Genomic DNA, 53,010 nt, shown 5'->3' with positions numbered 1-53,010 from the left:
CATAAAAGCCGAACTGCTCTTTGTCCTTGAGCGTCTGGGCCAGGTCCATTCCCAGGTTCACCGCCTGGCCGTTGGCCATGGCGCCACGGTCCAGGTTGACGATGGCGGCCGGCAGGTTGCGGGTGTGGCTGGTGGGGTCCCACACCGATTCGAGGTAGATGAAGGCGTAGAACGCCGGGATGACCACCACGCCCAGCAGCGACCAGCGCAGCTTGGGAAAGGCGCGTAACAGCCGCGCCTCGAGCATCGAGACGCGCAGGGCATTGCGAAACAGTCGCATGGCAGGCAGCTTGGGTCTTCTGTTGTCTTTGTGGAGGCAGCGCAAAAAAACCATGGCCTCGCATCAAGCGCTAGTGCCCTGCCTCTTATCCCCCCGGAGTTTGCCCTGAACTGCCCCACCCCGCCTGTACGCCAGGCGCCGTAGGCCTGCGCAATTGTGTAAAGATTTATGTTGTAACAGGCCCTGCCGCCAGCCGCGCCCGGGCGGCGGGCGTGGCCAGGCAACTGGTCAGGGCCTCATAACCCGCTGCACCACCATAGGGCGCCACCACCTGCGGCAGCGTGTGGTTGGCCGGGCACAGCACGATGGTCTCGTGCGGGCCCACCAGCGCCAGATCCAGGATAGCGGAGGACCGCGTCATGATGAACACCGGCCCTCCCTCCCCTGGTGCGCCCTGGTGCCGCGCACGGCGGCGCAGCCAGTGCGCCAGCGCCTCCTGCGTGGCAGAGTCCAGCCCGTTCTCGATCATTTCCACCACCAGCGGCGGCCGGCCACCATCGGCGACAACTGCCTGCACCAGAATGCGCAGGGACGGCGAGTCGGTGGCGCCCTCCTCGCACAGCCAGGCCAGCTCAGCGTCGATGGGGCCATCGCATGGCCCAGTCCACCGCCGATCCTCGTCCAGGTAGATGCAGCCGGGCAGTGCCGCGGCAATGCAGTGCATCAGCCGCGTCTTGCCACTGCCCAGCGGGCCCACGATGTAGTTCAGGCGCCGCACCTCGGCCAGCTCGAAGCGCTCGCCATTCCACGGCCAGGGCAGCGTGAACGACAGCACCGGCGCAGCGCGCGGCTGCAGCGTTGCCGCCAGGTCCACCGTGCGCAGCGGCTGGCCCGCGGCCATGCCCGCACGCAAGGCCTTCACCTGGTCGATGGCGTGGCGGGTCTGGTGGAACTGCCCCTCCAGCTCGGCCTGCCGCGCGGCCAGCGCCAGTTGCAGGGCCGCGGCATCGCCCTGCAGCGCCGCGGCCACCTGGGCCAGCGTGAGGCCCAGGGCGCGCAGCTGCACCACGGCCCGCGCGCGCTCCAGATCGGCCTCGGCATACAGGCGGTAGCCCGCATCCGACCGCTGCGGCCGCAGCAGGCCATGCTCCTCATAGATGCGCAGCGCCTTGGCAGAAACGCCGAGGGCCCGGCTGGCTTGTGCGGCGCTCCAGCGCCTGGTGGAAATCGACATGCCCGTCATCCTTTCAAGCATTGTGAAGGAGGTGCATGCTCAGGCCGGCCCCAGGGGCCGGGTCAAGCGGATCCAATGGCCGGGCCCAGATGCGCCAGTGCCGCTGCCAGGTCATCGCACAGGTCGGCAGGCGCCTCCAGCCCGATGTGCAGGCGCACCAGGCGCCCGGCGTCGGGCTGCACCGGCAGCGCGCGCAGGTGGTGTGCAATGGCCGGCATCACCAGGCTCTCGAAACCGCCCCAGCTCGTGCCCAGCCCGAACAGCTGCAGCGTGTTGATGAACTGCTCGAACGCCGCCTCGCTGCAGGGCGCCAGCTCCACCGTGAAGGGCCCGGGTGCGCCGCTGAACTGCCGCCGCCACAGCGCATGGCCCGGGTCCGACGGCAGGGCCGGAAACAGCACCCGCTCGATCTGCGGCTGCCCCTGCAGCCAGGTAGCCACGGCCAGCGCGCTGGCATGGTGGCGCGGCATGCGCAGGCCCAGGGTGCGCATGCCACGCAGCGCCAGCGCACAGGCATCGGCCGAGACATGCGTGCCCTGGCGGTCGCACCAGGCCCGGGTGGAAGCCAGCGCCTCATACGAGCCCGTGACCAGCCCCAGCACCACGTCCGAATGGCCGTTGATGTACTTGGTGGCCGCATGGATCGACAGCGCAATGCCCAGCGCGTGCGCATCGAAGAAGAGCGGCGTGCCCCAGGTGGAATCGCAGGCCACCGGCACGCCCCGCGATGCCGCGAATTCGCAGACCGCCGCCGCGTCCAGCATGCGCATCGTGAGCGACGAGGGCACCTCGATGAAGACCAGGCAGGCCTGGTCGGTCAGCCGCTCGCGCAGGCAGTCCACGCTGTCGAAATAGTCGATGCGGCACTGCAGCGGCGCCAGCACCTGGTCGCACAGCACCTTGGCCGGCCCGTACACCCCCTCCTGCACCAGGATCTGCCCGCCCGGCCGGGCATGGGCACCCAGCACGGCGGCAATGGCCGCCAGGCCCGATGGCATGGCAATGCAGCTCTGCGCACCGCACAGCTGCGCCATGGCGGCCTGCAGCTCGAACTGGGTGGACGTGCCCGAGCGCCCGTAGCGCGCAGCCTCGAACACGGTGCCGCGGTACGAGTCCTTGAACTCCGCCAGGGTCGGGAACACGGTGGTCGAGGCCCGCACCAGCGGCGGGTTCACCGACCGGGCCGCCGTGGCGGAAGCGCGGCCCAGGTGCGCCAAGGCCGTATCGGGGTGCCAGGGAGTGCCGCGGGCGGTGCGCGATGGGAATGCAAGTGCAGGGGGGTGATTCATGCCGCCAGCGTAGTGGCGCAGGGGCAGTCCGTCTCCCGCCAACCGGCCAGTTTCTGTAGAGTACCGGACATGGCCGCCCCTGCCCTTCACCGCCCCGTGGACTGGGGACGCATCACGCGCCCCCTGGTGGCCATGGAAAACCGCTGGCCCTCGGGCCGCTCCACGGGCTGGCATGCCCACCCCCGCGGCCAGCTGCTCTATGCCACCGAAGGCGTGATGGTCGTGCACTCGGACGCCGGCTCCTGGGTGGTGCCGCCCCACCGCGCGCTGTGGATGGTGGCCGGGCTGCGCCACAGCGTCACCATGTCGGGCGACGTGCTGATGCGCACCGCCTATATCGATGCCGCCGCCATCGCGCGCCTGCCGGCGGCCAGCTGCGTCGTCAACGTCTCGCCGCTGCTGCGCGAGCTGCTGGTCGAGGCCGTGCGCCTGCCCATGGAGGGCGCCCTGTCCGCGCGCGACCGGCGCCTGCTCGCCCTGCTGGTCGATGAGCTACGCACCTGCGACACGCTGCCGCTGCACCTGCCCCTGCCCGCCGACGAACGCCTGCGCAGCGTATGCAGCGCGCTGATGGAACGGCCCGACGATGCGCGCAGCGCCAGGGCCTGGGCCTCCACCATCGGCGTGGGCGAGCGCACGCTGCAGCGCCTGTTCGTGCAGGGCACGGGCATGGGCTTTGCGCAGTGGCGCGAGCAGGCCCGGCTGCTGGCCGCCCTGACCGCCATCGCCCGGGGCGAGAAGCTCATCGCCGTGGCCCTGGGCTGCGGTTATGCCAGCCACAGCGCCTTCACCGCCATGTTCCGCCGCCACTTCGGCGTACCGCCCTCGGTGTTCTACCGGTAGCAGGGCGGCCACCAGGTGCTTGGGCGCCTAGTTGGAGGATGCCGTCCCCGGGCCGCCAGCACTGCCGCCCGCCCGGATCTTTTGCAGCTCTTTCACGAACCACTGGGCGCTGGGCTGAACGCTGCCGTTGCAGCGCACCTGGTAGGCCTGGCCCGAGGCGCTGCTCGACGAGGCGGCCAGCTCGATGAATTTCTCGGTGCTGGGCAGCGTGCTGCGCTTTTCGATGTAATCGAGCTTGCGCAGCAGGTGCGTCTTAGCCTCCGCGGCGCCGTGCCAGGAGCCATTGCGCTGGAACTCGCAGCCCGAGGACTGGAGCGCGGCGAGCAGGGCATCGATCTCGCCGCGCACCGGCGCGGCCGCGGGCGCGGCGAGCGCCAGGCTCGCAACCAGGCTAAGCCCCCAGGCAACCACGGCGCGCTGCAGATGTCGTCTTGTCATGGACGAAAAGGATACCCCGTGGCCCAAGGCCTCAGCACTCGTAGGGATCAATGCGGAGGACCCGCGGCACGCCCGGCTGGCTGCACCCCTTGGTGCACTGGTACACGGGCCAGCGCGGGTCATCACAGACCTTCTTGCGGCCGGGCACCCGGCGGTACGTGGCACCGGCCAGCACCGTGGCGCCATCGGCGCCGCAGGCAAACCCGGTCCGGCCGTCCGGGGTCCACTGGCATTGGCTGTCGAAGGCGAACATGCCCGGCGCCGAGGACCGCGCCACAGCGGCCGGCTGCGGCTTCGCGGGCCGCAGCATGTCCACCCCGATCATGAGCTTGCCGTACTCGCAGCCCCCGTCGGTGATGGTGACCTCATGCGTGCTGGAGCGCCCGGACAGGACCTCGGAGCAACCCGCATGCCCTGCCCCGCTTGCCAGCAAGGCAGCGGCCAGGACCAGGCATGCGCGCAGAGTCCTGAGCATGGCAGTCGATCAGATCGGTTGAGCGATGAGGTCGTGGCCGCGCACGCCCACGATGCGGGCGCGCGTGAACTCGCCCACCTTCATGGTCTTGCTGATCTTCTCGGGCGGCAGCAGCTGCACCGTGCCGTCGATCTCGGGCGCATCGGCGTAGGTGCGGCCCACGCCGCCCTTGCGGCCCAGCGCGGGGGCGGAATCAACCAGCACCTGCATGGTGGCGCCCACACGGCGCTGCAGGCGCGCGATGGAGACCTCTTCGGCCACGGCCATGAAGCGGGCTCGGCGCTCTTCGCGCACTTCCATGGGCAGCATGCCGGGCAGCTCGTTGGCGGCGGCGCCGTTCACATCGCTGTAGGCAAAGCAGCCCGCGCGGTCGATCTGCGCCTCGCGCACGAAGTCCAGCAGGTGCGCAAACTCTTCTTCCGTCTCGCCGGGGAAGCCGGCGATGAAGGTGCTGCGGATCACCAGCTCGGGGCACACCTCACGCCAGCGCTGGATGCGCTCCAGGTTGCGCTCGCCGCTGGCCGGGCGCTTCATGCGCTTCAGTACATCGGGATGGCTGTGCTGCAGCGGCACGTCCAGGTAGGGCAGCACGCGGCCCGTGGCCATGAGCGGCAGCACATCGTCCACGCTCGGGTAGGGGTACACGTAGTGCAGGCGCACCCAGGCGCCATAGGGCTCGGCGATCTCGCCCAGGGTCTGCACGAGTTCGAGCATGCGCGTCTTCACGGGCTTGCCGTCCCAGAAGCCGGTGCGGTACTTCACGTCCACGCCATAGGCCGAGGTGTCCTGGCTGATGACCAGGAGCTCCTTCACGCCGCCTTCGAACAGGGCCTTGGCCTCGCTCAGCACATCGCCGATGGGGCGCGACACCAGGTCGCCGCGCATCGAGGGGATGATGCAGAAGGTGCAGCGGTGGTTGCAACCCTCGCTGATCTTGAGGTACGCGTAGTGCTTGGGCGTGAGCTTGATGCCCGCCACACCAAAGCCGCCAGGCACCAGGTCGATGAAGGGGTCGTGCGGCTTGGGCAGGTTCAGGTGGACAGCGTCCATGACTTCCTGCGTGGCATGCGGGCCGGTCACGGCCAGCACGCTGGGGTGCATCTGGCGCACCATGTTGCCGCCGCCCTCGGCCTCGCGCGCACCCAGGCAGCCGGTCACGATGACCTTGCCGTTCTCGGCCAGCGCCTCGCCGATGGTGTCCAGGCTTTCCTTCACGGCATCGTCGATGAAGCCGCAGGTGTTGACGATGACGAGATCCGCCCCCTGGAAGGTCTTGGAGGTTTCGTAACCCTCGGCGCTCAATTGCGTGAGGATCAGTTCGGAATCCGTGAGGGCCTTCGGGCAGCCAAGGCTCACAAAGCCGACTTTGGGTGTTTTCGTGGGGGACAGTACTTCGCTCATAGCCCTCTATTGTCCCAGTTCTGGGGGAAAAGGGATATGGAGGGGGCTCTTTGGTGGGCTGACACCAGGCTCAAACCGGCTGCACAGCCCAGGCCAATCCCCGCATGTTGCTCATGGAGACAACTTTGACGTGGCTATCCACCGCAGCCAGTCTCTGCTTAAGTTTTTGCTTGATGTCAGCGGGGTCTACCAAGGGTTTGTGTGCCTGGGGCATTTCCAGGTGGGCGACAACCCTGAGCTCTCTGCAAGTCAGAATACTGGCAGCAAAGGCCTTCTCAGCCTCGTCGTTGGCACCAAGCTTGGCTGGAAGCAACGCCGCCAGGCTCATTAGCACTTTTTGTGCAATGGCATCAGGCAGGCCTGTGGGTTTGATGGTGTCTGGGTGGCGATAGTCCTTCACCTCGATGAAGTACACGACCCTGTCAGGCGCCTTGGCCAGAAGGTCAACCGCCTTGATGCCATCCATCTGCCTGGAAAAGCGGGATCGATAAAAAACCCAATCATCGAATTTTTCGACCTCCCAGCCATCAGGAAAAGTGAATTTCAGCCTTTCCACTCTTTTCTCTACGGGCATACGAACCTCACAGATCCATATACCGATCAGATTGGGCCAAACTTTCCTCCAGAGAAGAGATGGAGCCTATGCTATTGACGTCATCTGCTTGGTGAAGGGTAGCCGTCTCGCCATCGAAAGTCAGTCCAAAATAACGAACGGGGACCGAATTTTCATTGCCTTGGCTGCCAAGCAGAATCTCGAATTCACGCAGCAAGAACAAGCTGTGGGTCGCAATGAACACCTGAATTCCTTGCGCGGCAAGGTCCACGATGCTTTTCGCCAGCGTCTTGATCAATTTCGGATTGAGATTTGTCTCCGGTTCATCCCAGAACAAATATCCTTTGTCAAGCAGCACACCGGTGCTGATCAGACGGGCCAGCATAGCGAATTTGCGCAACCCCTCTGCGACCAACGGCATCTCCATGCGGCCCTCCCCGGCCAATCTCAGGTAGAAACGTCCGCTCGCCGCGTCCATTTCCACCCGTCCGCCCAAAGCCTCTTCCAGCGGTTTCAGCAGCTTTGCGGCGCGTGTCTCGCGAGGGCCCTTCACGGAAGGTGCGCCCAGCAGCGATACCGTATCTCGCCATGTCTCCTCGAATTCAAGATGGTAGTTGTCGTAGAGATTGAGGAACCAAGGACACAGGGTAAGCAATTCCCTCGTCGGGAAGTACACCGGCGACTGCGTGAGCACGGCATCTGGAACCTGCGTCACATCGACTTGGGATTTTGCATTGGTCGCAAAGCCAATTGCGCTGCTTATATTGGCTTGGCTCATGCCAACCCGAATTTCGCACCGGTCACGCCCCTGCTTGCGCTTGACCAATCGGCCCAGAGATTCAGGCCGCATCACTTTTACAAGCTTTTCTGCATAGGCTTTCTCAAGATGGGTCTTGGTCAGATCTTCAGCCTGAGCAGATTGCACCTTGAGCATCGAGTACAAAGTCTTGAGCACATGCGATTTTCCCAAACCATTCTCGCCAATGATGACGTTCAATCCATCAGCGAACTCCCAAACGCCATTGGGTACAGTGGTCAGACTTTGAAAAGCGGCTGTTTTGATCATTGGTATTCCTCACCCTTGCACCTGGAGCACGACCGCCATCAGCAATTGTGCAAAGTGTAAGGTGTCGGCGCCCCGGCAGATGGCTCGCAAAATAGGAAGCAACTGCAGCGACACCCACCATGCCCACCTCCCTCACCCTGCACTACCACCCCCTGTCCTCGTACTGCCACAAGGTGCTGATCGCCCTGGATGAACTCGGCATCGCGCCCGAGCTGCGCCTGCTCAACCTGGGCGACCCGGCCGAGCGCGCGGCCTTTCTGGCGCTGTGGCCCACAGGCAAGATGCCGCTGTTGGTGGACGCAGGCCGCCTGGTGCCGGAGACCAGCATCATCATCGAGCACCTGCAGCGCCACCATGCCGCCGCCGGCCGTGCGCCGCTGATCCCCCACGACCCGGACGCGGCCCTGCAGGTGCGCCTGTGGGACCGGCTGTTCGACCTGTATGTGATGACGCCAATGCAGGCCTGCACGGCCGACCTGCTGCGGCCCGAGGGCCAGCGCGATGCCCTGGGCCTGGCCCGGGCGCGCGAGGCGCTCTCTGCCGCCTACGCCATGGTCGATGCGCACATGGCCGGGCGCAGTTGGGCCGCGGGCGATGCCTTCAGCCTGGCCGACTGCGCCGCGGCCCCTGCGCTGTTCTATGCCGTGACCCATGTGCCGCTGGACGCCCGGCACACGCACCTGGCAGCGTACTTCGAGCGCCTGGTGGCACGCCCCTCGGTGGCGCGCGCCATCGAGGCGGCGCGGCCCTTCTTCCGCTTCTACCCGGGGCGCCAGGGGCTGGCGCTGCGCTTCTTCGACCCCGAAGCGCAGGGTTGACATGCCATCGCCCTCTTCCACCCCACCGGGCGATCTGGACCGCATGTTCTTCGCGCTGGCCGACGCGCACCGCCGCGGCATGCTCGAATTGCTCAGCCGCGGCGGGCCGGCATCGGTGTCGGAGCTGGCCGCGCCGCTGCAGATCGCCCTGCCCTCGGCCGTGAAGCACCTGGCCGTGCTGGAGCAAGGCGGCTTTGTCGCCTCGCGCAAGGCGGGTCGGGTGCGCACCTTCCAGATCGAGGCCCGCGGCTTCGACGCCATGAACACCTGGCTCGCACAGCACAAGGCCATGCTGCACGCGCAGTTTGACCGGCTGGGCGACTACCTCACGCAGCAGCAGGCAGAGCCAGCACAACAAGGAGATCCACCGTGACCACGAGCCACCAGCCCAGCATGCAGACCGATTTCGTGATCGAGCGCCGGTACCCGGCCGCGCCCGACGCGGTGTTTGCCGCCTGGGCCGACCCCGTGGCCAAGCGCCTGTGGTCTGATTGCCACCCCGAGCACACGACCCACTATGCGCTCGACTTTCGGCTGCACGGGCACGAGACGCACCGGGTGCGGCATGCCGATGGGCGCTTGCAGGAGATCGAGAAGCTGTTCTTCGACATCGAGCCCGGCCGGCGCATCGTGTTTGCCTACGACATCCGGCTCGATGGGCGCACCCTGTCGGTGTCGCTGGCCACCGTGGAGTTCTTCGCAGCACCAGCGGGCACCCGCATGGTGTACACCGAACAGATCAGCTATCTTGACGGGCACGAAGACCGCGCGCAGCGGCTGCAAGGCACCGAGGAGGGGTTGGACCGGCTGGGGCTGTACCTGGCGCAGCTTGGCGCTGCCTCATAGGCAAGGCGGCCGCCTAGCCGCTCACTTCCACGCGCGCCACATGCCCGCGCTCGATGTAGCAGGTGAAGTGGCGCCGCGCCGTGCCGTCCTGCAGGCATTCGAAAGACAGGTCCCAGGGCTTGAGTTCGTCGCCATCGGCCGGAATCGACAGACCCACCCATGCGAACGCGTCCCGCCACTGGGCGGGAAACTGGCGGCGCACCCAGTCTTCGTACTCGCCGACCAGCAGGTCCTCTCCCTTGTGGAAAGCTGCATCGGGGTAGTGGATGTAGCGCTCGAAAAAGGCCACCTGTGCAGGCACGGGTTCAGCCCCGCCCGGGGCCTCGATGGCCAGGGTCAGCGGGTGGCCCATAACTTGGGTCTCCCCCTCCCAGTACGAGCCATGCTTGGCGCGGATGAGCACCAGATCGCCGAAGACAGGGTGCGCGAGCCTGCGCTCCCCTCCTCCAAACAGGCGTTGCAGAAAGCCCATGGCGACCTCCGGTCGGATCAGCGCTTGAGTCCAAAGGCTCCCAGCATCTGCTCCGTCTGCTTTTGCATCTGCTCCTGCATCTGCGTGAGCATGGACTGCGACTGCTCGACGTAGTTGCCCATCATGCCCTTGAGCATGGGCGACTGCAGGTTCATGAACTGGGCCCACATCTCGGGCGTCACGCTCTGGCTCTGCTCGGCCAGCTTGGCCTGCACGTCGGTGAAGGCCTGCACATTCTTTTCGAGGTAGGCGCCCATGAAGCCCTGCATGGCATGGCCGTAGAAGCGGATGATGTTGGCCAGCACGGCCTCGGTGAACATGGGGGCGCCACCGGCTTCTTCTTCCAGAATGATCTGCAGCAGGATGCTGCGGGTGAGGTCTTCGCCCGTCTTGGCATCGCGCACCACCACGTTGTGGTGGGCCATCACCAGCTCGCGCACCTCGGCCAGCGTGATGTAGGTGGAAGTGTCGGTATCGTACAGACGGCGGTTGGGGTACTTCTTGATCACGCGCTGTGCAGACTTGCCGCCGGCGGGTGCAGATGCAGGCGCGGATGCGGCGGGGGCGCTCTTCTTGTCGGACACTACGGACTCCTCGGGCGCTCGGGCCCATGTGTGACTGTTCTGTGGCTATTGCAGTGCAACAGATTCTAGGCAGTGCAGCCCCCCGGCGCGGCAAAGGAATACCCTGATGGGGAGAAGTCGCGCATTTGACAGCAAAGCCCGATAGAAAACGGCGCCCAGAGCTGCCCTAAAAAGAAAAAGGCGGCACCATGTGCCGCCCTTGGATGACGCGCTTTTGGTCGCGTGTCAGCGGTAAACGTAAGTCGCGCTGTAGCGCAGGCCCGCGCCCGCGATGCTCAGCGTCATGCCGATGGTGCCCGTGCCAGCGATGACATCGAAGGTGCAGACATTGAGCGTCCAGTTGTTGGCCAGCGCGTTTTGCTGGCTCTGGGTGATGGGCAGGCGCAGAGACGCATCGCTGCAGAACTCCTGCTGGCTCATGGGGCGCGTGACGTTGACCAGGGTGATGGGGTTCTTCGCCGTGTTCACCTCGGTCACGCGCACTTCCAGCAGATGGCCGGTGGTTCCGGTGCCGCTGAAAGGGGGGGTGGTCACCACGCCGCCATAGCTCATCAGCGCAAACGAAGGGTTGCCCAGACTGACCTGGGTGAAGATGTCCTTGCCCAGGGCCAGCCGGGGCAGGTACAGCAGCTTGCCATTGCTGATGAACTGGTTGTCCTCGCCCACCACGGCAGGGTCGCCGGCCTTGAGCTCGCCCACGTCGAGCAGCTTGATCACCACATTGAAGTACTTGGCGTTGTCGATCTGCAGCACGGGCATGCTCAGCGTGCCGGCGGTGCCATCGAACACTGCCGGATCCGCTGCCTGGGCCCCTGCCATGGCACTCACGAGAAACGCCGCAACCGCGAGGTTTTTGGGGTTCGGTTTCACGTCTGATCTCTCCTGGAGAGCCCTGCGGGCCCTGTAACCGTTAACGTACATCGTAACCAACTGAGTCGGGCAACAATCTGCGCTGCCCGACCGGGTGCGTCGCGCATGCGCCACACCTTAATGGGTGTATTGTCCGCCACCCTGTCCCCACCTGCTGGTGACCGGGGGCACAAGCTCGTGCAGAAAAACGCCTCATTTTTCAGCAGAAACTGCCGGAATTCGCAGCATCAGAAATCGCAATGAAAATGATTTCGATACATAAATCACGTTTTTGGTACCAGTGGCGTGCTCAGCAGGGGGCGCAGCACGGCTTGTGCCAGAGCCTGTGCTCACCGGCTCTGGGTCGGGGCATTGGCTGGCATACGCAGCATGGACAGGGCGGTACGGTGGGCTTGTCGGGGCACACCGCCTCTTTCATTCCAGGAGTTCACCATGCCCGCACCCGCCCCCCAGCCCCTGCCGCCCATGGACATCCCGCCGCTTGAGCAGCCGCCACGGCCCGCCTGGGCCCCCGAGCCGCCCCAGGGCGACCCGCCGCCCGGCCCGGCAGAGTCACCGGTGCAAGACCCACCGCCCCATTTCTGAAAAAGGCCCGGGCCCCACGGCAAGAGGCCGCTGCGCACCCTTGCGGCCGGTGCCGCCTTGGATCCTTGGGGCGACACAGGCCCTAGCACGGCACGGCCTGTGGCCACACCCCCCGCATGGGGGAGTGCTTTGGCCTTGACAATCGGCGCCGCCCCAAGGGTTTCACACAACGGAGATGGGGCGACGGCAGGCCCCATCGGTCGTATATTCACCCCCACGGGTGATGACTTCAGGCCGGCATTTGCCGACAATGCCGAGCAGCCCCACGAAGCTGCCATGGCGGCTGCGGCCCGCCCCATGACCCCGCGCCAGCGATGCTGCCCAGACAGCCGGTGCGCGGGCCCCTTGTGTGACAGGGATGGATGAAAGGCAAGGCCCGGCAGGTGTTTTCTTTGCGAACCGACTCTCCCGCAGGGTCTGCCAAGGACCGCTCTTCGCTGCGGCTCGAACCGTGGCGGGTGTTTCTGTTTGTGTTCGCGCTGGCCGGGGTGGCCCTGGCCGTCCAGCTGTTCACCGTGCGCCACGCCATCCGCGAGGTCGAGGTGGCCCGCCTGCAGGACGTGAGCCGCTATGCCTCGGAAAACCTCACTCGCCAGCTCAAGGGCCTGAACGAGGCGCTCACGCGCATCAGCCGCGACTACCGCGCCTCGGCGCTCGCGGCGTCGAGCAGCGACTCCTCGCGCCAGTTGCACCTGCTCACCGACGTGATCCAGGCGGTGCGCGGGCTGGCGGTGTACGACGCCAACGGCACGGCCGTGGCCTCCGACCGGGCCATCGACGTGGGCCGCGACTTCTTTGCCAAGGAGTTCTTTCGCACCGTACGCGGCCGGCCCGACCCGCATGTGCTCTACCTCTCGCGCCCCTCGGCCTCGGACGACGACGGCGTGGCGCTGCACCTGTCGCGCGCCGTGTTCGACGCCGCCGGCCAGTTCACGGGCGTGGTCACAGCCACGCTGGACGACGAGTTCTTTGCCTTCACCCTGCGCGCGGCCCTGTTTGCATCGGACATGCGGGCCACCATGGCCCATGCCGACGGTGAGGTCTTCGTGACCGTGCCCGGCATGGGCTCCGAGCGCATGGCCAACCTCTCGCGGCCGGGCTCTGCGTTCGAGGCCCATGTCCAGAGCAAGCGGCAGAACACGGTGTACGAGGGCCTGGTGCCGGCCACCGGGCGCGAGCGGCTGGTGGTGCTGGCCAGCGTCAAGCCGCAGGGCCTGGGGCTGGACAACACCGTGGTGCTGGCCGTGAGCCGCGAGCGCTCGGAGGTCTACGCCCCCTGGTATGCCCAGGTGCGCCTGTACACCACGCTGTACGCCGCCGTGCTGGTGCTGGCCACGGGCCTGCGCCTGTTCGAGCGCCGGCGCCTGCGCCGGCTGCTGGCGCAGGAAGAAGCCTCGCAGGCCGCGCTGCAGCTCACCGCGGCGCGCCTGGAGCGCGCACTCGACGGCGCCCAGTTGGGCCTGTGGGAGCTGCAGGTGGACGCGCGCCAGCTGCGCATCGATGCACGGGGCGCGCGCATGCTGGGCTATGGCAGTGCCGAGGTGGTGCGCTCGGTCGAGGAATGGACGGCCACCCTGCACCCGGCCGACCGGGCCGGCAACACCGCGGCCTTCGCCAGCCACCTGCGCGGTGCCAGCCCCGCCTACGAAAACGAGTTCCGCGTGGGCGTGGGCAACGGCGGGCAGTTCGTGTGGCTGTTCAGCCGTGGCAAGGTGACCGAGCGCGCCGAGGGCGGCACGCCCCTGCGCATGATCGGCACCTTCATGGACATCACCGAGCGCAAGGCCAATGAGGCAGCGCTGGCCGATGCGGTGCTGCTGCAAAAGAAGTCCGGCGAGATCGCCCGGGTCGGCGGCTGGACGCGCGATCTGACCACCGGCCAGTCGCAATGGACCGACGAGGTCTACCGCATCCACGACCTCGACCCCGGCAGCGCGCCCGACCTGCCGCGCACGCTCGACTACTACACCCCGGCCTCGCGGCCCCTGATCGACGCCGCCGTGCAGCGCTGCATACAGGACGGCACGCCCTGGGACCTTGAGCTGCAGATCGTCTCCGCCAAGGGGCGGCTGCTGTGGGTGCGCACGCAGGGCGAGGCCATCCGGCGCGATGGCGCCATCGTGCGGCTGGCGGGGGCCTTCCAGGACATCACGGCGCGCAAGCAGGCCGCGCTGGAGCTGGAGCGGCTCAACGCCACACTGTCCGAGCTGTCCTACCAGGACGCACTCACCGGCCTGGGCAACCGCCGCCTGTTCGACGACACGCTGCAGGCCGAGTGGGCGCGCAATGCGCGCCAGGGCTCGGCGCTGTCGCTGCTGATGGTGGACGTGGACTACTTCAAGCGCTTCAACGACCTGCACGGCCACCAGGCGGGCGACGAATGCCTCAAGCGCGTGGCCCACGTGCTGCGCGATGCTCTGTGGCGCTCGCACGAACGCGCCATGCGCTATGGCGGCGAGGAGTTCGCCATCCTGCTGCCCGAGACCACGCTGGAGGGCGCGCGCCAGGTGGCACAGCGGCTGCTGGACGCCATCGCGGCCGCCCGCATCGCGCACGGCGCCTCGGTGCTGGGGCCCTGGGTCACGCTGAGCATCGGCGTGGCGTGCGTCATGCCGGCGGCAGACGGCCGGCCCACCCACCTCACCCAGCGTGCGGACATGGCGCTCTACCAGGCCAAGTCGCAGGGCCGCGCCTGCTTTGTCGCCGACGAAACGCCCACCAGTGTGCTTTGACTACCGGCTGGCGCTGCCGTCGAGCAGCGCGCGCACGCGGCGCGCCATGTCATCCACCTCGAAGGGCTTGGTGAGGATCTCCATGCCGGGCGAGGCGAAGGGCTGCGAGGCCGAGACCTTCTCGGCATAGCCCGTCATGAACAGGATCTTCATGTCCGGCCGCTCGGCGCTGGCAGCCTCGGCCACCTGGCGGCCGTTGAGCCCCGGCAGGCCGACATCGGTGATGAGCAGGTCGATGCGCCGCTCCCGCACGCGCAGCTGGTCCAGCCCCGACAGGCCGTCGTGCGCCTCCAGCACCTCATAGCCCAGGTCGCGCAGCACTTCGGCCACCATCTCGCGCACCAGCGCCTCGTCCTCCACCACCAGGATCACCTCGCCCCGGGTCGCGGCCGCCGTGGCGGCGGGCGTGGGCAGCGGGTGCGCGGGGCTGTCCTCGGCGTTGAAATGGGCCGGCAGGTACATGCGCACCGTGGTGCCCTGGCCGTACTCGCTGAAGATGCGCGCATGGCCCTCGGACTGGCGTGTGAAGCCGTAGATCATCGACAGCCCCAGGCCCGAGCCCTCGCCCACCGCCTTGGTGGTGAAGAAGGGCTCGAAGGCATGGGCCAGGGTCTCGGCTGTCATGCCCGTGCCCGTGTCGGTCACGCTGATGCACACATAGGGGCCGGGCCGCACGCCGTGCAGGGCGGCGGCATAGGCCGCATCGAGCTCGGCGTTGTGGGTCTCGATGGTCAGCCTGCCTCCGCCCGGCATGGCGTCGCGCGCATTGATGGCCAGGTTGAGAATGGCGCTCTCGAGCTGGTTCTCGTCGCACAGCGTGGTCCACAGGCCGGGCGCGAGCTGCAGCCCCAGCTCCACCTTCTCGCCGATGGTCTGGCGCAGCAGGTCCTGCATGGACAGCACCAGCGGATTGGCGCGCACGGCCTTGGGGCTGAGCGGCTGGCGCCGCGAGAACGCCAGCAGCCGGTGCGTGAGCCCGGCCGCGCGCGAGGTGGACGCCAGGGCCCGCGTGACGTAGGTGTCCAGGTCGGCGGCGGCGCCCTGCGCGATGCGCTTGCGCAAGAGCTGCAGATTGCCCATGATGCCCTGCAGCAGGTTGTTGAAGTCGTGCGCAATGCCGCCCGTGAGCTGGCCCACGGCCTCCATCTTCTGCGCCTGGCGCAGAGCCTCCTCGTGCTGGCGCAGCTGGGCGGTGCGCTCGGCCACCTGCGACTCGAGCGTGGCGTTGAGCGTCTGCAGCGCGGTCTCGGCCTTGCGCCGCTCCTCGATCTCGCGCTGTGCGGCCTCGAACAGGCGCGCGTTGTCGATGGCAATGGCCGCCTCGGCCGCCAGCAGTGCCACCGAGCGCTCGGAGCGCTCGGTGAACACCCCCGCCTGCGAGTGGCCGAAGAACAGCCCGCCGATCACCTCGCTGGCGCGGTTGACCACCGGCACCGCCAGGTAGCTGGTCACGGCCAGGTGGCCCTGGGGCATGCCATGGTAGGGCGCACTGCGGCCATAGCGCGGGTCGCGCCGGATGTCGTCCGAGCGCACGATGCCCTCGCCCGCGAAGGTGGGGCCGAACACCGCCGTGTTGCGCGGCATGGGAAAGTTTTCGAACGCCGCGCGCGGCGCGCCCGACAGGGTGTACAGGGTGTAGCTCTCGCCCGCCTCGTTCACCCGGTTGTAGAAGAAGGCGCCGAACTGCGCGCCCGTGACCTCCACGCCGGCATCGGTCACCGCCTGGACCACCTTGGCCAGGTCGTTCTCGCGCGCCAGCGTGGCGCCGGCGCGGTTGAGCACCTCCAGCGTGCGCTTTTCCTCGCGCAGCGCGTCCTCGGACACCTTCCACTGCGTGCGGTCGCGCAGCACCTTCACGAAGGCCACGGGGGCGGCCGCGGGGTCGGTCACGGGCGTGAGCTCGCCCACGGCCCAGAAGCGCGAGCCATCGGCGCGCATGCGCCAGCCCTCGTGGCCGCCGCGGCCCTTGGCCAGGGCGTCGGCCATCTCCTCGGTCACGCGCGCCTGGGGGTTGGTCTCCTCGGGGAAGATGCGCAGCAGGGTGTGGCCACGCATCTGATCCTCGGTCCAGCCCAGCAGGCGCACGGCACCGGGGTTCCAGCTGAGCACGGTGCCGGCGCTGTCCAGCGCGATGATGGCCGTGTCGGTGGCGCTGTTGATGACGGTGGATAACGCGGCTGCGCTCAGTTGCATGGGCTGTGTCTCGTTGAACACGTTCTTCGGGGCCGAGGGCTCCCTGCTCGGGAAGGGCCCACTGTAACGTCTCCCACCCATTTGAACCACCGGGTGTTCATGGGGTGGGCGGGCCCCGCCGGCCTTCAGCCGGGCCCGGGGTCGGGCAGCCCCATGCAATGCTCGAAGAAGGCATCGAGTTCGGTGGACTTGTCGAACACGCCGTCGGCACCCAGCGCCTGGCAGCGGCGGCGCATGTCGGGCGTGGCGTAGTTGGACAGCACATAGACATGCTGGCTGGCATCGCGCTGGCGCACCGCCTGCAGCACCTCCAGGCCCGAACCGGCGGCCAGGAACAGGTCCACCACCATCAGCTGCCACTGCCCGCGCCAACGCTCCAGCGCCTGCCGGGCGCCCGTGGCCGTGGCAGCAATGGCAACAACGCGGGCATTGGCCAACTCCTCCAATGCCGGGACCAGTGTCTCGCTGATCATTTTGTTGTCTTCGACAAGGATGGTGATGAATGGCATCGTGGACCGTGCCGGTTACACCGGTAATGGGCAAGCTGCCTACAATCTAAGCTTGCAGCCGGATCCGGCGTGTAGGCGGGCGCCCCGCGTGTAGGGCCTGCTACACCGGAATGTGTGATTTTTTCCACCATCAGGCGGACATCTATGCCCAGCGACCCGAAGACGCCCCCGGCCTCCCCCGAGATTGCCGAGGTCTTGAGCCAGAACGAGGAAGCGGCCGAGCAGATCAAGGCCACGGCCAGCGAACTCGACGTGGTGCACGCCGTGCTGTCCACGCAGATCCCGCCCGAGCACCTGGAGGGCGACCTGCAGGCCGCAGTGGAGCGCACGGACGAGCTGGAGCAGCAGCTCAGCGAGACGGCCGAGGCGCTCGAAAAGTCCAACGACCTGCTGCGCGAGATCGACGCCAGGCACAACGGCGGCGCCGCCAAGGCCGGCAAGTAAGGCCTGCCCGCTCGGCGGCATCGTCCTACAACCGCGCGGCCACCGCGTGCGCACACTGGGCTTTTGCGCCACAAAGGCCCCACCATGGCCACACAGCCGCCACCACCAGACAGCAAGCCCCGCCAGGACCCTGACCGCCCCACGCCGGCCTTCACGGAAACCGAGGCTTCCGGCAGCCGGCGCAAGCCCGCCGACGCAGCACCAGAACGCGGGGAGCAGGCACCCACGGCCCCCGCACCCCATCCGCCCGAGTCGGATGTGAACCCCGAAACCCCGGCCAGCATCAACTCCCCATGATGGGGCGGCGCGAGCCAGCGAAAGGCATGGCGGCCGCGGGCCTCACAGCGGGGTCAGCGCCTCGGGCAGGCACGATTCCTCATGGCCCACGAGGCGTATCCACATACCGGTCTTGCGGATGATGATGTAGTCGACGGTGACGACGCGGCCTTTGTAAAGGAATTGGGAGCCGGGTTTGTACAGAACCATGGAGCAGGCGAAGAAGGCGGGTTGCAGATGGCGCATGGACCACCTGCAAGAAACAGGCCTTCGATGGTGCCTGCACCGCCCCTTGCGGGTTGTGACAGCCGCAAAAAACCCGGGGGTACGGCGGGCTGTTGCTTGACTTGCTCCGGCATGCCAGCTCCACCCTGCGCGGGGGCAAAAAAAGTGGCTGCGTGCCGGGCGCTCAAGGCGCTCAGTGCTCGCCGATGGCCAGGCCGTGCGCTGGCATATCAGCCCGCGGCGAAGAGGCTGAGGCCGACGATTGCGCCGACATGGACTGGGACGCGACGGGCAGGTGGCTCAGCACGGCAGCCTTGATCTCGGGCCCGGCCATCTTGAAGCCCACCACGGCCCAGACCACGAGCACCGCAATGGTCGCTGCCACGCCGAACACCCGCGAATCACCGGCAGCGTCGGCGCCCTGCAGCATGCCGTAGTGGCCCGATGTATTGCTCATGCTTTTCATGGTGTTGCTCCTGGCTGTGTGGTGCAGTGAAGTTAACGGCCAGACAGCGCCCGGACTGTCGGACAAACACCCTTCCTCGCTGCGAAAAACCCGCAGCCCCCGCCCTGCCCCGCCCGCCATGAAAAAAGCCGCCCGGCAGGGCGGCTTCAGGACCTTTTCACGGTCTCTTGGGGTGCCGTCACATGCGGTTCCAGGGCCATTCACCGCACTTGGACTGCGATACCGTCACATGGGCCAGGCGACGCATGGAGGTGTCATCGTAGATGTAGCTCAGGCGCACGCCGGCCTGCAGGTCGGGCGCCACATGCGGGTCGCGGCACAGCGTGCCCATCAGTTCACGCTCCACCATGGCCTCGAAGTCCGGCCGCACGCCGGCGGGGCTGACCAGGAACTTCACCGTCACATGCCGGCCCGCATGCGTGGCCGAGGTGTTCAAGATGCGCTCGTCGCGCCGCTCGCGCGCTTCGCCGTTGTACTCATCGGCCAGGCGGGCCGCGCGGGCCTCGGCGCTCATGCGCGGCGTGCGCTCGCCGGGCGCCACCCGCGCCATGAGGTAGTTCTCGTCGCACACCCGGAGCGCCACCTGGATGCCCGTGGGCGTGGGCTTGTTGGTGGCGGCATCCACACAGCGGTCGTATTGCGCACGCGCCCGGGGGCCGAGTTCATCGCGCGAACGCAGCGGATAGTCCTGCGCCATCGCGGCGCAGGAAAACAGCAACGCCGCGCCGAGCGCGGCAGCGCGTGCCAGTGGTGGTGGTTGCATGGTCCGCATGGTGTTTCCCCCGGTATCTTGTTGGTTCATTTCAGCGAAAACGCAGTGTGCGCGCGGGCCAGCCCTGCGGCAAGTGGCGTTGCCTGCGGTAACCGGCGGCACGGCGCCGGGGCATCCTTCAGCCTGCGGCAAAAGTCACCACGGCCACCAGCAGCATCACGGCGGCGGCGGCCAGCCACATCACGCGCGGGCCGTACTGGCCGAACTCCAGCTCACCGCCATCCGCCAGGCCGGCATCGGCAAAGGACATCTGGCGCTGCAATGGTTTGCTGGTGTTCATGGTGCTCTCCCGGTGTGGATGTGTGCAAAGGTAAGTACAAGGTAGCTGGCAGGCCCGGCCGTCCGTGTCAGACAAGGCCCCATCCTCGCAGCAGATGAGGCCGCCAGCGCAGGCGAGGTGGAAGGGGATGTGACATACCGCACGAAGAGCGCGCGAAAGTACCTCCGCAGGGGCGCCCGCAGGACAGAACGGGCGAGACGGCTGCCCGCTACTCGAAAACCTTGCCGCTGTGGTCGCACACCCAGCTGCGCGCGTGTTCCAGGGCCTCGTCCTCGGTATTGAAGGCCTCCTCGGGGCCGACGTTGAGCACCTCGCCCCCCGACAGCTCCACCGACACGACCGACCACTTCTCCCGGCGCTCCAGGGTCACCCAGCAGCTGTCCGAATCACTGCACCGCAAACGGTGCTCCGTTGTCACCATGGCCATCGGCATGTCCTTTTCTTCCCGCTGGCAGCCTCCAGGTTCACGCCCACCAGCACATCTATGGACCACTGTACGGCCCGGGCGCCAGGGCACACGTCAGCCAATGCCGACAGAATCAGACCTGTCAGGACAGCGCTTCCGTGTCGAGCCTGAGCTTGTGCGCCATGGCATGCTGCAAGGCGCTGGCCACCCCGCTGCGCTGGTAACGCCCGCCGGAAAACGGAAAGGGCTGGCCCCCTGGCAGCAGCCATTGGTTCGATGCGGCCTTGAAGCGCACGAAGCCCAGCACCACATCGCCCTGCAGCGGGGCCCGCGATGTGCAACTGAACACGGCGGCCCGGTCCATGTAGTTTTCATCGCCCAGGATCCAGCGCCGGGACAGGTCGATGCCACCCAGGGGTGTACCGAAGGTCAGCAGCTTCTCGCCATCGCCGCTGTGCTGCACCACCGTGATGCCCTGGGCGGCCAGGGCACTGCGGGTTTCGTCGACCAGCGCCAGGAACTCGCGCAAGGCCGATCCCGACTCCTGCGCGGAGTACGCGATCCGGTGCGGGGTGACTGCGTCCAGATAGTCGGTGAACTTCGCTGCCATGGCTTCTCCGGTTGCCCCCTGAGATTGACGCACCCGGCGTGGATGGAGCAAAGGGTTTACCCCAGGGTGCGGTGACGCCGGCCATGGCCTCCACCGTGCGGCGCTGCCTGTAACCTTGGGCCCATGGCTTCCATCATCCATTTCGGCGAATGCAGCTTGTTCGTGGGCGAGCGCCGGCTCGAATGCCGGGGGCAGCCCATCAAGCTCGGCAGCCGTGCCCTGGACCTGCTGACCGCCTTGGCCCTGCGCAAGGGCGAGGTGGTTGCATTGCAGGACCTGGTCCGGCACGCGTGGCCCAAGACCATTGTCACCGAGTCCAGCCTGCGCGTGCACATCGGGCAATTGCGCAAGGCCCTGAACGCTGCCTCGCCCGAGAACGCCCGGGCCATCCTGAACATTCCCGGGCGCGGCTATCTGCTGGCCGACATGGCGGCTTGCCCCGCCGAACCGGCGGGCCAGGTGGTGACCAGCGCCGCAACGCCTGCGGCTGCCCGCTCCAGGGTGCCCTGCGCCATCGGCCGCGTCTTCGGGCGCGATGCCGTGGTACGGCAGGTGCGGGAGCTGCTCGCCCCTTGCGCCATCGTGACACTGGTGGCACCCGGGGGCATGGGCAAGACCACCGTGGCCCTGGCGCTGGCGCAGGCCAGCGAGGGGGCAGGCACCCCCACGCTGTGGGTCGATCTGTCGGGCACCGCGGCCGATGAACTGGTCGCGCACGAGGTGGCCCGCGCCGCGGGAGCCGCTCCCACCGGCGACCCGAGCGCTGCGCTGGTGCATCTGCTGCGGGGGCAGGGTCGCCAGGGCCGTTGCCTGCTGGTGCTGGACTGCTGCGAATGCGCCGTGGCGGGCGTCACCGCGCTGGCCGAATACCTGGTGCAGCAGCTTCCCGGCCTGCGCATCCTGGCCACCAGCCGCGAGCCCCTGCATGCCCAGGGCGAGCGCGTGCTGCGCCTGCCGCCGCTGGGCATCGGCGACTGCGCTGCCACCAGCGCCGATGCTGCCGCCCACGGCCCGGCGGTGGAGCTGTTCGTCGAGCGCGCCCAGGCCGCCGATCTGCCCTTGCGCCTGCCACAGGACCTGCCCCTCGTCGCCCAGATCTGCCGCGGGCTGGACGGCATGCCCCTGGCCATCGAGCTGGCGGCAGCCCACCTGGTCGGCTTCGGGCTGCAGGATCTGGCGGCCATGATCGACAGCGGTTTCCAGCTGGGCAACCTGGGCCGGCGCACCGCGCCCGCGCGGCACAGGACGCTGGAGACTGCCTTTGAATGGAGCTACCGGCTGCTGGACCCCATGGACCGCCAGGTTCTGGAATGGCTGTCCGTGTTCGAGGGCGGCGCCTCGCTGCGCGCCATCCTGGACGTGCTGGCAGGCACGGGGCTCACGCCCACGCAGATCGCACACAGCCTGGCCCGTCTGACCGACAAGTCGCTGGTGAAGTGCGTTCCTGCCGGAGATGGCGGGGGCGCCGGCTTCCACCGCCTGCTCGACACCACGCGCAGCTTTGCCGCCCGGCGCCTGTACGGGCGTGGCGAGGTACAGCACGCGCGCCGCGCGCATGCGCAGTACCTGCTGCGCGCCGTCTCTGCTTCGCAGGTCGAGGGCCAGGGCAACTGGGCCCTGCAATGGCTGGGCCCCTGCGCACCCAACCTGGCCAACCTGCGCGGAGCGCTGGCGTGGACCCGTTCCGAGCCGCCCGAGTGCGCGCTCGCGCTGGCCCTGGCGGCTGCATCGGCCCCCACCTTCCTGCAGCTGTCGCTGCTCGAAGAGTGCGAGCAGCACTGCGAGCGCGCGTTGGCGCTGCTGCCCATGCACAGCGACACCTCGGGCCAGGAAGCCACGCGGCTGATGGCCTACCGCGGCGCCGCCATGCTGGGCACGCACGGGCCTGTGGATGCATCGCTCCAGGCCATGCGCGCCGCCCATGCCCGCGCCGAGCAGGCGGGCGATGCACCTTCGCGCGCGCTGGCACTGTCGGGTCTGTTCTGGCTGTGGATCTACCGCGGCGAGCCGGCGCCAGCCATCGAGGCTGCCCAAGCCCTGCACGAAGCCGGCAACGGCGACACCGCCAGCACCCTGCTGCGCGACCGTGCCCTGGCCTATGCCAGCACGCTCGCCGGCGACCAGAATGAAGCACTGAGCCGGTTGCTGGACGTGCAGGAGCGCAACCTGCGCCTGTCGCACGGCCAGTTCATGCGCATCGGCAGCGACCCCAATGTCTTCAGCCATGTCTTCCTGGCCAAGACGCACTGGCTGCGCGGTGGCATCGACCAGGCGCGCAGCCTGTACCAGCGCCACCTGGCTTCGCTGCAAAAGCCCGAACACGGGCTGTACCACTGCTGGGCGCTCAACGAACTCATCATTCCCCTGCATTGCTTTCTGGGGGAATGGCCGGCGGCGCGCGCCGCCGCGCAGGAGCTGGCAGACGCCGCAACGCGCCAGACCATGCGGGTGCGCCAGCATGCCGCCATCTGCGCCGCGCAGGCCATCGACCTGCTGGAAGGCCGGGGCGACCTGCAGGCCTACCTGGATGCCGTGGACGTGCTGCGCGCAGGCCACTTCGCCAGCCTGCTGCCCTGGCTCGACGGCGTGGCCGCGCAGGAGGCATGGCGCCGCGGCCACGCCGCGCAGGCCGGCCTGGTGATGGACCGCGCCATTGCGCACTGCACGCGCACGGGCAACGCTTGGTGGCTGCCGGAGCTGCACCGCATCCGCGGGCAGGCCATGCTCACCGGCCAGGAGCCTGGCGATCCGCAGCACGGCGTGTCAGCACTGCGCCTGGCCTGCGAACTGGCGCAAAGCCAGCACGCGGCAGCGCTGTGGCTGTCGGCGGCAGTCGGCTGGGCGAGCGCCGTGCCGCCGCAGGACGATGGCGCGAGCGGCGAGGTGCGGGCGCACCTGCAGGGCGCACTCGCCGCGGCGCCGGCCATGGCGGGCCATGCGCTCGGCCAGGAGGCCCGGCGCCTGCTTGCCACTGCGTCGGCTGCTACGGCCCCCACGCGGGACGGGACCACTGGCGCGCGGCGTGCCGACCGCCCTTCGCGCGCCCTGGCCGGAGCAGGCGCGCCCGCTACGGGCGCATCCGCGTCCATTCGCGGTGCATCTCCTGCAACAGCAGCCGCGCCAGAAAGTCCGGGTTGTCCTTGACCAGTGCACTCTTGGGCGCCAGGCCCATGGTGAGGCAGGTGACGGTGAGGGTGCCGTCCTTCACCTTCCAGGTGCCGACATGCCCCGCGTGTTCCAGTTGCCCACGGTCACCGCAACCGCCTGGAGTGCTCTCGATCATGGTGTCGCCTTGCATGGAAGATGGTGGATGACAGACGCTGGCCCTCGGCCGGCTACGCCGACGGGCTGGCCGGATGGTTGCGGATAAGCTCCGCCACCTTCGCGAATTCGTCCAGGGCGTGCGGAACGAAATCGAGCACGGGGTTGCTGGCGTTCCAGGCAATCCGGTTGAAGCTCTGCGCAGTCTTGCTGGCCGTGCGCTCCGCGGATTGGGCCGCCTCCTCGCGGATCTCCGCGGCCAACGCGCGCACCTGCGCCGTGGCGAGCAGGCGCTGTTCGAAATCATTCATGTCGGTTCACTTTCGCAGGGAGAAAAGCAACCCCCGCGGAAATCGCACAGGTGCAGGCCATTGTGCGCCACAGGCCACAGAGACCGGTTCAAGGGCTGTCCTTGCTGCGCGGCGGGTCTTGCCGCCCGGTGTGCCTAGGGCCTGTTAACACTGTTTTCGGGGATCGCGTTGCCCGGCCTGGGGGCTGGGTGCAAGGCGCCCGCGCTTGCAAGGTAGGAACCTTGCAAGCGCGGGCAACGCCGCAGACGGCCCCCCAGGCCGGGCAACCCGAAGGGAAGGCCCTAGCGCCGTACCTTGCACAGCGATTCCCACAGCGAGGTCGCCGCGCTCGGCTGCGCACCGCACTCGAACGCCAGCTTGAGGAATTCCTCCGCCGACTGTGCGATTTCCTGCGGCAGCGCCCTCACCACCTGCATGGCGCGGGGCTTGAGCCGCTCGATCTCCCAGCTGGAGAGCCGGCCATCGGACAGTGCAGCCTGCCGGAACGCTGCGACGATATCGGCCGGCAAGTGGGGCCCGTACAGGTAGTACTCGAGCCGTGGCAGAAAACTGGCTGCGAGGTGCGCCCCCTCCACCGGGCCGCCATTGGCCTCGAACCAGGCCTCGCGCGAACGCCCGCGCCCTGCGGGGTAGCGGTCCGGCACGGTGTAGTAGCGGATGCGCTCCACGGGGATGGCGCCCCGCACCGACAGCGACTCGAACAGCTGCGCCATGGGCTCCAGCGAGCGCATGGTGGCATCGTCGTACCGGCGGCTGAAGTCGATCTGGCCCAGCCATGCTTGTTCCTGATCGGTAAGGGCGATGTCCGGGCTGCGTGTCATGCACCCCATTCTGCACGTTGGCAGGCGCAGCGGGCCACCGGTGGCGATGCGCGCCCCATCACGCAGGCTCCGCCGTTGCACGCCGCGTACCCCACACCACCAACGGCACCGCCGCTGCATGGACCAGCACCACGGCCAGCCAGATGGCGCCCGGCCAGTCGGCGCGCACCGCGTAGTAGAACGCCGAGAAGCCCAGCGGCGCGATGATGGACGCCAGGCTGATGGCCGAGGCCAGCACGCCCTGGAACTGGCCTTGCAGTCCCGCATCCACCTGGCGGCTGGCCAGTGCCTGCAAGGCCGGCGTGCCAATGCTGCCCAGCGCGAACACCGGCATCACCGCAAAAACCACCCACCCCTGGCGGATGAAGGCCATGGCCACCAGGGCCAGGCAGGCGCAGGCGATGCCCGTGAGCACCGCGCCACGCTCGCCCAGCCAGCGGCTGGCCGGCCCGGGCGCGAAGGCCTGCACGAGCATCTGGCACAGACCGAACGCGCCCAGCGACAGCCCGACCCAGGTGCCGTTCCAGTGGAAGGCATCGCCGCCCCACAGGGCCCAGCAGACCCCATAGGCCTCGCCGGTCGCGGCGAGCATGAAGAAGGTGAACACCAGGGGCAGCAGCCGCGGTTGCGAGAACACCCAGGCCAGCGGCCGCAGCGGGTTCAACGCGGTCAGATCGATGCGCCCCCCGCTCCCCTGGCGCGACTCGGGCAGCGATACCCATGCCAGCACGAAGTTGGCGCCGTTGAGCACCGCCGCCGCGATGAAAGGCAGCCGCACCCCATGGTCGCCCAGCAGGCCGCCCAGTACCGGCCCGGCGATGAAGCCCGCGCCGAACATGGCATTGAACAGGCCGAAGCGCCGTGCCCGCTGGTCCTCGGGCGTCACGTCCGTGAGGTAAGCCGTGGCGACCGACATGCTGGCACCGGTGAGCCCTGCAACCGCGCGGCCCAGCAGCAGCAGCGGCAGGCTGCCCGCACAGGCCAGCAGCAGGTAGCTGGCACAGGCCCCGGCCAGCGACAGCAGCAGCACGGGCCGGCGCCCGAGCCGGTCGCTCAGCGCACCGAGCACCGGCGCGCACACCAGCTGCATGGCGGCATAGAGCGCCGCCATCACGCCGATGACCGGCGCCACGTTGGCAGCATGGGTGACGTCCTGCACCAGCGCGGGCAGGATGGGAAAGACAAGGCCGATGCCCATGGCATCGAGCGCGACGCACAGGTAGATGGCGAAGAGCGAGGGCGTACGGTAATGCATGGCGGCAAGCGTTCCAGTGAGTGCGGGCACGGTGCAAGGTGCTCGCAACAAGGTCCGACGGATGTCGGGGGAAACGCTGGCCGGATCACCCCCTAAGGGGGCCGATGGCGTGTGCGCGGCTGCTGGCTGCCGGTGGTTGATGTACCCACCTGGCGAGGACCAACGGCCGTTTTTCGCGGTTGTTGTGGGCCACAGTATGGCACAGCGGGCGCCCGCGCAAAAAAAGCGGGCTGCCAGCCCTGCATGGCCGGCAGCCCCAACACCTTGGAGATCGGAAAGCCCGTACGCGGGCCGTGCTCAGAAGCTGTGGCGCAGGCCCACGTCGAAACCGCTGGAGCTGCCGTTGGCCGCCGGGCTGCCCGCGCCCTGGGTGACCGTGGCGAAGGCACCGCCGCGGTTGTTCAGGCGCGCGTAGGTGGTGTAGACCGACGTGCGCTTGGACAGGTGGTGCACATAGCCCAGCGCCAGCTTGCGCGCCCGGTTGTCGGCAGCGGCAAACTCCTGCCGGTACTGCGAGTACGAGATGCGCACCTCGCCCGCGCCCACGGGCACCAGCGCGCCCAGCAGCCAGCCATGGCCGTCGGCCGCCAATGCGGGGCCGCCCGCCACGGCGCTGGCAGAACCCTTGTCGCTGGTGACCTGGCCCATGAGCCGCGCCACGCCCAGGTCCCACTGCGCGCCGATGTTGGCCTGCCGGATGTCGCCCAGCGCCCCCGCGCGCTGCGTGCGGCCCAGGGCCAGCGCCACGTTCACCGGCCCGCTGGCGTACCCGAAGCGTGCTCCTGTGCCCGTGCCATCGCTGGCCGTGCCGCCCGCGGCGTTGCTGGCGTTCTCGCCGCGGTAGTGCATCACCTGGCCGTAGAAGCCGCCGAGGTTGCCCGGCAGCAGGTAGCCGATGCTGTTGGAGGCACGCGCCGCGGTGAAGGGCGCGCCCGTGACGATGCTGCCGAAGGTCAGCGTGGCGCCCACGCCCACATTGCCGTACGGGTCGAAGATCGTGAGGTTCCAGAACTGCGGCGTGTAGTCACGCCCCAGGCGCACCTCGCCCCAGGGGCCGGCCAGGCTCACGGTGGAGCGGCGGTTGAAGGTCAGGCCCTGCCCGCCGGCTGCCGCCGGGGCCGCGCCCGAGGCCTGGTTGTTGGTGTTGGTGGCCAGGCCGGTGCCGTCGTCGTTGTTGAGGCCGGCTTCGAGCCAGAACGATGCGGACAGCCCGCCGCCCAGGTCCTCCACGCCGCGAAAGCCCAGGCGCGAATTGCTGAAGCCCGAATTGGTCAGCCGGCTCACGCTGGCGCCGCCCGCATTCGAGATGTGCTGCAGCGTGGCATCGACCACGCCGAACAGGGTCACAGACGATTGCGCTGTGGCCGTGCCGGCAGCGGCCAGCGCCGCAAGCAGTGTGATGGTCTTCTTCATGAAATTGCCTCCAGTCTTGGTTGTGAATGCGGCGGGGCGCCGCCCTTGCTTCAGGCATGCGGCGGCCCAGCCTGGGCCAGGCCGCACATGCAAAAAAATCGGGGATGCAGATCCCCCGCGCCGCACGGATGCCGTGGGCGCTACTGCGCTGGCGCAGGTCCAGCGGTCAGGGAACGGGGGGCTGCGTAAGAGCCGTCAGAACATTCCGTTCTGGTTGGCGGCGGTCTCGGGCACGGGCTGCATCACGTCCCAGTGCTCGACGATCTTTCCCTGGTGCACGCGGAAGATGTCCACCAGGGCCATGCCCCGGTCCTCGGGCCCGCCGCGCTGCGCGTGCGAGTGCAGCACCACCAGGTCGCCCTGGGCCACCACGCGCTTGACGGTGGAGCGCGCCTGCGGCGCACTGCGCTGCAACTCGCGCACAAAGCCCTGCAGCGGCGCCAGGCCCGTGGGCACGCGCGGGTTGTGCTGGATGTAGTCCGCCGCCACATAGCGGGCCGCGGCATCGGCGTTCTTGCCGTTGAGCACCACCTCGTAGAACTCCAGCACGAGCTGGGTGTTCGCCTGCTCCACCGATGGGGCCGGCGCGCCCGGCCCCTGCGATGAGCAGCCCACCACCAGCAGGGCCGCAGCCCACAACGCAAACAGTTTCTTCATGGTCGATTTCCTTTTCTTCGGCATGGCATCAAAAACGGGGATATGCATCGGCCTTCACGACCTGGTTGCGCAGCGTGCCCAGGCCCTCGATCTCGGCCTCCACCACATCGCCCACCTGCAACAGGCGCTCGGGGAACTTGCGGTGAAAGCCCGCGCCACCGCCCGGCGTGCCGGTGGTGATCACATCCCCGCACTCCAGCCCCAGCCGCGACCAGTACGCAAAGATCTGGCCGCAGCTGAACAGCATGCTGCGCGTGGAGTCGTCTTGCCGCACCTGGCCGTTGACACGCAGGCCGATGCGCAGGTTGCCAGGGTCGGCGATCTCGTCGCGCGTCACCAAAAACGGGCCCATGGGGCAGGCCGACTCGAAGTTCTTGCCCGCGAACACGATGCCCGAGGCCTTCTCCGCAAGGATCACGTCGCGCATGCTCAGGTCGTTGACGATGGTGAAGCCGGCCACGCAATCGAGCCAGTCCTCGGCCGCCACGTCGCGGCAGTTGCGGCCCACCACCATCGACAGCTCCACCTCGTAGTCCAGCTCCTGGCCGAAGCCGGGGTAGACGATGGGCTGGTCCGAGCCAACCACCGCGGTCGACATCTTGAGAAAGGCCGGCGGGTAGCTGGGCAGGTCGGTGATGGCACCGGTGCCCCGCCCCTCATCGATGTGGGCGCGGTAGTTGGCCCCGATGGCCACCACCTTGCCGGGCCGCGGTATCGGCGCCAACAGGGTCACGCTGCTGCGCCCGTGCAGCAGGCCGCACTCCAGCAGCTCCTGCACGCTGCCCGGGCCCCGGCCCAACCAGCGCCGGGTCTGGTCATGGGCGCGCTGGCAGGCGGCCATGGCCGTGGCACCGCCCGCCAGCAGGGTCTTCATGTCGTGCGTGATGAGCGCCGTGGCCGTGGCGGCCGCGCCGGGCTCGCGGTCGATCTGCGACAGCACCTGGGCGTAGGCGCGCACGGCATCGACCAGGTAGGCGCCGCCCGCATGCTCCAGGTAGATGCCGATGCGCGGCTCGCGCCGGCCGGCAGGAAGGTAGGTGGCCAGTTTCATGGAGGTGCAATCCTGTTGTCGTGTTCGATCTGCCGCACGATGCGCACCGCGCGCTCGCGCGCTGCGGTCTGGTCCAGCGTGGCGCCGATGCGGGCGCTGGCGGCTTCGGAGATGCGCGGCCCCGCCACCGCGACGGAGGTGACGCCCGCCACATCGAGCAGCGCAGGCTCCACGGTGCCGGCCGTGGTCACGGGGCGGTAGTCGCAGCCCGCGCACATGCCGGTGTAGCGCACGGTGACGCGGCCATCGCCGGCCACGCCGACGAGTTCGATCTCGCCCGCATGCGAGCGCACCAGCACGTTGACCGAGGCGATGCGCGCGTGCAAGGCCTGGGTGTCGATGGCGGCGGCCATGTCAGCGCCCCAGGGCATCGAGCTCGGCCCGCTTGGCCGCGATGTCCACGCCCATCAGCCGCGCGAAGTTCTCGCCCAGGATGGCGCGCTTGTCTTCGTGCGTGATCTGCGGGTAGCCGTAGCCGTCGCGCAGGTCGTCCGGGATCTGCATGCCCATGAACGCATCCAGATACGGCCTGGGCCCGCCGGCCAGCGCCGCCTCGGAGCCCCACAGCAACTTGCCCGCCCCGCCCACCTGCAGCAACCGGCCGATGTGGTGCTGCACGCGGCGCGGCGCGATGCGGTACATCGCCATGTAGCCGGCCAGCGACAGGTAGACATTGGGAAAGCGCGCGGTGATGGACACCATCTCGTCGAAGTACGGCAGCGCGAAGTGGTGCACGATGAAATCCATGTCCGCAAAGTCGCGCATGGGCGCCTGCAGGTCGATGGGGCTCAGGTACTCCATGTTCTGCAGGCCATGCGGGTTGCCCTTGTGGAACTGGATCACGCGAATGCCCAGCTCCCGCGCACGCTCGTACAGCGGGTAGGCAATCTTCTCGTCGTCGCAGCGCCAGCACTGGCTGGTGCTGACATCGCCGTTGTAGAACTTGAGCGAGCGCGCGCCGAGCTCCTTGACCTGGTACTCCATCTGCTCCAGTGCTGCGGAGAGTCCCTGGTAGGCCGGGTCCACCCCGCCGCACAGCAGCACGCGCCCGGGGTGGGCCTTGGCCATGGCGTGCTGCGATTGCACGGGTGCATACCAGTCCTTGAACCAGTCGAACATGGGCACCACCTGGGCCATGGCCATGTCGGTGGGTGCCTTTTTGAACACCAGGTCGTACATGTCCTCCACGCCCCAGCGGCGGCCCCAATCGAAGGCCTGGTCCTCGTGCAGGGGGTAGCCCGTCCAGCGCAGCCGGGCGACTTCTTCGAGCGTGTGGTCGCGCGCGCCTTGCGCATCGGCCACGTCCTGGCGCACGTTGGCGTTGGACAGGTCGTACAGGTGGATGACGTTGTCGAATATGAAGCAGTCTTCAATCATGGGGCACTCTCGGGGACAGGGGAAATCAATCGGGCTTGACGCCGGTGCGGCGCACCAGGGCCGCCAGGCGCGTGGTGTCTTCCTGCACGCGCTGCTGGAACTGCTCGGGCGTGGTGTGGATGGGCACGAAGCCCAGCTCGGCCGAGCGCGTCTTGAACTGCTCGGTGGAGATGATCTGGTCGATCTCGCGCGCCAGGCGGCCCACGATGGCCTTGTTCACCCCGGCCGGCGCGAACACGCCGAACCAGACCTTGAGCTCGTCCACCAGGTCCACGCCCTGCTCCCTGGCCGTGGGCGTCTTGGGCAGCAGGGCGTAGCGCTGGGTGCCCGACACCGCCAGCGCACGCACGCGGCCTGCCTTGTCCAGCGGCACGGCATCGAAGCCCGAGGTGATGATGGTGGTGACCTGGCCGCCCAGCAGGTCCTGGATCGCCGGGGCCGTGCCCTTGTAGGGGATGTGCGTGAACTCCACACCCGAGCCGCTGGCCAGCAGCGCCCCCATGATGTGCGAGGCCGAGCCCGAGCCGGGCGTGCCATAGGTCACCGAGCCGGGCTTGTCGGCCGCCATCTTCACCAGGTCCTTGTAGCTCTTGGCCGGCGAGTCGGCGCGCACCAGCAGCACCAGCGGCATCTCGGCCACGATGGCGATGGGCAGCAGGTCCTTCTGCGGGTCGTAGCCCAGCCGGGCGTGGTAGTTGGGCGCCAGCGCCACGGCATCGCTGCTGCCCACGCCGAGCGAATAGCCATCGGCCTCGGCCTTGCTCAGCAGGTTCAGGCCGATGGTGCCGCCGGCACCCGCGCGGTAGTCGAAGTACAGCGGCTGGCCCAGCCGCGCGGCCAGCGGCTCGGTGACCAGGCGGAACACCGCATCCCCGCCGCCGCCCGCCGCATAGGGCACCACCAGCCGCACGGGCTTGGTGGGATAGGCCTTGGCATCCGGGGCCTGGGCCCAGCTGCCGGACAGCGCCGCCAGGCCGATGGCCAGGGCCGCCACGCGAATCACCAGTTTCATCGCTCGTCTCCTTGAGGGGTTCGTGCCCCGTTCTGCATCCACGCCAATTGGTTCGATGCAAAACTAGTTTAGGTGTGATATCGTTCGACGTCAAACCAATTTGCCCTGGGGTTTACCCGTGGCCTCGAACCTTCACACCCAGACCCGGCCGTCCATGAGCACCAGCCCCGCACCCCAGGATGCAGACACCCCCGACAGCGACGGCAAGGGCGCGATGCGCATGGGCATCCTGCCCAGCCTGGTGGGCCGGCAACTGCGCCTGGCCTACCTGCGCACCTTCAAGGACTTTGCGATGCAGGTGGAGGGCACGAGCCTGAGCCCGGGCAGCTTCGAGATCCTGGAGCTGCTCAGCTGCAACCCGGGCCTGAGCCATTCGCGCCTGGCCAGCGCCATCGGGCTGGAAAAATCCAGCCTGGTGCCGGCCATCGCGCGGCTGGAAGAAATGGCCCTGGTCCAGCGCAAGCAGTCCGCCACGGACAAGCGCTCCAACGAGTTGCGCATCACCCCCAAGGGCGAGCGCGTGCTGGCCGAGCTGCGCAGCTATGTGGTGCAGCGCGAGTCGGAGATCACCGACGGCATGGCGCGCGCCGAGGTGGATACGCTCAACCGGCTGCTGGCGAAGATGGCGGGGATCAACGGCTAGGGGCGACCCAGGGGCGCGGGCCGCGGCAGACGCATTGCACGGCCCTCTTTTCATTGGAAGCATCGGGCGCCAGGTCCACAATACGGAGCCTGCAACCACCCTGCCCTCCTGTGCCCAACTTCTACCTACTCTTTGGCGTGATCGCCGTGGCCGCCGCCATCCTGTGGGCCTCCCGCCAGGGCAAGCCATCCGAAACATCCACCCCCAAAGACAGCCGCAGGCCCGCCGACGCCAGGCCAGCGCACTCCATGGCCTGGATCGTCTTCTCGGTGGTGGGCGCTGTGCTGCTGGCAGCAGGGGTGGTGCTGGGCTTCTCGCCCGGGGAACCGAGCGGCGGCGGCGGCAAGGGCGGCGCCCTGCTCGCCTACGCCGCCTACTGGCTTTTGGGCGACTATGGGCCGGCCATCACCTTGCTGGCCCTGGGGGCAGCGTGCCTGCACCAGGCCTACAAGCTGCTGCGGGACGATTGACCACCGTCGCCGCTACTCGCGCGTGGCGATGTCCCGCCGCACCCGCTTGAGGTGGCACTCCACATAGAACGCTGCAGCGTCCTCGTCGCCGGTGACGATGGCCTCGTAGATCAGCCGGTGCTCGGCCACGTACAGCTGGATGCGCTCGGGGTCGTAGATGCCGTCGTCGCGCAACCGGTTCCACAGCGGCTGCTCCATGCTCTTGGCCACCTCGTCGGCGATCTTCACCATCAGCGCGTCGCCGGTCATGAAGGCCAGCTGGCGGTGGAACAGCCGATCGCACTCGGACCACAAGGCCTGCTGGGCGGGGTCGGTGATGTCCTTGACCGCCGCCATGCGCTGCAGGTGGCCCTCGGCCACGGGGTCGCGCCGCGCGCGGCGGGCCGCCAGGCGGGCGATGGCGGGCTCGATCAGCAGGCGCACCTCCAGCGTGCTGGTGGGGCTGAAGTCGGCATCGGCCTGCGCGGGTGCCAGGGGCGCGGCCGGCACCTGCTCGGTGACATAGGTGCCCGAGCCATGGCGCGTGGCCACCAGGCCCTCGTTCTGCAGCGCGCCAATGGCTTCGCGCACGGCAGGGCGGCTCACCTTGAGACGGGCGGCCAACTCCCGCTCCGCCGGCAAACGCGTGCCGGGCAGGTAGACCCTCGCCACGATGGCGTTGCGGACCTGCTCGGCCACCTGCTCGTACACCTGCTTGGGGCGAAAGCCCGGGGAGGGTTCGAGATCTCTGTGCATGGGCCGGGTGCCTGTCGTTCGATGGGGTGCGTGCAGTGTAGACCACAACAGGTTGCCTGCATGACCACTTTTCGCCAACATAGGCAAAACATGCGAAAAATTCAACCACTTTGGACAATTCAACTATCCAATTTTCGCGAACAAGGCTAATATCGCGCCTTCTGACAACCACCTCAGGCACCCCTTCGGCAAAGTGGTCACCGGTCTGACCAGATTCTGTCACCCACCCGCCCTCAATCCTCCACCCATCGCCCGCAACATGAACACCGCCCCCACCCTGCATGGCCCACAGCAGACCGCTGCCCTGCTGCCCTTTGCCGCGCTGGTCGATGCCATCGCCGCCGCTGCGCTGCAGTACGCCGATGGCGGCATCACCAGCCCCGAACGCATGGTCGTGCCGCTGGGCGATGGCGGGGTCATGCTGAGCATGCCCGCCATCGCAGCGGACATCGCCATCCACAAGCTGGTCAACGTGCAGCCCGCGAACGCGGCGCTCGCGCTGCCCACCATCCATGGCATGGTCACCGTGTGCGATGCCGCCACGGGCCGGCCGCTGTGCCTGCTCGACGGCCCCGAACTCACGGGCCGGCGCACGGCCGCCGTGTCGCTGCTGGCCCTGCGCACCCTGCTGGGCGCGGCCCCGCGCGAGCTGCTGCTCTACGGCACGGGCGTGCAGGCGCGGCACCACCTGAACGCGCTGCAGGCCCTGCACCCGGGCTGCAAGCTCTGGCTGCGCGGGCGCAATACCGGCTTGGTGCAGCGCCTGTGCGAGGAGTTCGGTGCGGCGCCCTGCCCTGCGCAGATCCCCGACACCGTGGACGCGGTGCTCACCCTGACCACGGCCACCGAGCCGGTCTACGACGAGGCGCCCCGCCCAGGCCGCGTGGTGGTGGGTGTGGGCGCCTTCAAGCCCGGCATGGCCGAGATCGGCAAGACCACGCTGGACGGCAGCGCCCTGTATGCCGACGACCCCGCGGGCGCGCGCCACGAGGCCGGCGACCTGCTGCGCGCGGGCATCGACTGGGCGCGCGTGCAGTCGCTTGCCACCCTGCTGCGGGGCGGGCATGACGCCCGCCGCCCAGCCGTGTTCAAGAGCGTGGGCACGGGCGCCTGGGACCTGGCCGCCGCGCGCATCGCACTCCAGCACCTCTGAAAGCAACCACAGCATGCAGATCACCCGCACCATCAGCACCGTCGAAGTGCACACCGGCGGCGAGCCGTTTCGCATCGTCACTTCGGGCCTGCCCCGGCTGCCCGGCCACTCCATCGTGGAGCGCCGCGCCTGGCTGCGCGAGAACGCCGACGACATCCGCCAGGCGCTGATGTTCGAGCCGCGCGGCCATGCCGACATGTACGGCGGCTACCTCACGCCGCCCATCTCGCCCGAGGCCGACTTCGGCGTGATCTTTCTGCACAACGAGGGCTACAGCGACCACTGCGGCCACGGCGTGATCGCGCTGGCCACGGCGGCGGTGGAACTGGGCTGGGTGCAGCGCACCGAACCGGAGACGCGCGTGGGCATCGACGCGCCCTGCGGCTTCATCGAGGCCTTCGTGCAGTGGGACGGCGCGCATGCCAATGGCGTGCGCTTCGTCAACGTGCCCTCGTTCATCTACCGGCGCGACGTGACGGTGCACACCCCAAGCTTCGGCGCGGTGACGGGCGACATCGCGTACGGCGGTGCCTTCTACTTCTACACCAGCGGCGCGCCGCATGGCCTGGCCATCCGCGAGTCGGACATCGACCGCCTCAAGCAGTTCGGCGCCGAGGTCAAGGTGGCCGCCAACCAGGCCTTCCCGGTGGTGCACCCCGACATCCCGGAAATCAACCACATCTACGGTACCATCATCGACGGTGCGCCGCGCCACCCGGGCTCCACCCAGGCCAACTGCTGCGTCTTCGCGGACCGCGAAATCGACCGCTCGCCCACCGGCTCGGGCACGGGCGGGCGCGTGGCCCAGCTGTACCTGCGCGGCCAGCTCGGCCAGGCCGGCGTGCTGGTCAACGAGTCCGTCATCGGCACCGTGTTCAGCGCCCGCGTGCTGCACGAAACCCGTGTCGGCGACTTCGACGCCGTGGTGCCCGAGGTCTCGGGCTCGGCCTACATCTGCGGCTTCGGCACCTGGGTGCTGGATGCACGCGATCCCCTGCGCAACGGCTTTCTCGTGCGCTGAGGCGCCTGGCCATTCCCTTCCACCTCTTTTCCTTTCCTTTCTCTCTTTCAGGACATTTCTTCCATGAACAAGCTTGTTTTGGGCCTGGCCCTCGCCGCCCTGGGTTGCACCGCTGTGGGTGCCCATGCACAGGAGCGCATCCGCATCGGCTTCATGAGCCCCGTCACCGGGCCGCAGGCCGCCAACGGCGGTGACAACCGCGACGGCGCGCGCCTGGCAATCAAGGAGCTGAATGCCCGGGGCGTCAAGCTCGCGGGCAAGCCCGTGGTCTTCGAGCTCGACATCAACGACGACGTGGCCGACCCCAAGCAGGGCGTGCAGGTGGCCCAGACCCTGGCCGACAAGAAGGTGAAGTTCCTCCTCGGGCCCTACAACTCGGGCGTGGCCATGCCCGCTTCGCGCGTGCTGGCCGAGGCCAATGTGGTCACCCTCACGGTGGCATCCAACCCCAAGATCACCGAGCAGGGCCATGCCAACCTGTTTCGCATCGGCGCCAGCGACAACCAGCTGGGCACCAAGATGGCAACCTATGCCGCGCAGGACCTGAAGGTCAAGACCGTGGCCGTGATCGACGACCGCACGGCCTACGGCCAGGGCGTGGCACGCGAGTTCAGCGAACAGGCCAAGCGTCTGGGCCTGAAGATCGTGGCCAGCGAATTCACCACCGACAAGGCCACGGACTTCAGCTCCATCCTGACCAACATCCGCGGCGCCAAGCCCGATGCCGTGTTCTACGGCGGCTACTCGCCCCAGGGCGGCCCGCTGCTCAAGCAGATGCGCGCGCTGGGCATTGCCGCCCCGCTGCTGGGCGGTGACGGCATCTGCTCGTCCGAGACGGCCACGCTGTCGCAGATCGCGGGCGACCTGAACACCTTCTGCACCCAGGGCGGCTCCATGCTGGACAAGAGCGACAAGGGCCAGAAGTTCGCCGAGCGCTACCGCGCCGAGTACAAGCGCGACCCGCTGACCTACGCCGCCGCCTTCTACGACGGCATGCACCTGCTGGCCAACGCCATCGAGTCCACCCAGTCCACCGACGCCAAGAAGATCATCGACTTCATCGCCGCCGGCAAGTACGCGGGCGTCACCGGCGAATTCGCCTACGACGCCAAGCACGACCTGAAGTCGTCGGCCGTCACGGTCTACACCTTCAAGGGCAAGGACGTGGTGCCGCTCAAGAGCCTGTGATGCTGCAACGCGGGCCCGGCAGGCCCGCCGGGCCGCCCGCTGGCGGCGGCGGACTCACGCCAGCGCCTGCGACAGAAACTCCGCCGTCGCCCGCACCCGTGCCGTGCGCTGCAAATCGGGGTGCATCACCAGCCAGACCTCGTGGTCGTGCGCGCGGCGGCGCTCGGGCCAGATGCGCACCAGGCCTTCGCGCTCGCCCAGGTGCACCGGCATCTCGCCCAGGCCGATGCCGGCCGCCACGGCCTTGCGCACCAGCAGGCCCGAATTGACCGCCATGGCAATGCGGGCCTGGCGCGCGGGCACCTCGGCGGCAGTCGGGAAGGGCCGCTGCTCCAGGGCGGGGCCGTAGACCACCAGGTGGTGGCCGCGCAGCTCCTCCTCAGGCACGGGCGCGCCAAAGCGCGCCAGGTAGGCCGCGCTGGCGAACAGGCCCACGGGCCAGGCGACCACACGGCGCACCACCAGGTCGGGCGACTCGGGCCGCACATTGCGAAACGCGATATCGGCCTGCCGCCGGCCCAGGCTCAGCACCTGGGGCGACATCTCCAGGTCCACCCGGATGCCGGGCCAGCGCTGCTGCAGTTCTGCGATGGCGGGCAGCAGGAAATCGATGGCAATGGAGTCGGAACAGGTCACGCGCACCAGCCCGGCATGGCTCTCGTCCTGCCCCTCGATGCGTGTACGCAGATCCGTGGCCGCAGCCTCCATGCGCCGCGCCGCGCCCAGGGCCGCCTCGCCCGCGGCGGTGAGCAGGTAGCCGCCCTTGGCACGAAGGAACAGCGTGGCGCCCAGCTCGGCCTCCAGCGCCTGCAGGCGCCGGCCCACGGTGGCCTGGTCCACGCCCAGGCTGCGGGCGGCGGCACGCAATGAGGGGCTGCGGGTCAGGGCCAGAAAGATGCGCGTGTCGTCCCAGTTCATGCGATGCAATTTTGCATCACTGTGACGCATAAGTGCTGCATTTAACAGGCGGCTTTCCGCCCTAAGCTGTGGGCCATTCTGGACAACTCCCCAAGGAAACCCCCATGCAAGCCATAGTGTTCGATGAATTCGGCGGCCCCGAGGTGCTCGTGGCCCGCGACCTCCCCCGCCCCGAGCTGCGCCCGCATGACCTGCTGGTGCGCAACGCCGCCATCGGCGTGAACCGCGCCGACCTCTCGCACCGCAAGGGCGCCTACGGCCGCGCCTACTTCGGCGACTCGGACCTGATGGGCCTGGAGATCGCCGGCACCGTGGCCGAGGTGGGCCCCGAGGTACAGGGCTTTGCCCTGGGCGACCGCGTCATGGGCATCGTGGGCGGCGGCGCGTATGCGGAGTATTCGCGCATCGACCACCGCATGGCCATGCACGTGCCGCGCAACCTGTCGCTGCAGCAGGCCGGCGCCGTGGCCGAGGTCTTCGTCACCGCGCACGAGGCCACGTTCCACCTGGCGCGGCTGCAGGCCGGCGAGTCCGTGCTCATCCACGCGGCTGCGGGCGGCGTGGGCTCGGCCGCCGTGCAACTGGCCCATGCCGCCGGTGCGCGCGTGTTCGCCACCGCCAGCGCCGACAAGCGCGATGCCGTGCGGGGCTTTGGCGCCGACCGGTTCATCGACTACCGCAGCGAGGACTTCCAGGCCGTGGTCGCGGAGCACACGGGCGGCAAGGGTGTGGACGTGGTGATCGACTTCATCGGCGCACCCTACCTGCAACGCAACGTGCGCTCGCTCGCCGTCGGCGGGCGCATGACGGTGGTGGGCCTGCTCGGCGGCGCCATCGAAAGTGCACAGTTGCCCATCGACCTGCTGCTGTACCGCCACCTGCAGATCTACGGCACGGTGATGAAGTCGCGCCCGCCCGAGGTCAAGCAGGCCATGACCCAGCGGTTTGCAGAGCGCTGGCTGGGCGCGCTGGCCGACGGCACGCTGCGCCCGGTGATCGACAGCACTTACCCGCTGGCCGATGCGGCTGGCGCGCACCGGCGCATGGAGACGGGAGCGAGCGTGGGGAAGATTCTGCTGGTGCCGGGCTCGGCGCGACCATAGCGCTTAGCGCATCACCAACCCACCATCGACGAACAGAACCTGCCCGGTCATGAACCCGGCCCAGTCCGATGCCAGAAACAGCACCGGCCCGGCCACATCCTCGGGCCTGGCGATGCGGCGCAGCGGTGTGGCCGCCATCAGCGATTCGCGGAACGACTCCTGCGTGGACTCGCTGGCCTGCGTGGGGTAGACCAGCCCGGGCGCCACGCAGTTCACGCGGATGCCCAGGGGCCCGAGTTCCGTGGCCAGGTTGCGGCTGAAGGCGACCAGCGAGGCCTTGGCCGTGGTGTAGTCGTGGTAGGCCACGACCGGGTGCTCGACCAGGTTGCTCACGATGTTGACGATGGCGCCCTGCGCGCGCTGGCGCATCTGCGGCAGCACCGCGCGGCAGACGTGGAAGGCGCCGCCCACGGCGCCATCGAACTGCGCCTGGTAGTCGCTCCACTGCAGGTCGTCGAACAGTGCGCGGCGCCGGGGGTCGAAGGCGTAGGGCCTGAAGGCATTGTTCACCACGATGTCGATGGGGCCGAGCTCGCGCGCCACCGCATCGACCATGGCCTGCACCGCGGACGCGGAGCCGACATCGGCCTTGGCGGCCCAGGCATCGCCACCGGCCGCCTGGCAGGCCGCCACGGTGGCGGCCGCGGCCGCATCGTTAGAGAGGTGGTTGATGGCGACCGTCGCGCCCTCCCGCGCGAACGCGGTGGCAATCGCGGCACCGATGCCGCGGCTGGCGCCCGTGACCAGCACCACCTTGCCCTGGAACTTCATGTTCAGCCCCCTTAAGCAGGCAGCAGGCTGGTGTCCACCACGTCGGCCACCTTGATCTGGCGCTGCACCAGGCCCAGCGCGCGGTAGGCGTCGGCGGCCTTCTGCAGGGAGGCGAGGTCGAAGGCACCCAGCTTGGCGCCTGCGGCCGCGGGGAGCGACGAGGCATTGCGCAGGCGGATCACCTCCAGGTTGATGTCGCGCTGGGTGCCGTCGATGGCGTGCTTCACGGCCAGGGTCGCGGCCTCTTCGGGGTTGGCGATCATCCAGGCTGCGCTGTCGCGGTAGCCCTTGAGGAAGGCCCGGAGCAGCTCCTTCTTCTCAGGGTAGCTCTCCTGGCGCACCACGAACAGGTCGCTCGACACGTTGAGGTGATCGCGCACCTGCATCACGTTGACCTCGCCCAGGCCCTTGCGCTGGCCCACCACCAGGCCGGTGTCGGTCGCGGCGGTCGCATCGACCTGGCCCTGCAGCAGCGGCGCGAAGTTGAGCAGGCCGGTGACGACGATGGTCACGTCCGACTCCTTGAGCCCCGCCTGGTGCAGCATCACCAGGAGGTTCTGGCGCGTGCCGCTGGCCAGGCTGTACACGCCGATCTTCTTGCCCTTGAGGTCCGCGGGCTTGTGGATGTTGGCGGACTTGAGCGAGACCACGTTGAACACGTTCTGCGGGTAGATGTCGTAGATGGCCGTGAGCTTCTCGCCCTTGTCCAGCGCGGTGAAGAAGGAACCGGGGTCGGTGAAGGCCACATCGGCCTGGCCGGCGAGCATGTTGCGGATGGCATCGCCGCCGCCCGCGCCGGGCACGTAGCCCAGCTCCACGCCCTGGGCCTTGAAGAAACCCTTGTCCGGCTCGGCCAGCAGGTTGGTGATCTCGCTGATGGGCTTGCTCCAGCCGCCCACCGTGATCTTGCCCTTGGCCTGCGCCAGGGCCAGGCCTGCGAAGGGAAGCGTAGCCAGGCCGGCAGAGGCGCCGAGCACGGCACGGCGGGAAATGGACAGAGAGCGGGCAGAGGTGTTCATGGCAGTCAAGGGTTGTCGAGGTAAGGGGTCAAAAGCCAGCGCTCCAGCAGCAGCGTGGCCTGGTAGAGCACCAGCCCGATGAGGGCGATGAGAAAGAGCGCGGCGAACATCAGGGCGGTGTCCATCATTCCCTGCGAGGCGATGACCACGGCACCCAGCCCGTGGCTGGCGCCGATGAATTCGCCCACGACGGCACCGACCAGGGCCAGCACCACAGCCATGCGCAGGCCCGCCAGGATGGGCGGCAGCGCCATGGGCAGCTTGAGCCGCAGCAGTGTCTGCCAACGCGTGGCGCCCAGCATGCGAAACAGCTGCAGGCGCTGCGGGTCCACGTGCTTGAGCCCCGTCAGCGTGTTCTCCATCAGCGGAAAGAAACAGATCAGCGCCGTGATCAGCGCCGTGGGCACGATGCCAAAGCCGAACCACAGCACGAACAGGGGCGCGAGCGCCAGCTTGGGCACCACCTGGCTGACCACCACATAGGGCCGGAGCACGCGCTCGAGCAGCACCGATTCGGCCAGCGCCACCCCCATCAGCAGGCCGGCCACACCGCCGCCCGCCAGGCCCAGCAGCAATGCGGACAGCGTGGCCCGCAGATGGGGCCAGAAATAGCCGGTGGATACACCGTTCCACAGCGCGGCCGCCACGGCCGACGGCGCGGGCAGCACCAGGGCCGACAGCCCGGAGCGGCGCACGGTGAACTCCCACGCCGCCAGCAGCATGAGCAGCAGCGCGCCGGAGATGAGCCGGGTTTGCAAGGCGGTCAGCTTCATGCAGCGACCCCGTCCATGCTTCTTCGCACCCAGCCGCACAAGCGGTTGAACGGAGCCTCCTCGCGCATGGCCTGCTGGCGCGGGCCGGGCAGGTCGATGCGGATATCGTCCACGATGCGGCCGGCGTGCATCACCGCGATGCGGTCGCCTAGGTACACGGCCTCGTGGATGTCGTGCGTGACGAACAGCACCGTGGTGCCGCGCTGGCGGCAGGTGCGCAGCAGGTCGTCCTGCAGCTCGGCGCGGGTGATGGCGTCGAGCGCGGCAAATGGCTCGTCGAGCAGCAGCAGCGCGGGCTCCAGCACCAGCGCGCGCGCCAGCGCCACGCGGCTTTGCTGCCCACCGGAGAGTTGCCGCGGGTAGTGCTGGGCATGCGTGGCCAGGCCCAGTTGGTCCAGCAGCGCCCGCGCGCGCTCCACATCAACCGCCCCCGGGCGGCGCTGCAGCGACACGGGCAACAGCACATTGTCGAGGGCGCTTTTCCAATCGAGCAGGGTCGGGGCCTGGAACATGAAGCCCAGCTGCGGCCCTGGGGCCAGCAGCTCGCGGCCTTGCAACAGCACGCGGCCCGACAGCGGGCGCAGCAGGCCCGCGGCCAGTTGCAGCAGCGTGGTCTTGCCGCAGCCGCTGCGGCCCACCAGGCAGTGGATCTCACCGGCCTGCATGTGCCAGTCGATGCCGTCCACCACGGGCGCGCGGCCCGGGTAGGTGAACACCACCTGCTCCATGGAAAGAAAGCCCATTTCAGTCGGCATAGGGTGCCAGCGGTTCGGCGGCCAGTTCTGCGGAGTTTTCGATCTCGACCATGCGCACCAGGTCGAGCAGGTTGAAGCGGCCATCGTGGTGCCAGCCCGCCTCGGGCGTGCTCATGGAACCGATGGCGCTGATGCGCGTGACGCCCGCCGCGCCCAGCAGCCCGGCCAGGCGGAACAGCTCGGCCGGTGCTGCGGCGACCCCGGCGGTCTGCAGAAAGCGGCTGTGCGGCGCCACCAGGGGCACCACTTCGTCGAGGGCATCCACGCCCACCACCTGGATGGTGCGCTGCGTGGCCGTGGGGGCCAGGGGCTGCGGAGCGTCGCTGTAGGCCACGCTCCAGGGGGCCGTGGGCGCGCCAATCAGTTGATCGTTGGATTCAGCCTCCGAGGCAGACAGCGCCTTCCATTCCACCCCCTGCTGCCACCGCGCCACCGCGGCAGAGTCCTCCACATCCAGCGGCCGGCGGGGAAAGCGCCGGTGCAGGTTGGCCAGCTCGCCCGCCAGGTAATCGGCAAAGGCGCGCGGCGACACCGGCCCACCGCGCTGCACATAGAACACATGGGGTGAATAGCAGCCCTGCTGGTCGTAGCGCATGACATCCCACGCGGCCAGCCGCGCCAGGGCGGGCGCCTTCTGCGTATCAAGCGCCGAAGAACTGACCACGCCAAAGCCCAGCTTGTGCCCGTGGGGCAAAAAGCGCGTGGTCACCGGCAGGCGCCGGCGGATCGCGTCCAGCGCTTCGTTGCCACCATAGGCCAGCACCGTATCGGCCTGGGCATAGAGCGCAGAAGCGCCCTCCTCCCCCGCGCCGCGCCACCAGACCACGGCCAGGCAGTCGGCAATCGGCGGGTGCACCTCGGCCAGCAGGTGCGCGAACCAGCCCGCGAACAGCGGCTCGGCACTGGGCAGCTTGCCGATGTTGCCGGCCTTGACCAGGAGGCCGCAGACCAGGCTCCACAGCGCCAGCGCTGGCACGTTGCCGGCCCAGTTGTGCACCAGCAGGTCGGGGCCGAAGGCGCGCACCGCGCCGCCCTTGGGCGTGGGCTGAAAGCTGTCGAGCACCTGGGGGTTGGCGAAATCCTCGGCCACAAAGCGGTGCAGCTGCGCCGCGCGAAAGGTCTTGAAGAAGCCCGTGAGCCCCAGCCGCACCATGCCCTGGTCATAGCCGCTGACCAGGGGCAGAAACGCCTCGGCCTGCTGGCGATAAGGGTCGCTCCTGTCCAGCAGGCGGGCAATGGCCTGGTCGATGACGGCAATGATGTCCGACACCGCCATGGTCTTGAGCTGCCGCGCACTGGCCTGCCGCACGCGCGCCGCCAGCGCATCCATCTGCTCCGCCGTCAGCACCGGCACTTCGACGTCGAGGGACTCGCCGTTCTGTGCAAAGCGCAACACCTGCCAGTCGACCTCGGCAGCATCAAGCCCCGGCAGGTAGCCTGCCTGGATGCGCGGGATGCTCATGCCGCCGTGGCCCGCGCAAATTCCTCGACCGCGAGCGAGCAGCCCTTGGCCTCCACGCCCTCGGCGCGGCCCAGCAGCAGGAAGCCGCCGTCGGCATCGAGGCCCACGTCTTCCGTGAGGATAGTGGTGACCGCATTGAAGTTGGCCAGGTCGCAATGCACCAGGATGCCGCGCTCGCCCGCTGGCACCGTGCGCCCCGTGACCGGGTCCACCAGCCGCGAGCGGATCCAGTGCGGTCCCGACTTGACCGAGGGCACGGCGGCATTGCCATCGTCGTAGAACTGCGTGCTCAGCTCCGTCATGCCATACATGTTGGTGCAGTGCGTGCGCGGCACGCCGAGGGCCTGCGACAGCTCGTTGTAGAAGGCATCGAGCGGCAGCTCGCGCGACTGGCCCTTGTAGCCGCCGGTGTCCAGGATGCGGCTGCCCGGCGGCAGGCGGAAGGCGCGGCCATGCTGGCGCAAGGCGTCGATCACATGCACGAAGCTGAAGCTCGCGCCCAGCAGCGCATAGGGCTCGCCGCTGCGCTCGGCCGCCTCCAATGCGGCCCACAGCCCGTCGAGGTCGATGCCCTGCGGTGTCACGAAGGTGTGGCTGGCGCCCGTGCCGAAGGCCGATTTGGCCAGGTCCAGGTAGTGCGCCAGCGAAGAGTTGGGCATGGCCACCTCGTCCGGGAACAGAATGCCCATGGGCATGCGCTCCACACCGCGCATGAAGCGCTGCGCGAAGTTGCGGGTCATCGACAGGTCGTACACATCGAGCAGCGGGTGGAAATGCTGCCCGCGCATGCTGCCGCCGCGCGTGGTGCCGCTGGTCATGAAGATGCGGTCGGTGGCAGGGGCCGGTGGCTCGCAGCGCAGCGGCAGGGCCTTGAAGGCATCGATGGGCACGGCGGGAATGTCCGCCCACGACTTCACGTTGCGCGTGGTGATGCCGCGCAGCCGGCAAAAGCTCTGGAACGGGGCATTGGCCGCGAACTGGTGCGCAAACAGGCGCAGGGCCATCTCGTCGAACTGCGCGTCCGTGCAGCCATCTTCCATCGCAATGAAGGCGAGCAGGTCCGCCACCAGCGGTGTGGCCTTGTCCATGGGCATCCTTTGGGTCGATCTTTGACAGGATGCTCCGAGGCCACCCGCTCCATCGCCGGGACAGCGCAGCATGGCGCTCCCGCGTTGGGGGTGAAAGCTCTTCTTCCGCCGGAATTACCCGGTTCAAGTTCTCGGGTGTGGATCTCAGCACTTGCGTGCACCCCGGAGCGTTGGCGCGATTTTAACCTGCTGCTGAAAACCGGGCTGTTCGAGGCCAGGGCGTATTCTTCCAGCGCAGAAGATTTTTCCAGATCCTGTCGATTCCCGGTCGCCCCCTTCGTCGTGAAGGCATGGACCAACCAACCCCAAGGACTGCACCATGAAATACCTCGGCCTCGCCTACTTCGCCCCCGAAAAATTCGCCGCCATGGCGCCCGCCGACGTGCAGGCGCTGGTCAGCCAGTGCCCTGCCCTGGACGAGAAGATGCGCGCCACCGGCAAGGTGCTGGTGTCTGCCTCGCTGGGCGATGCCAAGGACTGGGTCAGCCTGCGCCCGCGCGCCGGCAAGCCGCAGATCAGCGACGGGCCCTACACCGAATCCAAGGAGATGGTGGGCGGCCTGTTCATCATCGAGGCCGACAGCCGCGAGGAGGCCGTGCGCCTGGCATCCATGCACCCCGCGGCCACACTGGGCGAGGCGGGGGGCTGGGGCGTGGAGCTGATCCCCATGGACTTCTTCCTCGCCCCGGCTTGACCGTGCCCCGGGGGGCATGCACACTCTACGAACCGTTACGCCGATACCCGGGGTGTACGGCCCCCACCGCTGCGGAAGGCACCATGAGCATCGGCACCACGTCTTTGATTCAGGACATGGGCGTCAACGCCGGGCTGCTTTCCTTTCTTGCAGCGCTCTACAGCATCGTCATCAGCGGCCAGCGCCACCCCGACCCGGCCGTCATGGCAAGGCGGCGCAGATGGCTGCCCTGGGTCACCGGATTGATGTTCGGCGTGATCGGTATTCTGACCATGCTGATGCCCTTGCGCCTCGCCGAGGGCGTGATCGTCGATGCCCGATTGGTCATGGCCGGCCTGGCCGGGGCCTACCTGCACCCGCTGGGCGCCTTGCTGTGCGCCGCCGTGCTGGGCGCCTACCGACTCAGCCTGGGCGGCATCGGCAGCGGCCCCGCCATGGTCGGCATCGCACTGACCACCACCATCGGCTGGCTCTGGCAGCGCTACAGGCCGTTCTTTTCCTCCCTGCGCATGCCCAGCACCCTGTCCGACGCACTCTGGCTTGTGGGGCTGGGCTTCAGCCTGGCTGCGGGCGGCATACTGGCCATACAGACCCTGCCTGCGGACATCGCGCGCGCAGTGACCGCACGTTCGTGGGTTGCGGTGCTGGTGGTCTACCCCATCGGCACCGTCCTGCTGGGCTTTCTGCTGGACAACACCCAGAAACTGAGCCAGCGGGAAGAGGCCCTGGCCCAGACGGCCGAGACCTTGAAGACCCTGCTCGCCGAAGCGCGCCAGGCCGCCAGCGTGTTCGTCAACAGCAAGGACACCATCGCCATCGTGCAGCCGGACGGCACCGTGCTGGATGTCAACCCTGCGTACGTCCATGTGCTGGGCTATTCGCGCGAGGAGCTGATCGGCAAGTCATCGGCTGTTCTGCGCATCGACGAGGACGGCGAGACCAACTTTCTGCGCAGGGTCGCGCAGTCCATCGAGCGCGACGGCCGATGGCATGGCGAGCTGGTCCGGCGCCGCAAGAATGGCGAGACCTTTGTCTCCGAAGTCACCGTCGAAGGCATCAAGGACCCCGACGGCAGGGTGCGCAGGTGGGTCTCGGTCGGCAAGGACGTGACCGAGCAGCGGCATCTGGAGCAGGTGCTGCAGACGTTCGGCAACTACGACGCCCTGACAGGCCTTTCCAGCCGGCGCCTTTTCACCAAAGAGCTCAATGCCTGCTTGGAGCAAGGCGCTCAAACCAATAGCGTCCTGACCTTGTGCCTGCTGGACATCGACCAGTTCAAGGACCTCAACGAGCAGTGGGGCCAAGCCATGGCGGACCGATTCCTCCGGGTCCTTGCACAACGCCTCAGAAAAGAAGCAGGGACCGAGAACCTCATCGGGCGGGTTGGCGGCGATGAATTCGCCGTCGTGCTGAAGAATTGCCCGCGCAAGGATGACGCGCTGCAGCAGCTGGAGAGCCTGCGCCTGGCACTCGCGCAGACGGCCACCCTGGATGGCACCCCATTGCGCCTCACCTGCAGCGCAGGGGTCACCTTCCACCCCGACGACATGGCCGACGCCGACGGCCTGCTGCGCCACGCGGACCTGGCCCTCTACGCGGCCAAGGAACAGGGCAGGGACCGCATCGTGGTGTTCGACGTACAGCAAGGTCAGCGGGTGCAGGCGCGCAGGCACACGGCCAAGCTGGTCGAGGAAGCCCTGCACCACGGCGAGATGGAATTGTTCTTTCAGCCCAAGGTGAGGATCTCCGATGGCCAGGTCATCGGTGCAGAAAGCCTGGTCCGGTGGCACCACCCCGAACGGGGACTGCTGGCGCCTGGCGCGTTCCTCGAAGACATCGTGGGCACCCCGGCGGCCAACCAGATGGACTACTGGGTGCTGGATGCCGCCTTCAAGGCGGGGCAGGCCCTGGCATCCCAGGGCCACCCCTTGCCGCTGAGCATCAACGTCACCGTATCCACCCTCATCGACAGCCGGTTTCAGTGCGAAGCCGCGCGTTTGCTCGGGCAGTATCCCGCCCTGCCCTCGCCCTTCCTGGAGGTCGAACTGCTGGAGACCGAAACCTTCAATGACCTGTCGGCCGTGGCCTACGTGATCCAGGGGCTGGACGGCCTGGGCATCCAGTGCTCGATCGACGACTTCGGCACCGGTTACTCGTCGCTCACCTACCTGCAGCGCCTGCCCGCCCACACCGTGAAGATCGACCAGTCCTTCGTGCGCGACATGCTGCACGATCCGCGCGACCGCACCCTGGTGCGCGGCATCGTCAGCCTCGCGCACGCCTTCAACCGCAGCGTGATCGCCGAAGGCGTGGAGACCCTGGCACACGCGCAGGCCCTGCGCGACCTGGGGTGCGATGGCCTGCAGGGCTATGGCATCGCCAGGCCCATGCCGCTGCAGGACCTGGTTGCGTGGATGCGGGCATGGAATCCACCTCCTGAGTGCGTCGCCTCGGCAGCCGTTCGCACGGATCAGCATCCCGGATGAAGCCGGCGCTTGCCCTCAGGCCGCCACCAGCCGAATCAACGTGATCTCCGACGGTGCCCCCAGCCGCATTGGCGGCCCCCAGTAGCCCGTGCCGCGGCTCACATAGACCCACATGCTCTGCAGTCGGTGCAGCCCGGCCACAAAGGGGTTCTGCAGCGGCACGAACAGGTTCCACGGCCAGAACTGCCCGCCGTGCGTGTGGCCCGACAGCTGCAGCGCAAACCCCGCCTGCGCAGCGGCCGGCGCACTGCGCGGCTGGTGCGCCAGCAGCACGCGCGTGCGGGCCTCGGGTGGCGCGCCGACCAGGGCGCGCTGCGGGTCGCTGGCATGGCTGGCATCGAAATGCCCGGCCGTGAAATCGGTCACCCCGCCCAGCACCAGCGCATCGCCATCGCCCTGCCCCGCCGCCGGCCGCAGCACCGCATGCTCGTTGAGCAGCACGCGCAACCCCAGGCGGCGCAGTTCGGCAATCCACGGGCCTGCACCGGCGTAGTACTCGTGGTTGCCCGTCACCACAAAGCTGCCGTGGCGCGCCTGCAGGTCGGCCAGCGGCGCAATGTGCTCGCGCAGCTCCGGCACGCTGCCGTCCACCAGGTCGCCCGTGATGGCGATGGCATCTGCCTTGAGCGCATTCACGCGGCGCACGATGCGCGCGATGTAGCCGCGCCGGATGGTGGGCCCCACATGCAGGTCGCTGAGCTGCACGATGGTGAAACCCTGCAGCGCCGCCGGCAACCCGGCCAGGGGCACATCGATGCGTCGCACGCCCGCCGTGCGCCGCGCGTTCCAATAGCCCAGCAGAGACGCCAGCGTGGCCGCGATCACCACCGCGGCCGCACTGTCGGCGCGCGCCGAGCCGCCCTCCGGCAACCAGCCACCGGCCCAGGCCCCGGCCAGCACCAGGTCCCGCAGCAGCGTGAGGACCAAGAGCGACGAGAACCAGCCCATGGCCAGCAGGCCCAGCCAGGTCCATGCCGGCCCGGCCGCGCCGCGGCGGCCCCTGCGGTGCTGGAAGGGCTTGGGCAAGGCGATGGCACAGACCAACAGCGCCACGGCCAGCGCAGGCCCTGCGCCCGGCCAGGCAGAGAGCGCAGGCACCAGGCGCAGGCCGATGTAGAAGTGCAAAAAGGTGGTCAGGAGCGTCAGCGGGCGCAGCGGCATAGTGGCAAAAAGGGGCGCGGCGGAGCCGCAGAGATCTGTAGATGCGGGCACCGCCCTGAATATCCAGCCCCGTCGCGAGCGCGCAGCCTCCTCTCGGTCGCTGGAAAGCGCTGCTACCCGGCATCCGGCAGGCTCGCCCCCAGCGCATGGTCGATCACATAGCGCCATTCGCCAGACGCCTGCCGGCGCACGACCTCGGCGCTACTGCCACTGGCCAGCACAGTGCCATCGTCGCCCAACAGCGACCAGACGGCACGCAGCAGGGCCAGTTCACCGGCCACCAGGCAAAAGAGGTTGCGAGACTCCATGGTGCCGGGCAGCGCGAGCAGTGCGCCCAGCGCATCGGATATCTGAGCCCTGCCCGCCAGGGTGGTGCCCGAGGCGTCGGCACACAGCAGCGCCTGGTCCTCGTACAGCGCCAGCAGGCGGTCGGTATCGCGGCTGTTGAATGCCCTGGCAAAGGCGGTGTTCATGGCCGCGGGGTCGGTGACTTGGTACATGATGACAACAATCCCATCGTGGAAGAAAGGTGGCTGAGACCGGCAGTGAAACAGCCCGGCCCAGACCTTTCCAAATGGATACCTCCAGCCCCCTCCCCGCCATGCAGCCATCGACCACCAGCAGCCGCCACCACAAAGACCAGCCCGCCCCCGTGCGGCCGGAACGCTGCCCGGTGGAAGACTGGCTGGGCTTTCTGGGCCACCGCTGGAACGCCCTGCTGCTGTGGCACCTGCAGGAGCGGCCGATGAAGCACCAGGATCTGCTGGCCGCCCTGCCCGGCATCACCGCCAAGGTGCTGAGCGAGCGCCTGAAGGCGCTGCAGGAACGCGGGCTGGTGCAGCGCGAGGAGCGCGCGACCTTTCCGCGCACGGTGGCCTACCGCCTCATGCCGCAGGGCCGGCAGGTGGTGGGCATCCTGGACCAGTTTGAACGGTTGGCCAGCCGGCACGAAGACCCCGCCGAGCCCTTGGGCGACCGGTTTGGGTGACCCGAAAGCCCCTGCAGAAAGCACTCCATCCGACTACATTCAGCCACTCCCCTGGATTGGCGCCTTGGCGTGGCGTGACCTCTCGGGTCCCTCTTGACGGAGCGAGGAAACAGGCCAGGAACCCGCTGTTCATACATGGCGAAACGGCACATTCCTGACCGCTTCGATACCTCTGGCAAGCGCAGCAGGAGGCGGTCGATTTCTGCCACCCGCAGGCCTGCCGGAGGAGATCTGGAAGTGTTCTCAGGCGCTGTAGACCTCCCACTTGCCTGTGCGCAGGCCGCGGACCAGTTCCTGCAACCCCTTTTCCAGTGCCCGATCTTCCACCGGAGACGCTCTGGCACAGCGAATTGAGCCGTGCCACCAGAATGGCCCTCGTCTCCTCTGGCGTGAAAATCCGGCCGGCGCCAATGCCATGGTAGGTATAGAGATGGTGGGGCAGCTCCGCAATCAGGTCCGAAGGAATCTGAACCGTGCAGGAATCGCTGTACCCTGTGGTGACCCCGTAGACCACCCCGTCCTCAACCAGCAGACGAACGAGGAACCGGGCCCCTGCATCAATCCGCTGGCGAAACGCCTCCGATGGACCGAGCGATGCACGCCGTTTGCCGGTAGCGATGTCGACAACCTCCTCGATCGTGAGCCTGCGTCCGTCCAGGATGACGGTGGTGGGTGATTTTGTTTGCACGACCAAAATCTAGCCATGCAGGGTCATTCGCCGCGGGATCTGCTGACCGCCACCCGATGGTTGAACGGACGCCCGTCCTTTGCCATCGCACGCCCAGGCTGCATACCTCTTTCTTTCACCAGTGCAGCCCCCCCCCTGGCAACGAAGATTTGCGCATGAAGACAGCAGGTTTTCAACTAAGGCGCGTCGATAGAATTTTTTCTGCAACAGGGCTCCCATGCAGAACATCGACCTCACGTACCTCAACCATCCCGACGTCCAGCAACTGGCGCTGACGGACACCGAAATCCTCGCTGCCGTCGAATCCGGCCTGCGGGCCCAGGGCCTGGGCCAGGCCACCATCGAGCCGCGCATGCACCTGGTGCCGGAGAAAGACTACCCCGGCCACTTCAACGTGCTGCGTGGCTACATCCGCACGCTGGGCACGCATGGCATCGCGGGCGTCAAGACCGTGGGCGACTTCTACCGCAACTATGAGCACGGCCTGCCCTCCGAACTGGCCATCCTGAACCTGTTCGACCCCAAGACCGGCGTGCCTCTGGCCACCATCGATGCCTCGGACATCACCGACATGCGCACCGGGGCGGTCACGACCCTCGGGGCACGGCACCTGGCGCGCAAGGACTCCAAGGTGCTGGGCCACATCGGCGCGCGCGGCACCTCGTACTGGAACGTACGGCTGCTCGATTCGATCTTCGACTTCGACGAGATCCGCGTGCACTCGCGTCGGCCCGAGAGCCGCGATGCCTTCGCGCAGCGCCTTGCGCAGGACCTGGGCAAAAAGATCACGGTGACCAGCGACTGGGAATCGACCGTGCACGGCGCTGACATCGTGGTTGAGGCCTCGCGCCTGGAAAAGCCCGAGCCGCTGCTCAAGACCGAGTGGATCAAGAAAGGCGCCTGCATCATCCCCTACGGCACCATGAGCGCGGTCGAACTCTCGCTCACCGACATCGTCGACAAGTTCGTCATGGACGACTGGGGCCAGGCCAAGGCCGGGCCCTTCGGCGCGCTGCGCGCGCATGTCGACAGTGGCCGGCTGTCCGAAACCAACCTGCATGCCGAACTCGGCCAGATCGTCGCCGGCCTGCGCCCGGGCCGCGAAAGCGATGCCGAGACCACGCTGTTCTGGCACCGCGGGCTGTCGCTGTCGGACATCGCCCTGGGCCACGCCATGCTGGTCAAGGCCGAGAAGCTCGGCATCGGCCAGAAGCTGCGCTTTCGCTGACGGGCCGATGGCACCATGACCACGCCCGTCGCCAATGCGCGCATGTACTCGGCCACGCCCCAGGCGCGCGCCGACTGGAAAGCCCTGCTGGCCTGGGTGCTGGAACATGCCCGGCTGCCCTGGCCGGTGATCGACTACGACCCGCCCGCCGCGCTGAACCCCTTCTGGGCGCGGCAGGACCTGGGCCTGGCCATGATGTGCGGCCTGCCCTTCGCGCTGCGCACACCGCCGGCCCAGCTGGTTGCGGCGCCCGTGCCCTCGCCCGCCCGCTATGGCGGCCGGGCCGTCTATTTCACCGACATCGTGGTGCGCGCGGATGCGCCCTTCGCCACGCTGGAGGACACCTTCGGCGGCACCGTGGGCTACACCCTGGCCGACTCGATGTCGGGCGGGGTCGCATTCCGTGCCCACCTGGCCCCGTTCAGGCAACAGCGCGGACAGGGCCGGCTGTACGCGCGCGCCGTGGGCCACCTGGTCCATGCGCGCGGCGTGATCGAGGCGCTGGCCCGCGGCGACATCGACGTGGGCCCGCTCGACAGCTACTACCACGACCTGCTGCGCCAGGGCGATCCCCAGTTCGCCGCGCAGGTGCGCACCATCGCCACCACGGCGCCCCGCCCCATTCCGCCGCTGGTGGCCACCGCGCCCGTGGACAGCGGCACGCTGCAGGCGTTGCGCAGCGCATTGGCTGCGGCCATCCAGGCACCGGAACTGGCGGACCTGCGCAGCCGGCTGCTGCTGGCGGACTTCACCTTCCCGGCCGCGGCCGACTATGCGCCGCTGGCGCAATCGGCGCACCTGCCCGTGCCCGCCTTCGAGGAGCTGTGAGACCATGAAGGCGATCAAGGCTTTCTGGCACCGCTACGAGCTGCCCACCGTGTTCCTCGGCCTGGTGCTCTAT

General features: G+C 68.3%; 61 protein-coding genes (2 of these 61 running past the window's edge). 21 read left to right on the top strand and 40 right to left on the bottom strand.

The window, feature by feature from the left end; all coding sequences use genetic code 11:
- From AC3WOH_RS25175 to AC3WOH_RS25165, 3 genes are all read right to left on the bottom strand, one after another.
- Positions 1 to 280, bottom strand: partial view of a YhgE/Pip family protein gene (locus AC3WOH_RS25175; RefSeq protein WP_492232067.1) — the start only. The gene continues 1,652 nt to the left of window position 1, outside the view; 280 of the gene's 1,932 nt are visible here — the first part of the coding sequence; its start codon is at positions 278 to 280; its stop codon lies off the left edge, out of view.
- Between the two features lie 166 nt (positions 281 to 446).
- Positions 447 to 1,454, bottom strand: coding sequence for a MerR family transcriptional regulator (locus tag AC3WOH_RS25170; protein ID WP_492232066.1), 1,008 nt, complete (start codon positions 1,452 to 1,454; stop codon positions 447 to 449).
- A 62-nt stretch (positions 1,455 to 1,516) separates the two neighbouring features.
- The gene (locus tag AC3WOH_RS25165) at positions 1,517 to 2,743 is read right to left on the bottom strand and encodes a trans-sulfuration enzyme family protein (RefSeq protein WP_492232065.1); all 1,227 of its coding nucleotides are present in this window, start codon (positions 2,741 to 2,743) and stop codon (positions 1,517 to 1,519) included.
- Positions 2,744 to 2,812: 69 nt separating this feature from the next.
- On the opposite strand from AC3WOH_RS25165, the gene AC3WOH_RS25160 reads away from it, so the two are divergent.
- On the top strand, positions 2,813 to 3,586 hold the full coding sequence (locus AC3WOH_RS25160; RefSeq protein WP_492232064.1) for an AraC family transcriptional regulator: 774 nt from the start codon (positions 2,813 to 2,815) through the stop codon (positions 3,584 to 3,586).
- Between the two features lie 27 nt (positions 3,587 to 3,613).
- Here AC3WOH_RS25160 and AC3WOH_RS25155 read toward each other — a convergent pair whose 3' ends face one another.
- The 5 genes from AC3WOH_RS25155 to AC3WOH_RS25135 all read right to left on the bottom strand — a co-directional run bounded on the left by AC3WOH_RS25155 (position 3,614) and on the right by AC3WOH_RS25135 (position 7,519).
- Entirely contained in the window at positions 3,614 to 4,024 is a 411-nt protein-coding gene (locus AC3WOH_RS25155; RefSeq protein ID WP_492232063.1) for a DUF5329 family protein, read from the bottom strand.
- 31 nt (positions 4,025 to 4,055) lie between these two features.
- Entirely contained in the window at positions 4,056 to 4,499 is a 444-nt protein-coding gene (locus AC3WOH_RS25150; RefSeq protein ID WP_492232062.1) for a hypothetical protein, read from the bottom strand.
- A gap of 9 nt (positions 4,500 to 4,508) precedes the next feature.
- Positions 4,509 to 5,900 (bottom strand): 30S ribosomal protein S12 methylthiotransferase RimO, encoded by a 1,392-nt coding sequence (rimO, locus tag AC3WOH_RS25145; protein ID WP_492232061.1) that lies wholly within the window; start codon positions 5,898 to 5,900, stop codon positions 4,509 to 4,511.
- Positions 5,901 to 5,970: 70 nt separating this feature from the next.
- The gene (locus tag AC3WOH_RS25140) at positions 5,971 to 6,474 is read right to left on the bottom strand and encodes a hypothetical protein (RefSeq protein ID WP_492232060.1); all 504 of its coding nucleotides are present in this window, start codon (positions 6,472 to 6,474) and stop codon (positions 5,971 to 5,973) included.
- Between the two features lie 7 nt (positions 6,475 to 6,481).
- Positions 6,482 to 7,519, bottom strand: coding sequence for an AAA family ATPase (locus AC3WOH_RS25135; RefSeq protein WP_492232059.1), 1,038 nt, complete (start codon positions 7,517 to 7,519; stop codon positions 6,482 to 6,484).
- Positions 7,520 to 7,638: 119 nt separating this feature from the next.
- On the opposite strand from AC3WOH_RS25135, the gene AC3WOH_RS25130 reads away from it, so the two are divergent.
- Genes AC3WOH_RS25130 through AC3WOH_RS25120 form a run of 3 tightly spaced genes read left to right on the top strand, consistent with a single transcriptional unit; the run spans position 7,639 to position 9,183 of the window.
- Positions 7,639 to 8,337 (top strand): glutathione S-transferase family protein, encoded by a 699-nt coding sequence (locus AC3WOH_RS25130; protein ID WP_492232058.1) that lies wholly within the window; start codon positions 7,639 to 7,641, stop codon positions 8,335 to 8,337.
- Between the two features lies 1 nt (position 8,338).
- Complete coding sequence (locus AC3WOH_RS25125) at positions 8,339 to 8,710, top strand: ArsR/SmtB family transcription factor (protein WP_492232057.1); 372 nt, start codon at positions 8,339 to 8,341, stop codon at positions 8,708 to 8,710.
- The gene (locus AC3WOH_RS25120) at positions 8,707 to 9,183 is read left to right on the top strand and encodes an SRPBCC family protein (protein WP_492232056.1); all 477 of its coding nucleotides are present in this window, start codon (positions 8,707 to 8,709) and stop codon (positions 9,181 to 9,183) included. Before AC3WOH_RS25125 ends, AC3WOH_RS25120 begins: the two co-directional genes overlap by 4 nt.
- 13 nt (positions 9,184 to 9,196) lie before the next feature.
- Here the strand turns inward: AC3WOH_RS25120 and AC3WOH_RS25115 are convergent, their stop codons facing one another.
- From AC3WOH_RS25115 to AC3WOH_RS25105, 3 genes are all read right to left on the bottom strand, one after another.
- Positions 9,197 to 9,655, bottom strand: a complete 459-nt coding sequence (locus AC3WOH_RS25115; protein ID WP_492232055.1) for a hypothetical protein — start codon at positions 9,653 to 9,655, stop codon at positions 9,197 to 9,199.
- 17 nt (positions 9,656 to 9,672) lie between these two features.
- On the bottom strand, positions 9,673 to 10,239 hold the full coding sequence (gene phaR / locus AC3WOH_RS25110) for a polyhydroxyalkanoate synthesis repressor PhaR (RefSeq protein WP_492232054.1): 567 nt from the start codon (positions 10,237 to 10,239) through the stop codon (positions 9,673 to 9,675).
- Positions 10,240 to 10,464: 225 nt separating this feature from the next.
- Positions 10,465 to 11,109 carry a hypothetical protein gene (locus AC3WOH_RS25105; protein WP_492232053.1) on the bottom strand — a complete coding sequence of 215 codons (645 nt, stop codon included), beginning with the start codon at positions 11,107 to 11,109 and terminating at the stop codon, positions 10,465 to 10,467.
- 432 nt (positions 11,110 to 11,541) lie between these two features.
- Between AC3WOH_RS25105 and AC3WOH_RS25100 the strand changes: the two genes are divergently transcribed.
- Positions 11,542 to 11,694, top strand: a complete 153-nt coding sequence (locus tag AC3WOH_RS25100) for a hypothetical protein (protein ID WP_184863900.1) — start codon at positions 11,542 to 11,544, stop codon at positions 11,692 to 11,694.
- Between the two features lie 458 nt (positions 11,695 to 12,152).
- Positions 12,153 to 14,426, top strand: coding sequence for a sensor domain-containing diguanylate cyclase (locus AC3WOH_RS25095; RefSeq protein ID WP_492232052.1), 2,274 nt, complete (start codon positions 12,153 to 12,155; stop codon positions 14,424 to 14,426).
- Here AC3WOH_RS25095 and AC3WOH_RS25090 read toward each other — a convergent pair whose 3' ends face one another.
- Both AC3WOH_RS25090 and AC3WOH_RS25085 read right to left on the bottom strand, forming a co-directional pair.
- Complete coding sequence (locus AC3WOH_RS25090; protein WP_492232051.1) at positions 14,427 to 16,619, bottom strand: response regulator; 2,193 nt, start codon at positions 16,617 to 16,619, stop codon at positions 14,427 to 14,429. It abuts the gene before it with no gap.
- A gap of 125 nt (positions 16,620 to 16,744) precedes the next feature.
- The gene (locus tag AC3WOH_RS25085; protein WP_492232050.1) at positions 16,745 to 17,128 is read right to left on the bottom strand and encodes a response regulator; all 384 of its coding nucleotides are present in this window, start codon (positions 17,126 to 17,128) and stop codon (positions 16,745 to 16,747) included.
- A gap of 144 nt (positions 17,129 to 17,272) precedes the next feature.
- Here AC3WOH_RS25085 and AC3WOH_RS25080 point away from each other — a divergent pair, with 144 nt between their 5' ends.
- Positions 17,273 to 17,572 carry a hypothetical protein gene (locus tag AC3WOH_RS25080; RefSeq protein ID WP_492232049.1) on the top strand — a complete coding sequence of 100 codons (300 nt, stop codon included), beginning with the start codon at positions 17,273 to 17,275 and terminating at the stop codon, positions 17,570 to 17,572.
- 84 nt (positions 17,573 to 17,656) lie between these two features.
- Positions 17,657 to 17,869 (top strand): hypothetical protein, encoded by a 213-nt coding sequence (locus AC3WOH_RS25075; protein ID WP_492232048.1) that lies wholly within the window; start codon positions 17,657 to 17,659, stop codon positions 17,867 to 17,869.
- A gap of 42 nt (positions 17,870 to 17,911) precedes the next feature.
- Here the strand turns inward: AC3WOH_RS25075 and AC3WOH_RS25070 are convergent, their stop codons facing one another.
- The 6 genes from AC3WOH_RS25070 to AC3WOH_RS25045 all read right to left on the bottom strand — a co-directional run bounded on the left by AC3WOH_RS25070 (position 17,912) and on the right by AC3WOH_RS25045 (position 20,607).
- Positions 17,912 to 18,094, bottom strand: a complete 183-nt coding sequence (locus AC3WOH_RS25070; protein WP_492232047.1) for a hypothetical protein — start codon at positions 18,092 to 18,094, stop codon at positions 17,912 to 17,914.
- A gap of 172 nt (positions 18,095 to 18,266) precedes the next feature.
- Positions 18,267 to 18,539, bottom strand: coding sequence for a hypothetical protein (locus AC3WOH_RS25065; protein ID WP_492232046.1), 273 nt, complete (start codon positions 18,537 to 18,539; stop codon positions 18,267 to 18,269).
- Positions 18,540 to 18,717: 178 nt separating this feature from the next.
- Entirely contained in the window at positions 18,718 to 19,311 is a 594-nt protein-coding gene (locus AC3WOH_RS25060; protein ID WP_492232045.1) for a hypothetical protein, read from the bottom strand.
- A gap of 118 nt (positions 19,312 to 19,429) precedes the next feature.
- Positions 19,430 to 19,591, bottom strand: a complete 162-nt coding sequence (locus tag AC3WOH_RS25055; protein ID WP_492232044.1) for a hypothetical protein — start codon at positions 19,589 to 19,591, stop codon at positions 19,430 to 19,432.
- A 208-nt stretch (positions 19,592 to 19,799) separates the two neighbouring features.
- Positions 19,800 to 20,018, bottom strand: a complete 219-nt coding sequence (locus AC3WOH_RS25050) for a hypothetical protein (protein WP_492232043.1) — start codon at positions 20,016 to 20,018, stop codon at positions 19,800 to 19,802.
- A gap of 121 nt (positions 20,019 to 20,139) precedes the next feature.
- A complete protein-coding gene (locus AC3WOH_RS25045) occupies positions 20,140 to 20,607 on the bottom strand; it encodes a hypothetical protein (RefSeq protein WP_492232042.1) in 468 nt (155 codons plus the stop codon).
- Positions 20,608 to 20,730: 123 nt separating this feature from the next.
- Between AC3WOH_RS25045 and AC3WOH_RS25040 the strand changes: the two genes are divergently transcribed.
- Positions 20,731 to 23,751: an ATP-binding protein gene (locus AC3WOH_RS25040; protein ID WP_492232041.1), complete on the top strand. Its 3,021-nt coding sequence runs from the start codon at positions 20,731 to 20,733 to the stop codon at positions 23,749 to 23,751.
- On the opposite strand, the gene AC3WOH_RS25035 is transcribed toward AC3WOH_RS25040, so the two are convergent.
- The 10 genes from AC3WOH_RS25035 to AC3WOH_RS24990 form a co-directional block, all read right to left on the bottom strand.
- Positions 23,675 to 23,890, bottom strand: a complete 216-nt coding sequence (locus AC3WOH_RS25035; protein ID WP_492232040.1) for a hypothetical protein — start codon at positions 23,888 to 23,890, stop codon at positions 23,675 to 23,677. The two genes, AC3WOH_RS25040 and AC3WOH_RS25035, sit on opposite strands and share 77 nt — an antisense overlap.
- 52 nt (positions 23,891 to 23,942) lie before the next feature.
- Positions 23,943 to 24,179, bottom strand: coding sequence for a hypothetical protein (locus AC3WOH_RS25030; RefSeq protein WP_492232039.1), 237 nt, complete (start codon positions 24,177 to 24,179; stop codon positions 23,943 to 23,945).
- 281 nt (positions 24,180 to 24,460) lie between these two features.
- Entirely contained in the window at positions 24,461 to 25,000 is a 540-nt protein-coding gene (locus AC3WOH_RS25025; protein WP_492232038.1) for a hypothetical protein, read from the bottom strand.
- 58 nt (positions 25,001 to 25,058) lie between these two features.
- A complete protein-coding gene (locus AC3WOH_RS25020; RefSeq protein WP_492232037.1) occupies positions 25,059 to 26,255 on the bottom strand; it encodes a TCR/Tet family MFS transporter in 1,197 nt (398 codons plus the stop codon).
- Positions 26,256 to 26,552: 297 nt separating this feature from the next.
- Positions 26,553 to 27,668 carry a porin gene (locus AC3WOH_RS25015; protein WP_492232036.1) on the bottom strand — a complete coding sequence of 372 codons (1,116 nt, stop codon included), beginning with the start codon at positions 27,666 to 27,668 and terminating at the stop codon, positions 26,553 to 26,555.
- 195 nt (positions 27,669 to 27,863) lie between these two features.
- Positions 27,864 to 28,325 carry a nuclear transport factor 2 family protein gene (locus tag AC3WOH_RS25010; protein WP_492232035.1) on the bottom strand — a complete coding sequence of 154 codons (462 nt, stop codon included), beginning with the start codon at positions 28,323 to 28,325 and terminating at the stop codon, positions 27,864 to 27,866.
- A gap of 28 nt (positions 28,326 to 28,353) precedes the next feature.
- The gene (locus AC3WOH_RS25005) at positions 28,354 to 29,376 is read right to left on the bottom strand and encodes a fumarylacetoacetate hydrolase family protein (RefSeq protein WP_492232034.1); all 1,023 of its coding nucleotides are present in this window, start codon (positions 29,374 to 29,376) and stop codon (positions 28,354 to 28,356) included.
- Positions 29,373 to 29,729, bottom strand: coding sequence for a NifU family protein (locus tag AC3WOH_RS25000; protein ID WP_492232033.1), 357 nt, complete (start codon positions 29,727 to 29,729; stop codon positions 29,373 to 29,375). Before AC3WOH_RS25000 ends, AC3WOH_RS25005 begins: the two co-directional genes overlap by 4 nt.
- A 1-nt stretch (position 29,730) precedes the next feature.
- Positions 29,731 to 30,753 (bottom strand): amidohydrolase family protein, encoded by a 1,023-nt coding sequence (locus AC3WOH_RS24995; RefSeq protein ID WP_492232032.1) that lies wholly within the window; start codon positions 30,751 to 30,753, stop codon positions 29,731 to 29,733.
- A 25-nt stretch (positions 30,754 to 30,778) separates the two neighbouring features.
- Complete coding sequence (locus AC3WOH_RS24990; RefSeq protein WP_492232031.1) at positions 30,779 to 31,765, bottom strand: Bug family tripartite tricarboxylate transporter substrate binding protein; 987 nt, start codon at positions 31,763 to 31,765, stop codon at positions 30,779 to 30,781.
- Between the two features lie 154 nt (positions 31,766 to 31,919).
- Here AC3WOH_RS24990 and AC3WOH_RS24985 point away from each other — a divergent pair, with 154 nt between their 5' ends.
- Positions 31,920 to 32,408 carry a MarR family winged helix-turn-helix transcriptional regulator gene (locus AC3WOH_RS24985; protein WP_492232030.1) on the top strand — a complete coding sequence of 163 codons (489 nt, stop codon included), beginning with the start codon at positions 31,920 to 31,922 and terminating at the stop codon, positions 32,406 to 32,408.
- A gap of 110 nt (positions 32,409 to 32,518) precedes the next feature.
- A complete protein-coding gene (locus AC3WOH_RS24980) occupies positions 32,519 to 32,878 on the top strand; it encodes a hypothetical protein (protein WP_492232029.1) in 360 nt (119 codons plus the stop codon).
- Positions 32,879 to 32,890: 12 nt separating this feature from the next.
- Here the strand turns inward: AC3WOH_RS24980 and AC3WOH_RS24975 are convergent, their stop codons facing one another.
- A complete protein-coding gene (locus tag AC3WOH_RS24975; RefSeq protein ID WP_492232028.1) occupies positions 32,891 to 33,613 on the bottom strand; it encodes a FadR/GntR family transcriptional regulator in 723 nt (240 codons plus the stop codon).
- A gap of 259 nt (positions 33,614 to 33,872) precedes the next feature.
- Between AC3WOH_RS24975 and lhpI the strand changes: the two genes are divergently transcribed.
- From lhpI to AC3WOH_RS24960, 3 genes are all read left to right on the top strand, one after another.
- Positions 33,873 to 34,766: a bifunctional Delta(1)-pyrroline-2-carboxylate/Delta(1)-piperideine-2-carboxylate reductase gene (gene lhpI / locus AC3WOH_RS24970; RefSeq protein ID WP_492232027.1), complete on the top strand. Its 894-nt coding sequence runs from the start codon at positions 33,873 to 33,875 to the stop codon at positions 34,764 to 34,766.
- 13 nt (positions 34,767 to 34,779) lie between these two features.
- Positions 34,780 to 35,787 (top strand): trans-3-hydroxy-L-proline dehydratase, encoded by a 1,008-nt coding sequence (lhpH, locus tag AC3WOH_RS24965; protein ID WP_492232026.1) that lies wholly within the window; start codon positions 34,780 to 34,782, stop codon positions 35,785 to 35,787.
- 63 nt (positions 35,788 to 35,850) lie between these two features.
- Entirely contained in the window at positions 35,851 to 36,975 is a 1,125-nt protein-coding gene (locus tag AC3WOH_RS24960; protein WP_492232025.1) for a branched-chain amino acid ABC transporter substrate-binding protein, read from the top strand.
- A gap of 54 nt (positions 36,976 to 37,029) precedes the next feature.
- Here AC3WOH_RS24960 and AC3WOH_RS24955 read toward each other — a convergent pair whose 3' ends face one another.
- On the bottom strand, positions 37,030 to 37,893 hold the full coding sequence (locus AC3WOH_RS24955) for a LysR family transcriptional regulator (RefSeq protein WP_492232024.1): 864 nt from the start codon (positions 37,891 to 37,893) through the stop codon (positions 37,030 to 37,032).
- A gap of 104 nt (positions 37,894 to 37,997) precedes the next feature.
- Here AC3WOH_RS24955 and AC3WOH_RS24950 point away from each other — a divergent pair, with 104 nt between their 5' ends.
- Positions 37,998 to 38,996 (top strand): NAD(P)H-quinone oxidoreductase, encoded by a 999-nt coding sequence (locus tag AC3WOH_RS24950; RefSeq protein WP_492232023.1) that lies wholly within the window; start codon positions 37,998 to 38,000, stop codon positions 38,994 to 38,996.
- Positions 38,997 to 38,999: 3 nt separating this feature from the next.
- Here AC3WOH_RS24950 and AC3WOH_RS24945 read toward each other — a convergent pair whose 3' ends face one another.
- Genes AC3WOH_RS24945 through AC3WOH_RS24920 form a run of 6 tightly spaced genes read right to left on the bottom strand, consistent with a single transcriptional unit; the run spans position 39,000 to position 44,864 of the window.
- Complete coding sequence (locus AC3WOH_RS24945; protein WP_492232022.1) at positions 39,000 to 39,767, bottom strand: SDR family oxidoreductase; 768 nt, start codon at positions 39,765 to 39,767, stop codon at positions 39,000 to 39,002.
- Positions 39,768 to 39,778: 11 nt separating this feature from the next.
- Entirely contained in the window at positions 39,779 to 40,786 is a 1,008-nt protein-coding gene (locus tag AC3WOH_RS24940) for an ABC transporter substrate-binding protein (RefSeq protein ID WP_492232021.1), read from the bottom strand.
- Between the two features lie 5 nt (positions 40,787 to 40,791).
- Positions 40,792 to 41,559 (bottom strand): ABC transporter permease, encoded by a 768-nt coding sequence (locus tag AC3WOH_RS24935; protein WP_492232020.1) that lies wholly within the window; start codon positions 41,557 to 41,559, stop codon positions 40,792 to 40,794.
- Complete coding sequence (locus tag AC3WOH_RS24930) at positions 41,556 to 42,302, bottom strand: ABC transporter ATP-binding protein (protein WP_492232019.1); 747 nt, start codon at positions 42,300 to 42,302, stop codon at positions 41,556 to 41,558. The genes AC3WOH_RS24935 and AC3WOH_RS24930 overlap by 4 nt, the downstream gene beginning before the upstream one ends.
- 1 nt (position 42,303) lies before the next feature.
- Positions 42,304 to 43,776 (bottom strand): acyl-CoA reductase, encoded by a 1,473-nt coding sequence (locus AC3WOH_RS24925; RefSeq protein ID WP_492232018.1) that lies wholly within the window; start codon positions 43,774 to 43,776, stop codon positions 42,304 to 42,306.
- Complete coding sequence (locus AC3WOH_RS24920) at positions 43,773 to 44,864, bottom strand: LuxE/PaaK family acyltransferase (RefSeq protein WP_492232017.1); 1,092 nt, start codon at positions 44,862 to 44,864, stop codon at positions 43,773 to 43,775. The genes AC3WOH_RS24925 and AC3WOH_RS24920 overlap by 4 nt, the downstream gene beginning before the upstream one ends.
- Before the next feature lie 319 nt (positions 44,865 to 45,183).
- On the opposite strand from AC3WOH_RS24920, the gene AC3WOH_RS24915 reads away from it, so the two are divergent.
- Positions 45,184 to 45,558 (top strand): YciI family protein, encoded by a 375-nt coding sequence (locus AC3WOH_RS24915; protein ID WP_492232016.1) that lies wholly within the window; start codon positions 45,184 to 45,186, stop codon positions 45,556 to 45,558.
- Between the two features lie 83 nt (positions 45,559 to 45,641).
- Positions 45,642 to 48,044: a putative bifunctional diguanylate cyclase/phosphodiesterase gene (locus AC3WOH_RS24910; protein ID WP_492232015.1), complete on the top strand. Its 2,403-nt coding sequence runs from the start codon at positions 45,642 to 45,644 to the stop codon at positions 48,042 to 48,044.
- Positions 48,045 to 48,059: 15 nt separating this feature from the next.
- On the opposite strand, the gene AC3WOH_RS24905 is transcribed toward AC3WOH_RS24910, so the two are convergent.
- A complete protein-coding gene (locus tag AC3WOH_RS24905; RefSeq protein ID WP_492232014.1) occupies positions 48,060 to 49,205 on the bottom strand; it encodes a metallophosphoesterase in 1,146 nt (381 codons plus the stop codon).
- 113 nt (positions 49,206 to 49,318) lie between these two features.
- Entirely contained in the window at positions 49,319 to 49,705 is a 387-nt protein-coding gene (locus AC3WOH_RS24900; RefSeq protein ID WP_492232013.1) for a YybH family protein, read from the bottom strand.
- A gap of 101 nt (positions 49,706 to 49,806) precedes the next feature.
- On the opposite strand from AC3WOH_RS24900, the gene AC3WOH_RS24895 reads away from it, so the two are divergent.
- Positions 49,807 to 50,193, top strand: a complete 387-nt coding sequence (locus tag AC3WOH_RS24895; protein ID WP_492232012.1) for a winged helix-turn-helix transcriptional regulator — start codon at positions 49,807 to 49,809, stop codon at positions 50,191 to 50,193.
- Here AC3WOH_RS24895 and AC3WOH_RS24890 read toward each other — a convergent pair.
- Entirely contained in the window at positions 50,090 to 50,881 is a 792-nt protein-coding gene (locus tag AC3WOH_RS24890; protein WP_492232011.1) for an aromatic amino acid lyase, read from the bottom strand. The two genes, AC3WOH_RS24895 and AC3WOH_RS24890, sit on opposite strands and share 104 nt — an antisense overlap.
- Positions 50,882 to 51,098: 217 nt before the next feature.
- Between AC3WOH_RS24890 and AC3WOH_RS24885 the strand changes: the two genes are divergently transcribed.
- The 3 genes in view from AC3WOH_RS24885 to AC3WOH_RS24875 are tightly spaced (at most 15 nt apart) and all read left to right on the top strand, a layout consistent with a single transcriptional unit that may run on beyond the window.
- On the top strand, positions 51,099 to 52,109 hold the full coding sequence (locus AC3WOH_RS24885) for an ornithine cyclodeaminase family protein (protein WP_492232010.1): 1,011 nt from the start codon (positions 51,099 to 51,101) through the stop codon (positions 52,107 to 52,109).
- A 15-nt stretch (positions 52,110 to 52,124) separates the two neighbouring features.
- Positions 52,125 to 52,937 carry a phosphate/phosphite/phosphonate ABC transporter substrate-binding protein gene (locus AC3WOH_RS24880; RefSeq protein WP_492232009.1) on the top strand — a complete coding sequence of 271 codons (813 nt, stop codon included), beginning with the start codon at positions 52,125 to 52,127 and terminating at the stop codon, positions 52,935 to 52,937.
- Positions 52,938 to 52,941: 4 nt separating this feature from the next.
- A protein-coding gene (locus AC3WOH_RS24875) for a fatty acid desaturase (protein WP_492232008.1) crosses the window boundary here: on the top strand, positions 52,942 to 53,010 show its beginning. Its footprint extends 834 nt past the window's final position; the window shows 69 of its 903 coding nt (coding positions 1-69); it begins with the start codon at positions 52,942 to 52,944; the stop codon falls past the right edge of the window.

This window comes from Acidovorax sp. FW305-C-20-28, assembly GCF_058783375.1.
This window is presented reverse-complemented; position numbering and strand designations above follow the sequence as displayed.

Excerpts from the sequence above, each read along its gene's own strand:
- AC3WOH_RS24930 (WP_492232019.1), bottom strand. The coding sequence starts at position 42,302 with ATGGGCTTTCTTTCCATGGAGCAGGTGGTGTTCACCTACCCGGGCCGC.
- AC3WOH_RS25060 (WP_492232045.1), bottom strand. The coding sequence starts at position 19,311 with ATGCGGACCATGCAACCACCACCACTGGCACGCGCTGCCGCGCTCGGC.
- AC3WOH_RS24925 (WP_492232018.1), bottom strand. The coding sequence starts at position 43,776 with ATGAGCATCCCGCGCATCCAGGCAGGCTACCTGCCGGGGCTTGATGCT.
- AC3WOH_RS25075 (WP_492232048.1), top strand. The coding sequence starts at position 17,657 with ATGGCCACACAGCCGCCACCACCAGACAGCAAGCCCCGCCAGGACCCT.
- AC3WOH_RS25090 (WP_492232051.1), bottom strand. The coding sequence starts at position 16,619 with ATGCAACTGAGCGCAGCCGCGTTATCCACCGTCATCAACAGCGCCACC.
- AC3WOH_RS24985 (WP_492232030.1), top strand. The coding sequence starts at position 31,920 with ATGAGCACCAGCCCCGCACCCCAGGATGCAGACACCCCCGACAGCGAC.
- AC3WOH_RS25000 (WP_492232033.1), bottom strand. The coding sequence starts at position 29,729 with ATGGCCGCCGCCATCGACACCCAGGCCTTGCACGCGCGCATCGCCTCG.
- AC3WOH_RS25005 (WP_492232034.1), bottom strand. The coding sequence starts at position 29,376 with ATGAAACTGGCCACCTACCTTCCTGCCGGCCGGCGCGAGCCGCGCATC.
- AC3WOH_RS24940 (WP_492232021.1), bottom strand. The coding sequence starts at position 40,786 with ATGAACACCTCTGCCCGCTCTCTGTCCATTTCCCGCCGTGCCGTGCTC.
- AC3WOH_RS25125 (WP_492232057.1), top strand. The coding sequence starts at position 8,339 with ATGCCATCGCCCTCTTCCACCCCACCGGGCGATCTGGACCGCATGTTC.
- AC3WOH_RS24915 (WP_492232016.1), top strand. The coding sequence starts at position 45,184 with ATGAAATACCTCGGCCTCGCCTACTTCGCCCCCGAAAAATTCGCCGCC.
- AC3WOH_RS24885 (WP_492232010.1), top strand. The coding sequence starts at position 51,099 with ATGCAGAACATCGACCTCACGTACCTCAACCATCCCGACGTCCAGCAA.
- AC3WOH_RS24905 (WP_492232014.1), bottom strand. The coding sequence starts at position 49,205 with ATGCCGCTGCGCCCGCTGACGCTCCTGACCACCTTTTTGCACTTCTAC.
- AC3WOH_RS25085 (WP_492232050.1), bottom strand. The coding sequence starts at position 17,128 with ATGCCATTCATCACCATCCTTGTCGAAGACAACAAAATGATCAGCGAG.
- AC3WOH_RS25065 (WP_492232046.1), bottom strand. The coding sequence starts at position 18,539 with ATGAAAAGCATGAGCAATACATCGGGCCACTACGGCATGCTGCAGGGC.
- AC3WOH_RS24960 (WP_492232025.1), top strand. The coding sequence starts at position 35,851 with ATGAACAAGCTTGTTTTGGGCCTGGCCCTCGCCGCCCTGGGTTGCACC.
- AC3WOH_RS25160 (WP_492232064.1), top strand. The coding sequence starts at position 2,813 with ATGGCCGCCCCTGCCCTTCACCGCCCCGTGGACTGGGGACGCATCACG.
- lhpH (WP_492232026.1), top strand. The coding sequence starts at position 34,780 with ATGCAGATCACCCGCACCATCAGCACCGTCGAAGTGCACACCGGCGGC.
- AC3WOH_RS25010 (WP_492232035.1), bottom strand. The coding sequence starts at position 28,325 with ATGAAGAAACTGTTTGCGTTGTGGGCTGCGGCCCTGCTGGTGGTGGGC.
- AC3WOH_RS24900 (WP_492232013.1), bottom strand. The coding sequence starts at position 49,705 with ATGTACCAAGTCACCGACCCCGCGGCCATGAACACCGCCTTTGCCAGG.
- AC3WOH_RS24995 (WP_492232032.1), bottom strand. The coding sequence starts at position 30,753 with ATGATTGAAGACTGCTTCATATTCGACAACGTCATCCACCTGTACGAC.
- AC3WOH_RS25070 (WP_492232047.1), bottom strand. The coding sequence starts at position 18,094 with ATGCGCCATCTGCAACCCGCCTTCTTCGCCTGCTCCATGGTTCTGTAC.
- AC3WOH_RS25150 (WP_492232062.1), bottom strand. The coding sequence starts at position 4,499 with ATGCTCAGGACTCTGCGCGCATGCCTGGTCCTGGCCGCTGCCTTGCTG.
- AC3WOH_RS25135 (WP_492232059.1), bottom strand. The coding sequence starts at position 7,519 with ATGATCAAAACAGCCGCTTTTCAAAGTCTGACCACTGTACCCAATGGC.
- AC3WOH_RS25025 (WP_492232038.1), bottom strand. The coding sequence starts at position 25,000 with ATGACACGCAGCCCGGACATCGCCCTTACCGATCAGGAACAAGCATGG.
- AC3WOH_RS24950 (WP_492232023.1), top strand. The coding sequence starts at position 37,998 with ATGCAAGCCATAGTGTTCGATGAATTCGGCGGCCCCGAGGTGCTCGTG.
- AC3WOH_RS25020 (WP_492232037.1), bottom strand. The coding sequence starts at position 26,255 with ATGCATTACCGTACGCCCTCGCTCTTCGCCATCTACCTGTGCGTCGCG.
- AC3WOH_RS25040 (WP_492232041.1), top strand. The coding sequence starts at position 20,731 with ATGGCTTCCATCATCCATTTCGGCGAATGCAGCTTGTTCGTGGGCGAG.
- AC3WOH_RS24910 (WP_492232015.1), top strand. The coding sequence starts at position 45,642 with ATGAGCATCGGCACCACGTCTTTGATTCAGGACATGGGCGTCAACGCC.
- AC3WOH_RS24935 (WP_492232020.1), bottom strand. The coding sequence starts at position 41,559 with ATGAAGCTGACCGCCTTGCAAACCCGGCTCATCTCCGGCGCGCTGCTG.
- AC3WOH_RS25045 (WP_492232042.1), bottom strand. The coding sequence starts at position 20,607 with ATGGCAGCGAAGTTCACCGACTATCTGGACGCAGTCACCCCGCACCGG.
- AC3WOH_RS25055 (WP_492232044.1), bottom strand. The coding sequence starts at position 19,591 with ATGAACACCAGCAAACCATTGCAGCGCCAGATGTCCTTTGCCGATGCC.
- AC3WOH_RS24945 (WP_492232022.1), bottom strand. The coding sequence starts at position 39,767 with ATGAAGTTCCAGGGCAAGGTGGTGCTGGTCACGGGCGCCAGCCGCGGC.
- AC3WOH_RS25165 (WP_492232065.1), bottom strand. The coding sequence starts at position 2,743 with ATGAATCACCCCCCTGCACTTGCATTCCCATCGCGCACCGCCCGCGGC.
- AC3WOH_RS25130 (WP_492232058.1), top strand. The coding sequence starts at position 7,639 with ATGCCCACCTCCCTCACCCTGCACTACCACCCCCTGTCCTCGTACTGC.
- AC3WOH_RS25170 (WP_492232066.1), bottom strand. The coding sequence starts at position 1,454 with ATGTCGATTTCCACCAGGCGCTGGAGCGCCGCACAAGCCAGCCGGGCC.
- AC3WOH_RS25155 (WP_492232063.1), bottom strand. The coding sequence starts at position 4,024 with ATGACAAGACGACATCTGCAGCGCGCCGTGGTTGCCTGGGGGCTTAGC.
- AC3WOH_RS25140 (WP_492232060.1), bottom strand. The coding sequence starts at position 6,474 with ATGCCCGTAGAGAAAAGAGTGGAAAGGCTGAAATTCACTTTTCCTGAT.
- AC3WOH_RS24920 (WP_492232017.1), bottom strand. The coding sequence starts at position 44,864 with ATGGACAAGGCCACACCGCTGGTGGCGGACCTGCTCGCCTTCATTGCG.
- AC3WOH_RS24955 (WP_492232024.1), bottom strand. The coding sequence starts at position 37,893 with ATGAACTGGGACGACACGCGCATCTTTCTGGCCCTGACCCGCAGCCCC.
- AC3WOH_RS24880 (WP_492232009.1), top strand. The coding sequence starts at position 52,125 with ATGACCACGCCCGTCGCCAATGCGCGCATGTACTCGGCCACGCCCCAG.
- lhpI (WP_492232027.1), top strand. The coding sequence starts at position 33,873 with ATGAACACCGCCCCCACCCTGCATGGCCCACAGCAGACCGCTGCCCTG.
- AC3WOH_RS25050 (WP_492232043.1), bottom strand. The coding sequence starts at position 20,018 with ATGGCCATGGTGACAACGGAGCACCGTTTGCGGTGCAGTGATTCGGAC.
- AC3WOH_RS25100 (WP_184863900.1), top strand. The coding sequence starts at position 11,542 with ATGCCCGCACCCGCCCCCCAGCCCCTGCCGCCCATGGACATCCCGCCG.
- AC3WOH_RS24990 (WP_492232031.1), bottom strand. The coding sequence starts at position 31,765 with ATGAAACTGGTGATTCGCGTGGCGGCCCTGGCCATCGGCCTGGCGGCG.
- rimO (WP_492232061.1), bottom strand. The coding sequence starts at position 5,900 with ATGAGCGAAGTACTGTCCCCCACGAAAACACCCAAAGTCGGCTTTGTG.
- AC3WOH_RS25015 (WP_492232036.1), bottom strand. The coding sequence starts at position 27,668 with ATGAAGAAGACCATCACACTGCTTGCGGCGCTGGCCGCTGCCGGCACG.
- AC3WOH_RS24895 (WP_492232012.1), top strand. The coding sequence starts at position 49,807 with ATGCAGCCATCGACCACCAGCAGCCGCCACCACAAAGACCAGCCCGCC.
- AC3WOH_RS25080 (WP_492232049.1), top strand. The coding sequence starts at position 17,273 with ATGCCCAGCGACCCGAAGACGCCCCCGGCCTCCCCCGAGATTGCCGAG.
- AC3WOH_RS24975 (WP_492232028.1), bottom strand. The coding sequence starts at position 33,613 with ATGCACAGAGATCTCGAACCCTCCCCGGGCTTTCGCCCCAAGCAGGTG.
- AC3WOH_RS25115 (WP_492232055.1), bottom strand. The coding sequence starts at position 9,655 with ATGGGCTTTCTGCAACGCCTGTTTGGAGGAGGGGAGCGCAGGCTCGCG.
- AC3WOH_RS25030 (WP_492232039.1), bottom strand. The coding sequence starts at position 24,179 with ATGAATGATTTCGAACAGCGCCTGCTCGCCACGGCGCAGGTGCGCGCG.
- AC3WOH_RS25035 (WP_492232040.1), bottom strand. The coding sequence starts at position 23,890 with ATGATCGAGAGCACTCCAGGCGGTTGCGGTGACCGTGGGCAACTGGAA.